Origin of the sequence: Paenibacillus agri, assembly GCF_013359945.1 — a bacterium.
GTDB classification, from domain to species: Bacteria; Bacillota; Bacilli; order Paenibacillales; family Paenibacillaceae; genus Paenibacillus_AQ; species Paenibacillus_AQ agri.
On the sequence record NZ_JABWCS010000212.1, the window covers coordinates 1 to 57,671 of the forward strand.

Below are 57,671 nucleotides of genomic sequence, written 5' to 3' on the forward strand. Positions count from 1 at the left end.
CCAGTAGCACCTGTCGCTCCAGTAGCCCCTGTCGCCCCAGTTGCCCCTGTCGCCCCGGTAGCCCCTGTAGCCCCAGTAGCCCCCGTCGCTCCAGTAGCACCCGTCGCTCCAGTATCTCCTGTCGCTCCAGTAGCCCCCGTCGCTCCAGTAGCACCCGTCGCTCCAGTAGCACCCGTCGCTCCAGTATCTCCTGTCGCCCCGGTAGCTCCAGTAGCCCCCGTCGCCCCGGTAGCTCCAGTAGCCCCCGTCGCCCCGGTAGCTCCAGTAGCCCCCGTCGCCCCAATAGCCCCTGTCGCCCCGGTAGCACCTGTAGCCCCAGTAGCCCCCGTCGCCCCGGTAGCACCCGTCGCTCCAGTATCTCCTGTCGCTCCAGTAGCACCGGTAGCTCCCGTAACCCCAGTAGGCCCAATCGGTCCGCCGGCTGGTCCTGTAGGACCGGTTGGGCCAGTTGGACCAACTAATGAGGGAGCCGCCAAGATGCATTTCATTTTAAATACCAGGAGTATTTCTTTCTTAATGATTTCCTGCATCGTATTTTGAACACTTTCATTAATAGCAATCAGATCACTTATAGAAGGTGGATTGGTTAATCCAGGCAGGGTTCCAACGGCGTATTGAATTTTTTCTGCTTCGGCATTAATGAGATGACCTAATCCTAATTCTTCAATGGCTATTGAGGATAACAATAGGTTAAGCGCTTCATCTCTCGTGATGAGCACGGTAGGCGTAATGTTGGGAATATCTTCTAGAGGCAAGAGAAACATCCCTTTACTTTTGGATTTTAATATCTTATGTGCTAATCCAAAGAAAGTTCCTCGACCCCTCGTACGATCTAGTTATTCCTTATACTTAAATAGGAGTTGTTCTAAATGAAATCATAAAAAATTTGGATTTCTTCTGTTTTTCTTTCATAATATAAGGGGAGTACTACTAAACCATACAAAGAGCCATTATGAGCGGTAATGGGTTCTGTACAAAAAAAGAGGCGAATATATGATAATCATCAAAACGATGGAAGAGATCGAGAAGATGCGGGCTGCCGGCAAGATTCTTGCCGAATGCCATCGGCAGATTGCGCAAATTATTAAACCCGGTATTACTACCTGGGAGATTGATGAGTTTGCAGAGAAGTTCATCCTGTCCCAAGGGGCAACGCCTGAACAAAAAGGCTACCATGGTTACCCTTATGCGACCTGTGCATCAGTCAACGATGTGATTTGCCACGGTTTTCCGAAGAAAGAGCCTTTGAAGGAAGGCGATATTGTGACCATCGATATGGTCGTCAATCTGAACGGTTGGCTGGCTGATTCAGCCTGGTCTTACGGAGTGGGCACTATTAGCGATGAAGCGCAAAAGTTGCTGGATACCACGAAAGAATCGTTGTTCCGCGGCATAGAGCAGGCGGTGGCAGGTAACCGGATCGGGGATGTAGCACATGCAATCCAGACTTTTGCTGAATCCAGCGGCTATTCGGTGGTACGTGACTTTATCGGGCATGGCATTGGCTCGGAAATGCACGAAGCGCCAGAGGTGCCGCATTACGGCCCCGCAGGGAAGGGCCCTCGCCTCAAAGAAGGTATGGTATTTACCATTGAACCTATGTTGAATACCGGAAGCTACCGTACGAAGGTGGGTGCAGACGGATGGACAGCTCGCACCATTGACGGCGGCTTGTCTGCTCAATACGAGCATACACTGGCGATTACGCCGCAAGGGACAATTATTCTGACAGAGCTTTAATTCCATAACCATACAATACCCCCGGCCCGCCTCACTTTAGTGTGAAGAAGGGCCAGGGGTATTTGTGTTTTAATCTGTGATATTGCTTGTATAGTATTCGATGATATCTTTACGACGGATGATCCCGATGAAAACTTCTTCCTCGTCGATTACAGGAACAAAGTTCTGATCAGCAGCCAGAGTCAGCATATCTTCCATTTGTGCTCTGACAAATACACTTTCGTTGTGCACATGCCTTTGGATATCGCTAATTTGCACCTCGCGCATCGTTTCAAACGTTAGTCCTGGCGTCCGCTTCAGCTTCCACAACAGGTCGCCCTCCGATAGAGTCCCTACATATTTCCCCGCGGCATCAATTATAGGGATCGCTGTGTAATGATGCTGTTCCAATTGCTCCATCGCTTCCAACATGGACATTGAGGAGGTAATATAGGCAACCTGATCTTTAGGCAACAAAAAAGAGGATATTTCCATCGGTATGAACTCTCCTTTACTGTGGATTTATGGGCAGTGTCTCTTTTATTAAAACATATTTTAGGATGTAAGCGCATTGATTAATTGATTCTCATCTTAAAAACCCATGAAAACTCCCTCAATCGGGATTCCATGGGTCGTTCGCGGTGATGCTGAAATTTAACGCTTCTGCTCCCAATGCTGAGGATATTTAACAACCGGGTGTTTAACCTTTTGTAGCTTGGAGATGAAGTCTGGGCTTACATTCAGATTGCTCTCCACAAGCTGGTGAGGCGTCAAGGCCATCCATTGATTGAGTGAAACGTCCTGGAATCTGTCGCTTTTGAACATTTCCAGAAACCATAGACTCTCTGTACCGGTATTCTGAACATAATGTCCGAAGGCAAAAGGCACGTAACCTACGTCCCCGGCTCTGTAATCGAACGTACGGGCGGCTCCGTCGCCTGCAAATACGGTCATCCGGCCTTGCCCGGAGAGGTAATACTGCCACTCATCATTATTAGGATGCCAGTGCAGCTCCCGCATACCGCCCGGTTCAATCTCCACCAGTGCTGCGGCGACGGTTGTGGAGATGGGGAAATTGGAGGAATCCACGATCCGTACACTTCCCCCGGAGGTTTTGAGTGGAGGTTGCGCGAGTAGCTGATGCTTAAAAGACAAAGGGATGGGGCCATACGGAGATTCAACAGCCTGGCTGTTAATAAGGCCTGGAACGGTATCCTGATAAATATATACCTGTTTGTCAGGGATGGATTGAAAGTCGCTTTCCGGAACTCCGAAATTGGCTGATAATACTTCTTTTGGCGTATGCGCGAACCAGTCTGAGATTGAGAGTGTGTTGAGGTCGGAGAAGCTGCCATCATCGAACACAAGCAGGAACTCACAGCCCTCTTCTAGGCCTTGAATGGAGTGAGGAATGCCGGGTGGAAAATACCACAGATCTCCCGGTCCGACATCAGCTATGAAATTTCTGCCGTTCTGGTCCACAGCGGTAATCCGGGCTCGGCCAAGTAGCATATAAGCCCACTCTGCCTGCTGATGCCAGTGCAGTTCGCGGACGCCGCCCGGGGTCAGACTCATATTCACTCCGGCCAGCGTGGTGGCGATCGGAAGCTCCCGCACGGTGATTTCCCGTGACCAGCCGCCGTGGTTCAACTGCATGTGTGTATCGGAGAACGAAAATCGCAGGTTCGGAACTAGCCCGTTATCCGTAACCGGCGGGACGAACATATCGGGGTTCTGTAAATCCCGTAAAATATCACGCGGACCATTGTCTACATTCCCCGCACCGTCACTGCGGATCGGTTGAGGGATATTGGCCGATTTGGAGGGATGCTGATTCATAAATTTATCTTCCTCTCTTCATGTCTTCATATTGCAATAGCTGATGACCGAACGGAGTGGCATACAAGAGATTTTTATGAGTATATGCGGTCATATATACGGTTTTCGGCAAACAAAAACAACCCCCGAGAGAACTCTCGGGGGTTGGAAAGTGGGGGGAAGGGAGGAGTCAAAAGCCGGATTGGGCCCTGAAGCTGCCTTTTTCAATCTCGGTCTTTAAGCTTGATTTCGCGACCGTTACAACTGCGCTAGCAGGTCGCTGGCCAGTTGCTTCGCTATCGGTGCAGAGCAGGAAACAAAGCGCGGCTGCAGCCAGCAGCAAGAGGGACAGCAAAATCTTTATAATATCGACATGAAAATCCATAGCGTGGTAGCTCCTTCTGTGTATCCTGTTGAAACTGAGATCAACCCCGCTCTACCAAAGGAATGTAATGTCATCTTCTTGATTTGAAGAGAGTAAACCGGCATAAAGCAGACCCCTGGGGGAGGGGTCTGTTTGTTCATGCACATTCAAGCATTCTATATAAGTGGGATGTCCGGGAATAGCTTTGTTTTTATACGTGGGATGTATAGGGAAAGTTATTCTTGAGGCTGAGCTTTCTCCGAATTAGTGACCTTAACCTCTGCCTTGTATTGCTTCAGAAGCTCAGCAAGGGCGTCCTTGATTTTGGCAGCATCTTTAGTAGCCACAGCGTCGTTCAGATTAATTTGAGCATTAAAGAATGCATTGTTTTCTATAGCGGCTACTGGGAATGCAGCGTCGAGTTTTACAGCTTTTGATGCCGGAACACCTTCCACATTGCCGACAACTTTCGCATCACCGGTGGCTATCGCCTGAGCAGGAATTGTAACCTCGGTCCATGTCAGCTTTTCCCCCTCTGCAGTTTTGGGGCTTACAGCAACAGTTTGGTTGCTCTTGGCATCCTCAGACTTGACTGGCAGCTGGATCTTTACCCCGTCAACATTTTTAAGCGTGCCTTTGGAGATATTCACGGTCTCACCTTCCTTCAAAGCAGGAAGCGCAGGGATTTCAGAATTATTCTGAGCGGATGAGGCATCTACTAGAATCGCCATAGGCAGCACTTCTTTGTATTTTTCCAGTACAGCTTCCCATTCGCTTACAGTTTCAGGTGCGTATTTTTTAGCCAGCTCTAAAGGGTTAGCCATTGTAAAGGCTGCAGTAGTGGCTTTCAATGGTTGGACGGCAGCACTTGTATCGTTTTTGGTGTCTTTGATATTTGCAGTACTGTTGGCGTTAGCAATAACCGGTACAGAGATGGCAGAGATCAGCAGGGCGGACAGGGCGACATTTTTGAATTTCAAGCTGTAGTTCATTTTTCAACACTCCTTGTGGTTTGGTTTGTCTTACAATGTCCAATTTACAGGAGGAGTGTGGCACAATATTGGTTGATTTGTGGAAAAACAATGGCAACGCTCTTATGCTATATCTACCTTTGGTATACTTACTAAAGCGAAAAGACATAGGAGGACCACTTCATGAATAACAACTATCTCATCGCGGTAGTCGATGATGACGAGAATATCCGGACTTTAATAGAAGCATATCTGCACAAGGAAAATTACCGAACAATTGGCCTCGCGAACGCTGAGGATGCCTGGACATTATATAGAACAAGTCCACCGAGTATGTGGGTAATGGACATCATGCTTCCCGGTATGGATGGCTATGAATTATGCAGGCGCATCCGTAATGAGGGCGAGGTTCCAATTATCATGATTTCGGCCAAGGATAATGAAGTGGATAAAATCCTCGGTCTTGAACTAGGCAGCGACGATTATCTTGTCAAGCCCTTTAGTCCACGCGAACTGGTTGCCCGAATCAAGCGGCAGCTGGAGCGCTGGGTCCGGATCACGAATGCAGAAGAACGGGCAGCCCTTAATGAGACAGCGTCAGCGTCTTCCCGAATCGACATTGGCGAGCTCAGGCTGCTGCTGGAAGAGAGACGGGCAATATGGCATGGCGAAGAAGTGGATCTTACCAGTAAGGAGTTTGCTATGCTTAAAGTATTGGCAGAACATCCGAACCGGGCATTTACGAGGGACGAGCTATTGACGTTCGTCTGGGGAGACGATTACTTCGGCAGTGATCGTGCAGTCGATCATCTAATTAAGCGGATGCGTAAAAAAATAGAGGAATTACCGGTAGAGTCCGTATGGGGACACGGATACCGTATGCGTACAGACAGGAGTGAGACTTGAGATGAAACTCGTTCACCAGATTAACCTTGCCTTCGGGTTATCATTGGCGCTGATTCTTTCGATCACGGCGGTGTTGATTCATTATGTGCTGCTGGATCATTTCATCGGGGCACAGAAAAGTGATCTCAAGACATTAAGCGCGGCGATGTCGGCGACTTTATCCCAAGCAGAAGAGAATGTTACCCCAGCGATGATTCAGGATATGGGGACCCTGCAAAATGTGAATGGAGTAGCTCTGGACCCAAGCAAGACGACTAGTGGTGCAGTCCTTGATGTCGCAAGCGCGATTCCAGCTGGTTATGCTGGTGTGGAAGCTATCGTCACCGATCCTAACGGGAAAGTGCTGACAGGTCCACTGCCGTTGAATGCAACGTCTTTGAAAGCAACCGATAGCTCTTTCTCAGCAGTCACGCCCGCACTGCTGCAGGAGGCCAAGCCTGTTACCTCCAGTCTTCAGGAATTATGGAATGGGAAAGATGGACGTTATGTGATGAATGTAAGCGCGATTCCACAGGGCACCCTAACGCTCCTGACTCCAATGAGCAAGATCAAGGCAATCGAGCAGGCGCTCTTGGGACGACTTGTTCTGGTAATCTTCATTGTAGGTGCAATCTTGTTCCTTCTCAGTTTGTTTATTACGAAAAAACTAATCCAGCCACTAATGAATTTGAAGCAGGAATTGAAGAAGGTCAAGGAGCGGCATTTTACCGATGTACAGCTGGTCAGAGCCGGAGGTGAGATAGGTGCTGTCGCGCAGACCGTATATGAAATGGCCGGGGAGCTGAATCGGTTCAACCAGGTACAAAAGCAGTTTTTCCAGAATGCATCCCATGAGCTGAAAACGCCTCTGATGTCCATTGCAGGGTACGCGGAGGGTATCCGGGATGGTGTGTTCGAAGGCGAGAGTGTCCGGACGGGCCTGGATGTGATTCTGGAGGAAAGCGGGAGATTGGGGAAAATCGTAACGGAAATGACGCTGCTGGCGAAATTGGACAGCGAAGAGGATATTTTCAAGCCATCCGAGGTGAGCCTGAATGAACTATTGTCAGAAATGGCCGAACGTGTCAACCCGCTGCTGGTGAAGAAAAATCTGAAGCTCCACATTGACTGTCCGGATAACAAAGCGCTGGTCATTATGGCCGACCGTGATAAGCTGCTGCAGGCGTTGCTCAATATCGTAACGAATGCGGCAAGATATGCGAAGGAATACATTCATATCACGGGAAGTATTGAAAAAGGAAAGGTGGAGCTGACCGTCACAGATGATGGCCCCGGCTTCCCGCAGGAACTTCTACCGACCTTGTTTCACCGTTTCGTTAAAGGCAAGGACGGCGAGTCCGGGCTCGGTCTAGCCATTGCCCGCGCGATTGTAGAGCGCTGTGGTGGATTGATTCAGGCTGCTAACCGCCAGGAAGGCGGAGCGATGATCACATTCGGCTTCCCTGTATCCAAAGGCGTCTGAAGCTGCAGCACGTGCGTATACTACACTTGCGGGGTCCATAAAATAAACAGCGTGCCGAAATGTTCTCGGCACGCTGTTTGCGTTTGATTTCGTGTATAAAGCTGTGTTTGATTTCGTGTATGGTGCTAAGTTTGACTCGTATAACGCTATGTTTAGTTCGTGATAGCACTATGTCTAGCTTGTGTATGGCACTACGTTTGGTTTGTGTATGAATATTTGCTTCGTGTATGACTACGTTCGGTTCTACTTGTATCGATGCATGTTTCTTACCTTACGCAGCGCAGCAATTACTGCGGATTCATTAGCTTTCTTTTCTCTTCAGAATTTTTAAAAGCCTCGAGAATGGAGGGTAGCAGCCCAGGGAATCGTATATTCAAATCCTCGGTACGCATGGATACGAGTCTTTGTGTCCCCTGAACGCGTACATTGACAATACCGGATTCACGAAGGGTACGGATATGATGAGATGCTGTAGATTTCACCACAGGTACATTAATGTCTCCGCAGGCGCGTTCACCTACGTTATGGAGTTCAGAAACAATTAATAAACGGATAGGATCGCTTAGGGCATCCAGAACCGTGGACAAATGAATATCTGCCTGATCAGGATGATATAGAAGTTTCACGGGAGTGCCTCCTTTTTTAGCTTATGATTGCATTATAGCATAAGTCGTGATATATTATTTTCAAATTTCGATTATAATCGAACAATAAAAATTGGATGGTGGAGAAAATGAATAAACAACCAATCCCTGCCGCATCTGGCGGACAGGAATCGGCTGTGATAAATGAACGGGCAGTAGGCATTCTGCTAGGTGTAGCGATCGTGCTAGTCATCATGAATACCATGATGTTCAATTTGGCTCTGCCTGATGTTGCAGAAGCTTTTCATCTGACACCTGCGTTAACTTCGTGGATTGTCACAGGCTATTCGATCGTTTTTGCCGTCTCGTCTATCACGTACAGCCGTCTTGCTGATTTTGTACCGATCCGCAGGCTGTTCATAATAGGTATCTTGTCACTGAGTCTTGCAGCGATAGTAGGGTTGTTCAGTAATAGCTTTATAATGCTTTTAATTGTGCGGCTCGTTCAAGCCACTGGTGCAAGTTCAATCCTTGCATTGACAATGGTTCTGAACTCCCGCTACATTCCGGTTGAGCGCCGCGGTAAGGCGATGAGTATAACGATGTCCTCCGTCTCGATGGGTCTTGGACTAGGTCCGGTTGCTGGCGGAGCTATTGTTGAGTATTTAGGCTGGCATATGTTGTTTGTAGTTACTGCAGTTACGGTGATACTGGTACCGCTGTTCGTTATTTTTATTCCAAAAGAGCGTGTGCAGAAGGGGTCTTTCGATTTCCTGGGCGCATTGTTCATTAGTGCGGGCACGACAGGCCTGCTAATCGCCTTAACGAATCATTCCTGGATTGGTCTGGTTGTAGGTCTTGTAGCGCTTGTGTTGTTCGCTGCCCGGATTCGTTCAGCTAAGGAACCGTTTGTCTTGCCGTCCTTATTCCAGAACCGCCGCTATCTGATCCTGTCTGCGGTTGGTATTGCTGCTTATCTTTGCAGCTTTGCGACCTTGTTCCTGATGCCGCAGATTCTGGTGAAACAGTACAGCCTAAGCGCCATCCAGGCGGGTATGGTGATTTTCCCGGGATCGTTCCTGGCCATGATTGTCTCCCAGCGGGTCGGTCGGTTTATTGATTCTCGTGGCAATAGCCCTATTTTGCGGATCATTCCGCTGTTCTTCCTGGCAGCCGTTGTCTTGTTTGCATTATTTGAGGGAAGCTCGTATGTAGCCATTATCTTTATTTACATGCTGATGAGCACCTGCTTCACAATTCTGTCGAGTAGCGTATCCAACGAAATCTCCCGTATTCTGCAGCCGGCCGAGATGGGCTCCGGAATGGGTCTGTACCAGCTGCTGCAGTTCTGCAGCGGAGCCATGGGGGTTGCTGCTTCTGCCAGCGCACTGGCGATGCAAAAGAGTCTGCCAATGGGCCTAGCCTATAGCAATATTTACTGGGGTCTGTCCATCATCGTCATCGTATCCATCGGCTGTGCAGTGCTCTACCTGAGATCGGCCATGCAGCGTCAGCCGCAGGTATAATCCGAATTTTACATGAAGCTCCAAAGTACAAAGGGAAAGGTAATAAGTCCGAGAATCCTGTGTTTACAGGGTATCTTGGACTTTTTAATTTATTCAGAGCAGATTTCAAAGGTACTACAGCAGAGGGGTTCAGTAATGCCTTTGATAGGTAGGATTAGACAAATGCGCATAAAAGACCGTTGACAACCCATAAAATAGATGATATTTTAAAAACACAAATTCCAATAAAAATACTTTGAATTAATTGAATAACCGACTGTTCAGACAGAGGTGTTGCGCTTAAGGGAAGCGTGATACCTCTGTTTTTTATTTCAACACCATAATAAGTGCTTACCAGAACAGCCTGCAAAACAAGCTGGGCAGAACAGGGTCATCGAAACAAACTGGATAGAACAGCATCATCGTATCAAGCTGGACCTAACACGTAGGAGCTAACGGACCTCAAAGGCGCTATTTTTCACATGAGGCTGCTCTGGCACATGTAGCGGACTCAGGTGACGCTATTTCGTTCCAAACAACCGATTTTGAGCCAAATTTTTGTCAATAAGGTCTCTGGAGTCCTTTATCTTCCGGAATGGATAAATCCAAAGGGAATAAGGTCTCTGGAGTCCGTTGTTTGAGCAAGCAAGTGCTAATTTTGAGAGGGATTCGTTTTATATACTCGCTTTTAAGGAGGAGCTGGGATGGGAGAGGCGTTATTATCCATAACAAATCTGAATAAACGGTTTGAGACGGCGGGCGGACATGTTCAGGCCCTACACAATGTAGATTTGCAAGTGCAGCAAGGAGAGTTTATTACAGTTATTGGTCCCAGCGGCTGCGGCAAAAGCACCTTACTACGTATCGTTGCCGGACTAGATAGCGGCTATACGGGTAATGTGACTCTGGAGGGTAGCGAAATTGGCGGCCCCGGGATTGACAAAGGCTTTATTTTTCAGGAGCATCGGTTGTTTCCATGGCTGACCGTGGAGAAGAATATCGCTTCCGATTTGTCGCTGAAGGACAAAGAAGTCCGTCAGAAGGTAGATGAGCTGATTGAACTGGTAAAGCTGAAGGGCTTCGAGAAGTCTTATCCGCGTGAGCTGTCCGGCGGGATGGCCCAGCGTGTGGCGATTGCTAGAGCGCTGCTGCGGAGTCCGAAAATTCTGCTGCTGGATGAGCCGTTCGGGGCGCTGGATGCCTTCACCCGGGCGCATATGCAATCGGTATTGCTGGACATTTGGCGCACCAACAAGACGACGATGATCTTTGTAACCCACGATATTGACGAGGCTGTGTTCCTGGGTAACCGGGTAGTTATTCTGGAACCGCGGCCAGGCAAAATCCGTCAGATTGTCCCTATTGATCTTCCATATCCGCGCAAGAAGACGACTTCATCTTTTCAGGAGCTGCGGCTACGGGTGCTGAATCAGTTTGAGAAGGTGGATGAGCTGGAACTCACGGACGGGGCGGGGATCTGACGCAGACATTTGAAGCAGAGATTTCTTGCCTCGGTAAAACTAATGAAAAATAGCCAAAGCAATGAAACAGCAGTGATGGAGCAATGTAGAGCGGTAATTAGGGAATTAGAGCAGTATAAAAGTAGAATTAATACAGCATTGAAGCAGCATTAAATCAAAAAATCAGCACTAAAGCAGCACTATAAGTCGACCATACCACTTGGAGACTTCCTGAAGAAATCTTTCGGGAGTCTCTTTTTTTATAGTACAAGAGGTTTGGAAAAGAACAGGAGGAGACCATTCATGAGCAACCGCACTGCAGCAGTACACGCAGCAAGAGGACCAGGAAAGGCCGCAACATTAGGGCTGGCCTTGCTGCTCCCGGGAAGTGTACTGATTCTGTGGCAGACATTAGGTCATTATGGAATCATCTCCGAGATGCTGTTTCCGACACCGTATACCATTGGCGAGTCTTTCTGGAATCTGGCAGTTTCAGGTGATCTGTGGGTCAATCTGAGAATCAGTGCGGCCCGGGCTCTTAGCGGGTTTGTACTTGGCGGGGGGCTTGGACTGCTGTTAGGTCTTCTGGTCGGCCTGTTTCGAAGGTCGGAGAAGCTGCTCGACCCGTCGCTGCAGATGATTCGGATGATCCCGAGCCTTGCGGTGGTGCCGCTGTTCATCCTTTGGTTCGGTATCGGCGAGGAATCTAAGGTATTGCTAATTGCCAAAGGCGCTTTTTTCCCGCTCTACATCAATACATTTGTAGGCATCCGCAGTGTAGACAACAAGCTGTTCGAGGTCACCCGGGTGTTAGGTTACAGTCGGCTGAAACAGATTTCCAGATTGGTGCTGCCCGCAGCACTGCCAAATGTCGTTCTTGGCGTACGCCTGTCCCTTGGTTTGTCCTGGCTTGGGCTGGTGGTGGCGGAGCTTATCGCTTCAAGCTCAGGTATCGGCTATATGATGTCGGATGCCCGCCAGTTTGCCGATACACCGGTGGTATTCGTGGGGATTCTAGTCTTCGCAGTAGCCGGGCTGCTGAGTGATACCGTCGTCCGCTTGATCGAGCGCAGGCTGTTGAGATGGAAAGACAACTTTCAAGGATAGGAGGAGTGCAGCATGAGCGATAGTGTAGAAATCATTATCAATCAGGCCAAAGCAGTCAGAGAGGCCCACGATTATAGTGGAACGGCACCCATATGGTCCAAAAAGAAGAGCAAAAAGGCCCCGATCGTTTGGAGACCTCTATTGTCTGATCTTGGGATTGGTGCCTTGATCCCGGTCGTGACAGTGGCTGTCTGGCAGTTGGCTGGCAGCGCCGGGTGGATCTCGGGTGAATTCTTACCCACACCGCTATCCATTGCGAGGTCTTTTGTCGAACTGTTCTCCAGCGGCCAACTGATCCATCATCTCGGGGTGAGTATCGGCAGGGCGGGAATTGGTTTTCTGATCGGCGGTATTCTGGGGCTGTTATTCGGCGTATTAACCGGATTGTTCCGTAGCGCGGAATATGTGCTGGACCCGAGTGTACAGGTGCTGCGCCTTGTTCCGCACCTTGCGATAGCGCCGCTAATCATCCTTTGGTTCGGTTTTGGAGAAGTATCTAAGGTGGCTATTATTATGAGCGGCTCCTTCTTTCCGCTCTACATTAATACATTTGCCGGTATTCGTGGTGTGGATAATAAGCTGTTTGAGGTGGCCCGTGTGCTTGGGTTCAGTCCATCTCAAAAGCTGCTACGGCTGATTCTACCGGCGGCACTCCCCAGCATTCTGCTTGGCTTGCGGCTGTCACTGGCTGTTGCCTGGATTGGTCTCGTCGTCGCTGAATTAATCGGTTCACAATCGGGGGTTGGCTTTCTTATCAATGAAGCGAAGCAGAACTCCGATACAGAAATCATTTTTGTAGGCATTATTATATTCGCAGTTGTCGGCAAGCTGATTGACTCCCTTTTTAAGGTGATTGAACGAAAATTTCTGTTCTGGCGCGAAAGCTACCAAGGTTAATCAATTTGAGGAGGTCTATGCAAATGAGCGTAGCAGCACAAAAAGGATCGTTGTATTTGACGGCAGATGTTCTGGTGATTGGTGGAGGTCCGGCAGGAACCTGGGCGGCGCTTACAGCAGCCGCTAAAGGTGCTAAAGTTGTGCTGGCCGACAAGGGGTACTGCGGATCAAGCGGTGCAACGGCTCCTTCCGGCACAGGCGTTTGGTATGTGAACCCAGACAAAAAGCTGCGTGAAGACGCCAAAGCCAGCCGCTTTGAATTGGGTGGACGATTGGCAGAGGACCGCTGGATGAACCGGGTGCTGGATCGCACGTATGAGAATATGAATCGCCTTGGTGTTGCAGGGTATCCTTTTCCGCTAGATGAGCACGGTAACCAGCACCGCCGGAGTCTGCAAGGACCGGAATACATGCGCTTAATGCGGAAGCTGGTCAAGAAGGCCGGGGTCAAGATCCTGGATCATAGTCCGGTTCTGGAACTGCTGGCTGACAGCCATGGCGTTGCCGGTGCGGCTGGTGTGCAGACGCAGACCGGAGAGACCTGGTCTGTGCAAGCAGGTGCAGTGGTGATTGCCACTGGCGGCTGCGCTTTTCTGAGCAAGGCGCTGGGCTGCAACGTCTTGACTGGAGACGGGTATCTGTTTGCAGCTGAAGCGGGGGCAGCCCTGTCAGGGATGGAATTTTCAAATGCTTATGCGATCTGCCCTACCTTCTCCTCGGTCACTAAGACGGCATATTACAACTATGCCAGCTTCTATTATGAGGATGGCAGTGTGGTTGAGGGCGCCGGATCCAAGAGAGGCCGGTCGGTCATTGCCCGCAATCTGCTGGCCGGGCGTCAGGTGTTTGCCAAGCTGGATGGTGCGCCGGAAGATCTGCAGCCGCTTCTGCGGGTAGCGCAGACGAACTTTTTCCTGCCCTTTGACCGTCTCGGGATCAATCCTTTCAAGGACGCATTCCCGGTTACGCTGCGGCTGGAAGGCACCGTGCGGGGTACGGGCGGCATCCGCATTACGGATGAGAGCTGTGGCACAGGCGTTCCGGGACTCTACGCAGCGGGTGATGCAGCTACGCGCGAGTTGATTTGCGGCGGCTTCACCGGTGGCGGCAGCCATAATGCTGCCTGGGCAATGTCCTCCGGTTCTTTTGCCGGGGAAGGCGCAGCTGACTATGCGCTGAGTCTGGGTAGACATGCGGAGGACCGCACGCCATCGGGTCTGTCTTCCTCATCACTGGTGGAGCAGCAGGTGAAGCCGGGAACAGCGGCCCGGACAGCGGAGCTTGTCTCAGCGGTGCAGGCGGAAGTGAAGCCTTATGACATCAATCTTTTCCGGACCGAGAAGGGGCTGACTTCTTCGCTGGATCGCCTCGGTGGATTGTGGAAGGAACAGCGGAATACGGAGATTCAGCGTACGCCTGAAGGGGTTAAAGCACGGGAGGTTCAGGCTATGACAGCTACAGCACGCTGGATGTATAGCTCTGCACTTGCGCGTACAGAGACACGCGGTATGCACAAGCGGGAGGATTATTTAAAGATCGATGAGCAGCAGCATCATCGCCTCATCAGCGGTGGCCTGGATGATGTATGGGTCAAGCGGGAAGAGGTAGCGAAGGAGAGTGTTCTTCTGTGATTGAAGTCCTCAGTGCAGATAGTTGTATATCATGCAACCAATGTGTAGCGGTCTGCCCGACCAACGTATTCGACCGGGTGGAGGATGGAATCCCCGTCATTGCCCGGCAGAGTGATTGCCAGACCTGCTTCATGTGCGAGTTATACTGCCCGGTGGATGCACTGTATGTAGATCCTGATGCCGAAGCCGTTTCAGGCGTGACCGAGGCAGAACTGCAGGAGCGGGGACTGCTTGGCGGGTACCGTGAAAAGGTAGGTTGGGGCCGAGGCCGGCAGCCGGTCGCGGGCCATGACTTTATGTATCAACTATCGCGAAGAGCGGGATTTTAAAGTTCAATATATTAAGTGAAGTTAAGATCAAGCAGTAGACCAGAAACCAGAAACCAGTCGTTATTCTGGTGAAGTCCTGTCTTCTTAAGATTGAAAAAGGTCCAACTTCCCAACTAACAGCATTATTGTACCTTATTTTTCTTCATTATAGGAAAATCAGGGGAATAAGGGCATTTTTGTACCTTATTTTTCGAAAAACCACGCTGGACGGGTATTCTGGAAGATTTAAGGTACAATATTGCACTTAATCCCCGTTAACCTTCTGACGCAGAATAATTAGGGTGCAAAAATGCCGTTAATTAAACTTTGGAAATCGTTATTAGGCTTTGTTTGTTATTTTTAGTGCGTTTTAGTGCGTTCTATATAGCTGTATAGATTCACAAAGCTGAAAGAGCGCCTGGGTAACGTATTGGCAATATTGTCTTCATATTCATTCCAACATTCAACATCGAGGGGAGAAGCAACAATGGCAAAGGCATTCAGAAAGAATCAAGGGGGACAGGGCAAACGGCTGCGTTTGCTGCTCATCGTAAGTGCAGTCATGGTTATGATGGTGCTTCAGGCGTGCGGCAACAACGCGGGATCAGGTGGTGGCAAGGAAGCATCCGCTCCGGCAGGTGGAGAGAAGGCTGAGGCTGCGAGCGGCGCGGCAACGGGGAATGTACCTGCGACGCTTAACTTTGGCTATATCGGCTCCAACAAACTGAATCTTCCAGGCGGAGCAGAAGGCTGGGGCTTTCACAAGGGAATTATCCAGGAAGAGCTGAAGAAACACGGCATTACTGAAGTGAAGCTCACCGGCTTCCCGAATGGACCCGACCAAACAGAATCCTTGATCAGCGGTCGGCTGGATGCCGGAAGCCTTGGTGATACGCCTGCCATTATTGCTTATGCCTCTGGAGCAAAGACGCGTCTCATCTCCCAATCCTCGGCGCATAGCGTAGGTTATCTGATTGGCAAGAAGAATGGTCCTAAGACTGTTAAGGAGCTTCAAGGCAAGACAATCGCCATCCAAAAAGGCTCCTTCATGCACCGTTATATAGCTGGATTGCTGAAAGACGAGGGAGTGACAGGTGTTAAGCTTGTGCATATGCTGAGTCCTGATGGAACAGCTGCCTTAGCCCGAGGGGATGTGGATGCCATCACCATTTCAGGTGTTCCTGCACTTAAGTTGATCGATGAAGGCTATACCCATTTGGATGATGCCACCCAGCATCCTACCCTTCTGGGTACAAGTGCAACCGTAGTGTCTGATGACTACTTGGCGAAGTTCCCTGATTTCCCGAAGGTATGGAACGAAGCGCGCGAGAAAGCCTTGGCTGACTTGAAGCAGCATGAGGATGAATATTATCAATTCCTTGCGGATATCGGTAATACAACGCCAGAGCTGGTGAAGAAAGTGAGTCCGATCAGCGATATCAAGGATACTGCGTTTACGGAGGAAGGCACGAAGCTGCTGGAAGGCACGAAGAACTTCCTGGTGGAAGAGAAGCTTGCTAAAAAAGATTTTAAAATCAGTGATTGGCAGCTGAAATAGCACTCAAATATCACTCAGTATCACTCAGTAACACTCCATAACACTCAACATCACCAAGAACAGAAGGTCTATGAGGCATGGCCTGTAAATAAGGGGGAAACCAAATGTCTCAGCAGGATCAACAGTGGACGGCGGATGTGCTGGTGTTGGGCGGCGGACCGGCGGGAGCCTGGGCAGCTTGGAAGGCTGCCTCGCAAGGAGCAAAGGTCATACTGGCGGACAAAGGCTATCTGGGTACCAGCGGTGCAACCGCGCCTGGTGGCACCACGTTGCTCGTCATTCCGCCGGTGGCAGATTTACGGGAGCAGGCTGTTCAGGCCCGGCTCCGGGCAGGCGGATATTTATCCGAAAATGCCTGGATTCACCGGGTTCTGGACCAGGTAGAGCACAATCTGGAACTGGTGGCCGAGTGGGGATATCCATTCCCTACGGATGGGGAGGGCAAGCCGCTGCGGACGCATCTGCATGGGCCGGAATATATGCAAATTATGCGGCGGACGGTGCGCAAGGCTGGGGTTAAAATTATGGACCAGTCTCCAGCGCTGGAACTGCTGCATGACGAGCATGGTGTCGGCGGTGCACGCGGTATCAACCGCTTGACCGGCGAGACTTGGGAGATCCGGGCCAATGCCGTCGTCATGGCTACCGGCGGCTGCGCCTTTCTCAGCAAAGGTCTGGGCTGCAATGTGCTGACCGGGGAAGGGCTGCTGATGTCTGCCGAGACGGGTGCGGAGCTGTCTGGTATGGAATTCAGCCGCCAATATGCACCAAGCTTCGCCGACGGGACCGTCACCCGCGGGCGCATGCTGGCTTGGGCCACGCTGTATGATGCGGGCGGACGGCCGCTGCACAAGGGAGACCGCACCTTTGGCAGCCTGCCGGAGCTGATGCAGCAAGGTCCCGTCTATGCCTGCCTTGATCTGGCCGATACGGCAGAGAAAAGGGAGTTCCTCCGCCGGGCCCATCCGATCTTCTTCATGCCCCTGGAACGGGCCGGGATTGACCCGTTCCGGCACAAGTTCCCGCTGACCCTTCGCTACGAAGGGACCATGCGCGGTACCGGCGGCTTGCGCCTTACGGGCAGCGACTGCGCCACCACTGTCCCCGGCTTGTATGCCGCCGGGGACGCCGCCTCGCGCGAGAAGGTGACCGGCGCTATCTCCGGCGGCGGAGCCTACAACGCTTCCTGGGCCATGTGCAGCGGAAGCTGGGCCGGGCAGGGCGCCGCGCAGTATGCGCTGGCCCAGCCAAGAGGCGCAGACAGCCGGCGGCTGCTCGCGGCAGGCCGCTATGGTTTGCCGGCTGGCGCCACCCACAGCAGGGCGCTGGACGCAAAGCCGCTGATCGCGGCTGTCCAGCGGGAAATCCTGCCGCTGCGGATTAACTACTTCCGCAGCGTGCCAGTCGTCCAGTCCGCCTTGCAGCGGCTGACGGACCTCATGCCCAGCCTGCACGGGAGAATCGCACCATCGGTGCAAGGAACCGTGCAGTCAAGAGAAGCGGCCGCCATGCTGATCGTCGGCCGCTGGATCTATACCGCTGCACTGGCCCGCAAGGAGAGCCGGGGCTTGCAAAGTCTGGCGGAATATCCCGCCTTGGACCCGCGCCAGACCCACCGGCTGATCCTCTCCGGCATCGAGCAGATACGCACCAGCACAGAGAGCGTGCCTCACGCTCATGAGCTGGGAAGACTTCAGGAGGAGCGGGCGATATGATCGAGCTAGTCAGCAAGGACCGTTGCATCGGGTGCAGCTTATGCGTGAAGGTCTGTCCTACCAATGTATTCGAGATGCAGGGCAAGCTGCCCGTCATCGCCCGGCAGGACGACTGCCAGACCTGCTTCATGTGCGAAGCTTATTGTCCTGTGGATGCGCTATATGTGGCGCCACAGGGTGAGTGTTCCGTCGAGGTGAACGAGGAGGAACTGGTGTCATCCGGGCTGCTGGGAAGCTGGCGGGCCGAAATCGGCTGGAGCCGGGATTCCGTGTCCACGATGGCGGAGCGGGATACGACGCCTTTTTTCGAGACCTTCACGGAGCAATATAGGGGCAGGTAAGAGGCGGACGTCCGCATGCGTTTTTTTCTCCCTTCTTTTCTTCCCCTTCAGGAGCAATATAGGAGCAGGGAAGAGAGGGCAACTGAACGCTTGAGTAATTACTTAAAGGGATTGGAACAGATTCGGCCTGGCCGGAGCTTCCAATCCCTTTTTGTGCTGAATAGATGACGGCAGATATCCTTACACGATCTCTTTTTGCACCTGATTTCGCTCCAGCAGCAGCCATATTTCATCGGCGATCTCTTCAGCGGAATAGGGCATTTTGTTCATAATCCACCATTCCATGACCCCTACAGAAGCCGATGTCAGGAAGCGGACGAGGATTTCTTTGTTGGCGTGTTGATTGATACGATCCATAGATATCTGGTTGCTGATGCCTTGCATCATCATTTGCTGCATGTTTTGCCAGAAGTAGAACATCCCTTTATTGTTGAGCATGGAATAATAAAACAAATGATGCCTCTCAATGTATTCAAGGGCCAGCAGCAGCGAATCTCTGATCGGTAGATGGTGATCTTCATGATTTTCCGGAACACACAGCCCCCGCAACACCTCGGAGTGCTCCTCAATGCATTTCTCCAGGAGATCATATTTATCCATGAATGTAAGTATATGGTACCTCGGTTAAGGTTGGCCCGTTCAGAGATTTGGTTAATGGTGATTTCTTCGAACTTCTTTTCGGCCATCAGCTCAATAAATGCCTTTTTAATGGCTGACCGGGTTTTTAGTATGCGCCTGTCCATCTTTAACCTCCAATTTCTCTTCCTGATTGATAGATTTTGAACAACAAACTGCTATTCTGTTGATTAATAAACAATTCCGCAAGTATTAGCGATTGAACCCGAACAGTGCAGCCTTTACAGTTGATTTTATAGAACGAATGTTTGTAAATCAACAAGTGTCAATCTAATGTCGACAGGAGGAGCAACAATGAAAGCCATAATTTTTAACAAATACGGTGCTTCGGATGTGCTAAGAGAAGAGGATGTTGCGGTTCCGGTCATCTCTGATGATGAAGTATTGGTGGAGATGTATACTACCTCAGTTAATCCTGTGGACTGTTACATTCGCTCAGGGCAGTTGCAGGAGATGTTTCCATTAGAGCTGCCTCATATTTTGGGTACTGATATTGCCGGAATCGTTCAGGCGACAGGGAAGAATGTTGAAAATGTGCAACCAGGGGACCGGGTCTTTGGCCTCGTGAATTCTGGAAGCTACGCAGCGTATGCAAGAGTGGATAAATCTGCTGTGGTCCCCATTTCTTCGGGGATTTCTTTTGTCGAAGCAGGAGCTTTACCCGCAGTTTCAATTACAGCCTGGCAATCACTGTTTCACTACGGTAAACTCCGGAAAGGAGAACGGATACTGATTCATGCCGCAGCAGGCGGTGTAGGTCATATCGCGATTCAATTGGCCAAATGGGCAGGGGCCTATGTCATAGGAACGGCAAGCTCGCCAAACCATGATTTTGTCAGACAGTTGGGTGCGGATGAGGTCATTGATTATACAGCCGTTGATTTTACTGATGTTGTGCATAATGTGGATCTCGTTATTGATGCGATTGGTGGTGAGGTTGAGGAGAAGAGCTTTAAAGTGCTGAAGGAGGGGGGCAAGCTGATCTCGCTGATTAACCCGGCCATTACGGGAAGTGCTTCTGAGAACAATGTCGAGGCAAAATTTGCACTCATTCAGCCCCGTTCCAGTGATTTCGCGCAGATTGAAGAGTTGGTTAGGGAGCATAAGCTGAAAGTTCATATTAGCGGTATTGTTCCACTATCACAGGTGGGCGTGGCCGAGGCGCACCGGAGATGTGAAACCCGTCATGTTAAGGGAAAAGTGGTCATCCAAATCAGGAAATAGACGATGTGAAAAAACTTAACAGGTTTATAAAATTGCTGCTGCAGTTTTGTAGACCTGTTTTTTGTTTGTTTTGTTCCCCATTGACACCGAACTCTGATTATATTACTTTAATTAGAGTATTTAAAATAAAGTATAAGGTGGAGCTGGATTATGAAATCATTTCTGAAGCACAAAGGGATTTTGGGTGGCGTCTTTATGATGATCTTTTATCAGATCATAATGATCGGGATTTTTATGGGCGGGTATAGCTCGATGCCTAAGGATATCGACAAGCTTACTGTGGCCATTGTTAACGAGGATCAGCAGGCTGGGGCAACGTTTGTGAAGGAGATTCAGGCGCAGATGCCTTTTCATGTCGTAACGAATCTGTCACTGGAACAGGCTAAGCAAGAGCTGGAGGATCGCAGCACCCATCTGGTGATGCATATTCCGCAGGATTTTACGCAGAAGCTGTCTGCGCAGGGAGAACAGGTGAAACTGGATTTTTTCATTAACCAGTCCAATCCCGCTACTGTAAGCAGTACCATGCAGAATGTTGTCACCCAGATCACGAACAAGATCAGTACGCAATTACAGACCCAGAGCTTCGATGGTATTCTGCAAGGTATGAAGGTGCCTGAAGCCCAGGCGCAGCAGATGGTTGCTGGTGTAATGAATAAGGTGGATGCCAATGTCGTGACGACCAATCCACAGCCAGCCGGAATGCACAATCAGATGGCTCCAATGTTCCTGACAATGTCTTCCTACGTGGGTGCGATGATCTATTCCATGATGAGTATTGGCGCTTTGAATCAATTGAGATCCCGCCTTGGCAAATGGAAAGCCTTCTTGTCCCTGCAAGGTGTCAATGTGCTGTTGTCCTTAATTGCCCCACTTGTAGGTGTTTCATTGTACTTCGCGGTTCATGGTTATGGCGCAGAGACATTTATGAAAGTGTGGATGGTACATTCGCTGGAAATGTTCGTCGCCATTGAGTTTACGAGTATTTGCTGTCTGCTGCTGGGGCAAGCGGGGATGATTGTGAATCTGCCGATTCTGCTGACCCAGACGATTGCTAACGGTTCCGTGGTTCCACAGGAAATGATGAGCGGAGTGTTCAAGGCCGTCAGCTACATTTCTCCGATGTTCTATACGCTGCATCTGGATTACAACTTACTGTTCGGCGGCGGCAAAACGGGGGTATATCTCACAGGCCTAGTGCTAGTGGGTCTTGGAGCGCTCTTAATTAATACGCTGATCCATCTGTTCAAGACAGTAAAACAGCCTAAAGAAGCAATAGAACCTGCACCGCAGCCGCTTTTCATGTAAAATAACAATAACGGGCTCTGAAATCTCCTCGTGGGCCCCTTTTAAATATGCATGAAGGAGAGGACACTATTGTCGCTTCAAATATTTATCCTGGGTATGCTGAGTGAGGGTGAGCATCATCCATATGACATTAAGAAGAACCTCAAACCACTGGACAACACGGTGTCCATCAACGACGGGACGCTGTATTATAACTTCGAGGTGTTGTTGAAGAAGGGGCTTATAAAGAAGCTCAAAGTGGTGCAATCAGACAATCGTCCTGAGAAGACCACCTACGGTATTACGGACAAGGGAAGGATAATGCTGGAAGAGGAAATATATGATGTTTTCAAAAATTTCAGCGATATCCGATCACTGTATTCTTCGTTGTTGTTTCTGGATAAGGTCGATCCCCATAAACTTGCTTATGTCATTGAGGAGGCCATTGAGAAGCTGAACAAAAAGGTCAGCCTCATAGAAGAAACCGATCCTGCGCTCACCATTATTCCGGTGGAGAGACGGGAAGCCGTTAGTCTGATTATGGATCATGCGAACCAAACGTATCAAAAGGATATCAACTGGCTCCATAAGGTGCTGGCTACTGTCCGTGAGCGCGCCGGGGCTGAATAGCAGCACAGCAAATGCTACTTCTAGTTAGTTACCGGGAGTGAGAGATGTGAAAATCGCCAGATTCGATCATTTGGTGCTGACTGTCCGCGATGTAGAGGCTTCCTGCCGCTTTTATGGCGAAGTCCTTGGGATGGAGATCATCTCATTCGGACAGGACAGGAAAGCAGCAAAGTTTGGACAACAAAAGATCAATTTCCAGCAGGTTGGCCAGGAGATTGACCCGAAAGCTAAGCGGCCGACGATGGGGTCCGGCGATTTCTGTCTGATTACCAGTGATTCACTGATTGATGTAAAAAAGCATTTGGCAGAGCAGGGTGTCAAAATTGAATTGGGTCCGGTGGAGCGTACAGGCGCACTTGGGCCGATGTACTCCATTTATATCAGGGATCCTGATGAGAATCTGGTTGAAATCTCTTCATATGAACCCTATGTGCGCATGCAAGGGAAATAAAAAGGATTATATTTTTATGCAGACAGCCTCTAGCTCGGGGGCTGTTTTTTTCCATTTCTAAAGGGAAGACAGGTTTCTTATTTGAATAATGTTTCATAAAAACATATCTTCTTTGGATATTTGTGGAGAGTTGGATTTCGAAGCTTGAAATTGGCAAATAGGCCTTGATCTAACTGGGCAAAAGGGATATCCAGTGTGTTGCAGTTAGCTTTTAATCATGGCTATCGCCTCTAGGCTGTTAGTTGTATAATCATGGAAGAAGAATGTGGTTATTAAAGCTCAAAGCAGGGATACATAAAGACTATAAAAAGGCGGACTCTTGAATGAATTATGAATTGTTACGAGCTACTAAAAAAGAAAAAGAAATCATAAAAAACTTAATGCAATTTTATATTTATGACTTTTCTGAATTTGTATTATGTGATGTTGAAGTGGATGGACTTTTTGGGGCGTATCCTTTTTTAGACGAATATTGGGAAGAAGTTAATCAACGGTTTCCTTATGTCATTAAACAAGATAAAAAATATGCAGGGTTTGTGTTAGTAAGGTTCATTGAATCAGAAGAACGTAATTATTTTTCAATCGCAGAGTTCTTTATTATGAAGAAGTATAGAAAAGAAGGAATTGGTAAAGCAGTAGCCAAACAACTATTCGATTTACACAAGGGCGACTGGGAGGTTTATCAATTAGAAAGTAACCAACCAGCTCAAGCTTTTTGGAACAAGACCATTAACGAATACACACAAGGGAAATTTAAAGAACGATTCGAAGAGGGGAGAAGAATACAAGATTTTACCAACAAAGTAGAAAGAGTTGATTGTTTTGAATCATCAGTGTCCAAAATGTAATATTGATATGACCCGCTCGAGAGCAACAAGTGCAATTGGGAAGTTCTCAGCAATAAAAGAACCAGTTAAAAATTTTACAACAAAAGAAAGCAGTCCGATCATTCCGTTTGTATGCTCAAACTGCGGATTGACGGAGTGGTATGTAGAAAATCCTGAGAATTTCAAATGAAGTCTACGGTAGCCCCTTTAATTTATTCCAAATCCAAGACATGGTAAAAAGTTAAGCTTATCGCCCTTTGGTTCAGTCCTCCTTGAATAAGGTTAAGAGGCCAAGGAGTTGGCAAACCGGCATTTAACATACGAAGAGGTATCCTCCAGCCATTCACGGCTTGGGGGATACCTCTTTGTTTTATTTTCCAAATAATAAATATTTTTACCTAATCGTGTCAATAAGAGCCTTCATGCGTACCGGAATCTCTTCGCGTATTTCTGGCCAGGAGACAAATGTCTCCTCAGGCAAGGGATAGGGAACATATTCGAACGAAGGCTGAAAACTGAAGGTTCGTAAATGCGCTTCGGCTGGCGGATCGATATGTACTCCTGGCTTGAATTCACCACTGAACATGTCCGGTTCCAGCACACCTTCGATTCCCGCTTCTTCCTGGCAGCATCTCTCGACGTTCGGGAGCAGCCGGAACAATTCTTCATGTGCGGCCATGGCGTGTTTACCAGGCTGAACATAGATTTTGATCACACCATCATCGGTCAAATTGCTGCGGTCGCGCATTAATCCTACCAGAAAATGGCCATGGAAGCTGACTTCAGCGTACTCGATGCCACCGTCATGATTCAGGTATACCCAAACATGCTCCAAGTCATAAATATGTTGAATGTCATAATCGTAATAAATAGCGTACTCAATGACCAGGCTATACTTGCTGGTATCGACATGGACGATCCGGTCAAAAGAAACTGAGGGTGCGGTCGTCTCAAACACAGTGACTCCTACACGATGCGGTTTGAAGGGCTCCCGGCGGTCCAAATATAGTAACGGTGCAACGCGAAGTACAGTGTCCCAGAAGGGACGAAGATGGTCGACAACAGGCATTAGCAAAACCTCCAAGAAATAATGATTGATTTTTTTGTCCTATTCATTGTAACATTAGATTAAGCGCTTTACCTATACAATTAATATAAAATGATTGCATTTACATTTATTTAATTTTGATAAGCGCTTAACTCACAAATAGGGAGGATACAATGACTACTATCCGCTTAACAATGGCACAGGCCCTATTAAGATTTCTGGATCAACAGTACATTTCCTGCGACGGAGTAGAAACAAAATTTGTTGCCGGGGTAATGGGAATCTTTGGTCATGGCAATGTAACCGGTCTTGGTGAGGCCCTGGAGCGAAGCTCAGGCAGTCTGAATTTCATCCAAGGCAAGAATGAACAGGGGATGGCACATGCGGCCACCGCGTTCGCTAAACAACACAATCGCAAACAAATTTATGCCTGCACCACTTCCATTGGTCCCGGTGCTTTGAATATGGTTACTGCAGCCGGAACGGCAACGGTCAACCGCATTCCGCTGCTGCTTCTTCCGGGTGACAACTTTGCTTCGAGACAGCCTGATCCGGTACTACAGCAACTTGAAGCCGGTCATGACTATACTATTTCGGCAGCCGACGCTTTTAAGCCGGTGAGCAGATTCTGGGACCGCATTGTCCGCCCTGAACAACTGATGACTTCGGCACTGAACGCGATCCGCGTGCTTACAGATCCGGCCGAGACTGGCGCGGTTACTCTGGCACTGCCACAGGATGTGCAGGCTGAAGCTTATGATTATCCGGCATCCTTCTTCGAGAAGCGTGTGCATTATGTAGAACGCCAACAACCGGCTCCCCAGACTCTGGAGAGAGCGATTGCCCTTGTGAAGTCCAAGCGCAAGCCAATGATTGTCGCCGGTGGAGGCGTTAAATATTCAGAGGCGACGAAAGCGCTTGCTGAATTTGCAGAGAAATTTGGTATTCCGGTATCGGAAACACAGGCAGGCAAGGGCTCCTTGCCTTGGAACCACCCGCTTAACGTTGGCGGAGTTGGCGTGACCGGTGCTTTGGCCGCCAACAAGGTAGCCAAAGAGGCAGACCTGATTATTGGTATCGGAACAAGATATTCCGACTTTACTACCTCATCTAAATCTGCGTTTCATCCGGAAGCGCAGTTCCTGAATATCAACATCAACCGTATGGATGGCGCCAAGCTTGACGGCGTAGCCTTGACGGGAGATGCGAAGACGGTCATCCTTCAGCTCTTGGAAGGCTTGAACGCTGCAGGTTATAGCAGTTCTTATGCTGACGGGCAGATCACCGCGCTCGGTACCGAGTGGAAGAATGAGGTAGACCGACTGTACGAACTGGAACATCCAGAAGGCTTCGCTCAGACGCGCGCACTTGGCGTCATCAACGAGACGATTGGCGACGAAGCCGTTATTGTCTGTGCGGCAGGCAGCTTGCCGGGCGACCTTCACCGCCTGTGGCGGGTCGGACAGCCAAAGGGCTACCACATGGAATATGGCTTCTCCTGTATGGGATATGAAGTCAGCGGAGCTTTCGGCGTTGCACTTGCAGAGCCGGAACGTGATGTGTACGCCTTTGTCGGAGACGGCAGTTATCTGATGCTCCACTCCGAACTGGTCACAAGCCTCCAGGAAGGGCGCAAGATCACTGTGCTGCTATTCGACAATCATGGTTATCAATGTATTCATAACCTGCAGCGCGGACATGGTAGTGACGGCTTCGGTAACGAATTCCGTTATCGTGAACAGAGTACAGGCCGCTACACAGGAGCGCCGCTCCCGATTGATTTTGCAGCACATGCCCGCAGCCTTGGAGCAGCCGCATACAAAGCGACTACACCAGAAGAACTTGAGCAAGCCCTCAAGGCGGCGAAGGAAGAAACACGCACTACCTTAATTGAAATTCCGGTTCTTGCCGGTACGAATACCGACGGTTATGAATCCTGGTGGAATGTAGGGGTTCCCGCCGTTTCCTCAAGCACTAAAGTTACGGATGCGCATCAGGCAATGAACGAGAAGTTATCTCAGGCGAGAGTCTACTAGGAGGACTAAGTGATGACACGGTTTCCATTTCAATTAGGCGTTCACCCTATTAACTGGGTCGGCGAAGATGTTAAAGAGCATGGCAATGATACCACTTACGAGCAGATTTTGGATGATATACATTCCTTGGGTCTTAAGGGCACAGAGATGGGCAGAAAGTTCCCGACGGATCTCGCATTGCTGAAAGAAGAGCTGGCGAAGCGTGATATTCAGTTAGTCTCCCAGTGGAAATCCGTATTGTTTTCCGATCCGGCTTATCGTGAGCAGGAACTGGAAGCTTTCCGGGAACATGCCAAATTCCTGCAGAGCATGGGCAGCAAAGTTATAAGCACTTGCGAGGTAGGCGGCTCTTTGCACTTCGATCCGAGACGGACGCCAAATGAGAGTGAAGTCATTCGTCTTGATGAAGCGGGCTGGGCCAGCCTGGTTGAAGGCCTGAACGCTGCGGGCAGAATTGCCCAAGAGTATGGCTTGAAGCTGACTTACCATCATCACGGCGGCACTGCTGTAGAAAGCCCGGAAGAAATCGACAAGCTGATGGAGCTGACAGATCCACAGGCTGTATATCTGCTTTTCGATTCCGGTCATGCATTGTACGGCGGGGCGAATCCGCTGGATGTCCTGCGCAAGCATTATGATCGGGTGGCCTATGTGCATCTGAAGGATGTGCGTCCAGCGCTGCTGGAGCAGGCTAGAGCAGACGGCGTAGACTTCGTCACCTGCATCCGCAGAGGCGTGTTCACGGTTCCTGGTGATGGATGCATTGATTTCAAACCGATTATCGGCGAGCTTGTGAGCCGAAACTATACAGGCTGGGCGCTCCTCGAAGGGGAGCAGGACCCAGGCGAGCATCCGGCTCGTGAATATGCAGAGAAGGCACTCCGCTACTTGGAATCTTTACTATAAACGAAGGAGGGTGAACCTATTGTCTTACATTTTTCCTTCCGGAAGGAAGTTTGACTTTACTGCGATTGGCCGCTTGTGCATCGATTTGAATGCGAATGAGATTAACCGGCCTATGGAAGAGACAATGACGTTTACCAAATACGTTGGCGGATCGCCTGCTAACATTGCGATTGGCATGAGCCGATTGGGCCACAAAACAGCATTTATCGGCAAGATTGCCGATGACCAGATGGGACGGTTTATCCAAGGGTACCTGGAGAAAGAAGATATTGATACCAGTAATGTCGTTACAGACAAGACGGGTGCGGTTACAGGACTTGCTTTTACCGAAATCAAGAGCCCGAGCGAATGCAGCATTCTGATGTATCGCGACAATGTAGCTGATCTGAAGCTGGGACCGCTTGAAGTAAATGAGGAGCTGATTGCTAACAGCAAGGCCCTGCTTGTATCGGGTACAGCGCTTGCCGCCAGTCCTTCCCGGGAAGCTGTGCTTCTGTCCCTGGACTATGCCCGTAAGCATGGCACCACAGTCATTCTGGATATTGATTATCGTCCTTATACCTGGAATTCTGCCGAAGAAACAGCGGTATATTACAACCTGGCGGCAGAGAAAAGCGACATTATTATTGGCACAAGAGAAGAATTCGACAGCATGGAGCGGTTTGAAAATAACCACGATCATAGCGACAGCTTCACAGCTTCCAAGTGGTTCAACTACTCTGCCAAACTCGTTATTATCAAACACGGCAAGGAAGGTTCCATTGCTTACACCGCAGAGGGACTGGAGCAACGGGCTAAATCCTATCCGGCGAAGGTTATCAAGACCTTTGGAGCTGGCGACTCTTATGCCGCAGGCTTCATTCACGGGCTCATGTCCGGTCTGACTATTGAGAAAAGCATGGAATTCGGCAGTGCGGCAGCATGTATCGTCATTTCCAGCCATAGCTGTTCAGATGCCATGCCGACTGTAGCACAAGTTGAAGATTATATTGAACGCTGCAACCGCGGCGAAATCATAGCTGGCTAAGCAAAGCCGCTAAATCTACTATAAGCGAGGGACTACGATGACAACGAAGTTAAAGAACTGGATCGGCGGAGAATGGGTGGAGTCTTCCGCTGCACAATACGATGATGTGTACAACCCTGCTACAGAAGAAGTATTGGCGCAGGTGCCATTGTCTTCCAAGGGTGACGTAGATTCAGCGGTCCAAGCCGCCCGCAAGTCTTTTGAGAGCTGGAGCCGGACACCGGTTCCGCGCCGGGCACGCGTGCTTTTCAAATATCAGCAGTTGCTGGTGGATCACTGGGAAGAGCTGGCTACCCTGATTACGAAGGAAAATGGTAAAAGCCTGGGCGAAGCGCGTGGCGAGGTGCTGCGTGGGATCGAATGCGTCGAGTTTGCTGCAGGTGCACCAAACCTGATGATGGGTAAACAATTGCCGGATATTGCGTCCAACATAGAATCGGGCATGTACCGTTATCCTATCGGCGTAATCGGCGGTATCACGCCGTTCAACTTCCCGATGATGGTACCTTGCTGGATGTTCCCGCTGGCGATTGCCGTTGGTAACACCTTTGTATTGAAACCATCCGAACGTACGCCGCTTCTGGCGAATCGTCTGGCTGAGCTGTTCCATGAAGCAGGCTTGCCAGCTGGCGTGCTGAACATCGTACACGGCGCACATGATGTCGTGAACGGTATTCTGGAGCATCCGGAGATTAAGGCAGTATCTTTCGTTGGCTCACAACCCGTTGCAGAGTACGTGTATACAACAGGTACGGCGCATGGCAAACGGGTGCAAGCATTGGCTGGCGCGAAGAACCACTCCATCGTGCTTCCTGACGCGGATCTGGATTTGACGGTTAAAGAAATCGTCAATGCCGCATTTGGCTCTGCCGGCGAACGCTGTATGGCTTGCGCGGTTGTAGTCGCTGTCGGTGATGTTGCCGATGAGCTTGTTGAGCGTCTGGCTGCCGCTGCCGATCAGATTTCGATCGGTAACGGTCTGGAAGAAGGCACGTTCCTCGGCCCAGTGATCCGTGGCGGACACAAGGAAAGAACCCTTGGCTACATCGAATCCGGGGAAGCCGAAGGCGGTGTGCTGGTTAGAGACGGACGGAAGGATGAAGCTGTTCAGAACTCCGGCTACTTCGTAGGACCAACGATCTTTGACCGGGTGAGCAGCGAAATGAAGATTTGGAAAGATGAAATTTTCGCACCGGTTCTGTCCGTGATGCGTGCAGATACGCTGGAGGATGCAATCGCTATTGCCAATCGTTCAGAGTTCGCAAACGGGGCTTGCTTGTTCACCAGCAACGGCAGTAGCGTGCGTCAATTCCGCGAAACTATCGATGCAGGTATGCTTGGGGTCAATCTCGGTGTACCGGCTCCAATGGCCTTCTTCCCGTTCTCGGGCTGGAAGAAATCGTTCTACGGTGATCTGCATGCCAACGGAACGGATGGCGTGGAATTCTTTACCCGCAAAAAGATGGTTACCGCTCGCTGGTAATCGATAATAGCAGCCTTACAACAACGAAATAGCAAATCCCCGGCTGTGAGCCGGGGAATGATTTACACCCCACTACGAAAGGCTGACGACTATGAAGAAGCTGAAATTCGGTATTATCGGTGCCGGCAGAATCGGGAAAATCCATGCCGACAACTTGATTAGACATCCGCAAGCAGAAATTCTCGCTGTGAGCGACCTGTTCGCAGGTCCGGAGCTTGAAGAATGGGCAGCATCCAGAGGCATTGCTATCGTCACTAAGGACAGCGAAGAGATTCTGAACCATCCTGAGATTGACGCTGTATTTATCTGTTCTTCCACAGATACGCATGTCCCTCTGATCAAGAAGGCGGCCGAGCAAGGCAAGCATATTTTCTGTGAAAAGCCACTTAGTATGGATATTCGTCAGACTGAAGAAGCCATTGAAGCTGTATCTAAGGCAGGCGTACAACTGCAAGTCGGCTTTAACCGCCGGTTCGACCATAACTTCAAACGGGTGCGTGAGCATGTACAAAACGGAGCCATTGGCGACACTCATCTGATCAAGATTACCTCCCGTGATCCTGGGCCACCACCAGAAGCATACATTAAGGTCTCTGGGGGCATCTTCATGGATATGATGATCCATGACTTTGATATGGCGCGTTTCCTCTCGGGCAGTGAAGTTGAAGAAGTATACACACAAGGTAGTGTACTGATTGATCCTGTGTTCGGCCAATATGGCGATGTGGATACAGCGATTGTGACCCTCCGTTTCGCGAACGGTGCGCTTGGCGTCATCGATTGCAGCCGCAAGGCGGCTTACGGTTATGACCAGCGTGTAGAGGTGTTCGGATCGAAAGGCTCTGTAACGGCCGCTAACGATTTCCCGAATACGGCTGTTTTGAGTACAGAAGACGGCATCCAAAGCGACAAGCCGCTGCACTTCTTCCTGGAACGTTATAATGCAGCATATGTAGATGAAACACAGCAATTTATCGATACCCTCCTACTAGGCAAGGCAGTTTCGGTGAATGGAAATGACGGCTGGCAGGCGGAAAGAATTGCCCGGGCAGCGAAGCTTTCTATGCAAGAGAACCGTCCGGTAAAACTCTCGGAATTACAATAAGGAAAGGTTGTGAAAAGCGTGAGCAAGCTGATTGTTAGTCCGGATTCCAAGCGTTCAGGAAATCATCCCGCTCTATCGGTAACACCGGAGTCCGCTGGCTGGACCTATGTAGGGTTTGAGGTCTATCGACTGAGTCCAGGCGAGACGTTAAGCCAGTCTACAGACGGAAACGAGGTATGTTTGGTGCTTCTGAGTGGTAGAGCAGACATCGCGACTGCCAATGCTTCCTGGCTCAATATCGGGCAAAGAATGAGCGTGTTCGAGCAGATTCCACCTTATTCTGTCTATGTACCGAATGACAACCGTTTCAAAGTTACTGCTGTGACTGAACTGGAGCTTGCGGTATGCAAGGCCCCAGGCCACGGAAACCATGACGCGCGTCTGATCGCTCCTAGCGATGTAGGCGTTGAGGTTAGAGGAGAAGGGTCTACGCAGCGGTTCATCCATAATATTTTACCGGAGCAGGAACCGGCAGATAGTCTGCTGGTAGTCGAAGTATTTACACCACAGGGGCACTGGTCGAGTTATCCTCCGCATAAGCATGATCGGGATGCACTCCCCGACGAGTCACTGCTGGAAGAGACTTATTACTTCCATGTGAAGCCTGAGCAGGGTTTTGCCGTTCAGCGTGTATACACGGATGACCGTTCCCTCGACGAGACGCTGGCTGTCAAGGATAGCGAAGCTGTGCTCGTACCGAAAGGGTATCACCCTGTCTCGGCGCCTCCTGGCTATGATGTATACTACTTGAACGTGATGGCTGGACCAACCCGGATCTGGAAATTCCACAATGATCCAGATCACGAATGGCTCGCACAGCCCCGCACTACTGCTCCAACTGAGAGTGAATGAGTGTTGCAAAAAGAGTATATTCATCGGATAATAACGTGATAGGGGTTTGACCGAAGAGAAGCTATCCCTTAACAATCCGATAATAATGAGGCTATGCCATGAAAGCAACCACGATATATGATGTTGCGAAGGAAGCGGGCGTATCGATTGCCACCGTCTCCAACGCAATTAACGGTAAAGGAAAAGTAAGCAAGAAAAGACGTGAAGAAATTCTGCAGGTGATGGAGCGGCTGAATTATCAGCCCAGTGTCATTGCGTCTGCTTTGATGGGGAAGAAGACCTACACGATAGGTCTTCTGATTCCGGACGTCTCCAACCCCTTTTTCTCTGAGATTGCGAGAACGGTAGAGGACCTGGCGCATTCAAGCGGCTACAGTGTCATCGTTTGCAGTACGGACAACAGGGATGAACGCGTAGAGAAATACATCCGGCTGCTGGAGCAAAAAAACGTTGATGGTATCCTGATCGGAACCGGCTTGGAGAATGCGGAGATTCTGGCGCTGCTCGCAGAAAAATCCTTTCCGATTGTTATGATTGCGCGGGAGGCCGCGGGCATTTCGGTGCACAGCGTCCTGACGGACGACTTCAGAGGCGGTGAGCTTGCCGCCCGGTATTTGCTGGGTAAGGGCCACAAGCGAGTGGCGGTTCTTTCGGAGAATTTCAAGGTGAGCAGCAGCTTTGAGCGGGTCAGAGGTTTCCGGTTTGGATTATTCGAAGCAGGGATTTCACTGAACCCGGAGGAGATTCTCTCCTGCGAGTCGAATATTAAAGACGGCAAACGGGCAGCCGCTGCGATCATTCGCGGATCGGAACGTCCCACGGCTTTGTTCTGCTGCAACGATTTGCTTGCTATCGGCGCGCTGCAAGCTGCTAAAGAAGCGGGGATATCCGTACCGGAACAGCTGTCGATCATCGGCTTTGACGATACTATACTGTCCACCGTGACGAACCCGACGCTGACAACCATTGCTCAGCCTATGGATCAGATGGTGAAGCTGGCGTTCGATCTGCTGATCGGAAGTTTGGATAACGCAGATGATATCAAGCAGAGAATTGTCATGCAGCCGGAACTGGTCATCCGGGAATCCACAGGCAGTCCGCCAATCGAATGAAGAGGATGGTCATAAAGAATATGGACGACAAGAGGTTAATTATCTTTTTTGACAGCGGCGACACCATTGTAGATGAATCGACCGAGATTCGGGACGAAGAAGGCATCGTTATCAGTGCGGACCTGATCCCTGGAGCAGATATCACGATTCAAACTCTGCATGAGAGAGGCTACACGCTGGCCTTGGTGGCCGATGGCGATGCACAATCTTTCAAGAACGTATTCAAGCAGCATGGACTTCACGATTATTTCAGCGCAATGATTATTTCTGAGAATATTAAAGCGATCAAACCTAGCCCTCGGATGTTCAAGGCTGCAATCGGCGCGCTTGACTTGTCTGAGCAGGATTTCTCCCGGACTGTCATGATCGGTAACAACCTGAGCCGTGATATGAAGGGAGCTAACGCACTTGGCATCACCAGCATCTTTCAGAGCTGGACGCCGCGTTATCCTCACGAGCCGGCGGATGAATCCGAACGGCCGACACATACCGTCAGTGAACCGCTGCAATTGCTTGAGCTCATTGAACGGCTGAATGCCGAACTGCAATAATAAGGCTGATTGCCTGTTGTATAGATTGTGCTAGAAAATATCATTCGGGGATAAGGACATCTCTCCCATGTTGAGAATTTGAAGTTCAATCTGTGCGTGCCCTTTGTCCGAAGGATGGATTATTAACCATCCTTCGGACAAAGGGCTGTTTTTTTATATTAGAGGTTTGACCACCACCTTGGGCCACCCACCGCGCGCCGGGAGGCGCACGCGGTGCGGAATGTATAGATAACAGGATTATAAACACAACGCAATTTCGAAAATGACTCCGACGTCTAATTAACGGTCTTTTTGTAGCCTAAGGTACAAAATAGAAATGAACCCTTCTGTATGCTTAGTTCACAAGGATTGCACGGCTTCAACTGACAAATGCGCCGAAAAGCTCAATTCACTTGATAGGGAATTGTAATAACGGGAATAACTCCTGTTATTTTGATTGAGTACTCTTCTTTTCTAAAAATAACAGGAAAATATCCAGTTAATCACCTCATACCAAGATTATTGAGGGGGAAAACAGGTAAATAACTGGATAAATTCCCGTTATTTACTGTAAATAAAGTGAGAGGGGGAAATTAACGGTATATTTTCCTGTTATCAAATCCTTCCTAAGCTCGTACGTAGACTCAGGCGAATATTCCGGTGAAGTGTGGACTGCGGTTGTTGCTCCCTTATTTTTTCTAGGTGGGGCAGTCCAAACATTCACCGTAGTGACAAGCGAGCCTTCCGTTCGTATCTAAAGTTCGTCTAATTTAGCGATAAATGTGGCGGTTCTTGAACAGGATTGTACAATAGCTATATCGAACTATCTTTTTCATGAGAAAATGACTAAAGAAAGATAGCAATACGGAATTGGGGTAGATGCCATACATGGAAGAACAACAACATCAGAAGCCGGACCGGAAGCCGCTTTTATATTTGCAAACTGCTGATTTGGTGCTGGAGGAAATTCGCAAGCGTAAGTTGCAGCCCCATGATCCGGTGCCGTCTGAGGCAGAGCTGGCCAAGCTGTATTCTGTCAGCCGAATGACAGCTAAGCTTGCGCTGCAAATTCTGGAGAAGCAGGGGATTGTATACCGGCTGGCGCGGCGAGGTACCTTTATGTCAGGTGACTATTCGGGACCGGATAGGGAGATTGCAGCGGAGCAAACAGATGGGGGCAAGAAGCTGGTCAAGCGGAGGATCGCCCTTGTGTTTCCGAATGTGGATGATTATGTGGCTAGAATTATAGCATCCGTTGAGCGGGAAGCCCGCAAATCTGGTTGTCACCTGCTTATTCGCATGACTACCGATAAAGAGGATGAGAGCACCAGCCTTCAGGAGCTATATGATGACGGAGTTGACGGAATTATTCTATACCCTCGAGGCAGAACACATTGCAGCGAGAAGGTACTGGAGCTGAATTTGCTAAACTATCCGCTGGTGATCATCGACCGGATTTTTCGCGAGGTTAACATTGATTGTGTGTACCATGACCATCATCAAGGCGCCTATAATCTGACGGAATATCTGATTCAGAGAGGGCATCGGGAAATCGGCTATCTCTCAATGCCATTCGATGGGGTGACAAGCCGGGAAGACCGTTATAAAGGATATATGCAAGCGATGCTGGATTACGAGCTGCCTGTAAATGGGCGTAACATTAACCTGAACTGCTCAGAGGATTACATGCTGGACCTGAATGGCTCCAATCAGGAGCTGGTTGATTTTATGCAAAATAATCCTGACATGACGGCTGTCCTCTGTGCGGATGATTATCTGGCGACTTCTTGCTTGAATACGGCTCTGTCAATCGGCAAACCGGTACCTGATGAGCTGTCCATCATCGGGTTTTCAGATATCCAGCTCGCCAGTTTGTTGCCGGTCCCGTTGACCACAGCCAGACAAACCACCCAGCAGTTGGGCCACGCGGCAGTCAATCTTCTCTGCAAACGTATGGAGAATTCCAGGGAAGGAGCGGTATCGATTAAGGTAAACACGACCATTATCGAACGGAGCTCTGTACGGGATCTCAATCTCTGAATGTAACAGGGGTTTTCAGTCCTTAAGCCTATATGATCACATGTTCGTGATCGTATAGGCTTTTTATATGTCAGTGACATATGAAATTATTTTTTTGGATATGGAAAACAAATCTCAGTAGTGTTATCTTTATCCCTAAAAAGTGCGAAAATATTGTAAAATATGGTCAAATATTAAAAAGTGTGCTCGAAATAATTTACAAAACAAAGTTGATTTTATTATTGTATATGTCACTGACATAGATTACCCTGAGGGTATAGTTATCTTTAATCATGAAAGGAGGATCTTTTAGAAAGCGTTATCATACATCCTGAACATAGACCTACAGAGCCTGAAGACATGCATGTTAGCAGAAAATGAAATCATTATTCGAAGAGGAGCCCGAATATGACAATCAAATCTTTGCTTGCAACATCGTTCTTGGCAGTATCTCTTATTCTACCGGTAGCAAAGCCTGCAATGGCAGAAGAAGCTCAGCCAGCACTGGCCGAAGAAAACCAGTCAGCACTGGCGGCAGATAATAGTGCGGTAACCGTGTATCGGGATGGTGACTTTAGCGGCATTTCCCAGCAGTTTGGGATTGGTCTTTACAATGTAAACGAGCTAAATGTCGTCGGCAACGACAAAATTTCTTCAGTCAAGGTAGCATCGGGCTACCGCTTGACCCTGTATCGTGACAAGGACTTCTCTGGTGACACCAAGCAACTAACGAAGGATGCAAGCTGGCTGGATGACTTCAACGACGCTACTTCCAGCCTGAAGGTTGAGAAGATTGGCGGTCCGAACAAGCCGGTTATTGCCTACTCCAACTCTCCTTATGGCGGATTCGAGCAGCAGTTTGATATCGGCGACTACAATGTAGATGATCTGAAGGCTGGAGTAGGGAATGACGCTATTTCTGCAATTCGTATAGCCCCGGGTTATAAGGTTACACTATTCAAAGATTATAACTACTCCGGTGCCTCCAAGGTTCTGACCGCTGATGCGATCTATGTAGGCAGTGACATCAATGATTCGGTATCCAGCTTGAAGGTAGAGGCCATTTCACCACAGGATTCCACAACCAGAGCGGTGCCAGGCAATGCTTACAGCGATACGGCCAAACGTGAGATTTTACGAACCTTTGCACCAAGGATCTGGTTCGCCCAAGGAGAGACTTACTTCCCGGCTTCTGTAGAGTTCACGCTGCCTCATCTGGACCGCTATATCAATCCTGGCTCTGGACTGTATGAATTCAAAACTAAAACGGAGCTCAACCCTTATACACTAAAGCTCCCTTATTTCTCAGGCGATTTGGCCACTGCTCCAATCTATGCGTTCTGGGTAGAGAAGGAGTATAACAATGTCGATCTTGTATACTTCCAGTACAGCGCCTATGATCTTGGCAAGACCGTATTCGGTACAGAAGTAGGCGATCATGTAGGGGATTGGGAACGTGTAACCGTCAGATTGGCCAAATTCACGGACCAAGGCACGAATTATATTAAACCGGTTCAAGTTTATTATGGTGCCCATTCTTTCGGCACAACATACAACTGGAATGAAGTAGATAAAGTGAATAATACCCATCCCGTAGCCTATTCTGCTTTTGGCTCCCACGGAATGTGGAAAGATCCAGGCAACCATGTGTATAAAGAGCTGGTCGTTACACAACTGATTGATGTAGCGAATCAAGGAACCGCATGGGATACATGGAACAATATTCAGGCATTCCAGTACTACCCGAACTCATTAACTGGCAATGGCCTCGGCAATGCGTGGCCGTCCTGGCTGGACAGAGATTACAGCAACCCGAACAGTCTCTCGGTGTACAAATTTGGTAATCCTGCCCAAGGCTCCTTCTTTGGACAGCCGCTCCTCGCTGGCGGACCTACCGGCCCGCAAGAAAAAGGCGCGCTTACGAACGATGTAGTTCTTGACTAATTTATTTGAAAAACGGAGGCATACAACCATGACTAGCAGAAAAAAAGTACACGTTGTTTTTAAGACTCACCTCGATATCGGTTTCACCCATCTGGCAGCAAATGTAGTAAAGCAGTACATGGAGGAGTATATTCCAAAAGCAATCGCGCTAGCTGCGGAGCTTGAAGCCAAAGGTGGCAAAGAGCGTTTCGTGTGGACCACAGGCTCCTGGTTGATTCGCTATTACTTGGATCATGCGTCTGAAGAAGGCAAAAAGGCTATGGATGAAGCAATCCGCAAAGGGCACATCGTCTGGCACGGTTTGCCGTTCACAACGCATACCGAACTAATGGACCCGACCTTGTTCCGCTACGGTCTGTCGATCAGTCAAGAACTGGATGCTCAGTTCGGCAAAACGACGATTGCTTCGAAGATGACAGACGTACCCGGTCACACCCTGTCGATGGTGCCATACATGAGCGAAGCAGGCATTCGCTATATGCACCTTGGCGTGAACCCGGCTTCTATGCGCCCAGACGTGCCGAAGCTGTTCAGATGGCAGGCGGCAGACGGCAGCGAGATCATTGTTAACTACGCTGGAACTTACGGTGAAGCAGTAGAGCTTGACGATCTTGACGATATCCTGCTGTTCGCGCATACCGGCGACAACTGTGGACCGCCAAGTGCAGAGGAGATTCGTGAGCAGTTCGAGCATATTCAAGAGCGTTATCCGGATGCTGAGATTATTGCTTCTTCGCTGGATGCTTTTGCTGAAAAATTGCTCACTGTTAGTGATCGACTGCCTGTTGTGCGTGAAGAGCTTGGAGATACCTGGATTCACGGCGGAGCTACTGATCCACTGAAGGTTGCTAAGCTTCGTGAGCTGCAGCGCTTGAGAGATAAGTGGCTGGCTGAGGGCCGGATCGATATCGCAAGCGCCGAATACAAAGGTTTCAGCGACGCCTTGCTGCTTGTTGTAGAGCATACGTGGGGTCTTGATGTGAAGAAATGGCTACCGGATTTCCGCAACTACGCGAAGCCAGACTTCAACAAGGCGAGAGAAGTTGACGATATTGACGTGAATGATATTCCGGCCAAATTCCAATACATCGGTGCATTCGCCATGGACGAGTTCGACAAGCATTCCAGCGGATTGTTTGCTTCCGAGACCAGCCGCCGCACATACTCGATGATCGAGAGCTCTTGGGCGGAGCAGCGCGGATATCTGGACACAGCTGTCGCAGCATTGAGCGAAGATAAGCAAGCGGAAGCACGGGCAGCTTTTGAACAATTGAAGCCAGTGAAGAATGAGCTGTCCGGGTCGTCTGCGTTTGTCAGCCATGCAGCTTACAACAGCGGCGGCTATGAGGTAGCCTTCAATGAGAACGGCGCTCTGATCCAGTTGATCGACGGCAACGGCAAGAACTGGGTGGATGCCCAGCATCCGTTTGGTGAATACGTCTACGAGACTTTCGGCACAGATGATTACAACAGATATTTCCGTACGTACATGCAGAACTTGCCTTTAACGCATCCGTGGGCAGATGCCGACTTCAGCAAGCCTGGTTTTGAGTTCGTGCGTCCGCTGCCAAGTCACGGCATTTACAAGCCAATTGTACGGGAGTTGCAAAAGACGAGTGGTGCGAACGGGGATCAATACTTGCTTCGTCTGTCCATGCCTAAGGAAGCTCATGAAGTATACGGAGCACCAAAGGAATTGGAGCTGATCTACACCTTTGCCGGAGACGGTGGAGTGGACGTTAGTCTGCAGTGGTTCGGAAAAGATGCTAATCGCTTGCCGGAAGCCAGCTGGTTCAGCTGTGGCCTGAAGGTGGATAACCCGAATCTGTGGATGATGGATAAGCTCGGCGGTCCAATCTCGCCACTGAGTGTGGTGAAGGACGGCAACCGTAATCTGCATGCTATAGATCGTGGTGTTTTCTATGAAGGCGCAGACGGCCTGGCTTCGATTGCAGCGCTGGATTCTGCACTTGTTGCGCCTGGTGAGAGAAGACTGCTGCAGTTCGACAATACTTTTGTTTCGCTGGCAGGGGGATGGCACTTCAATCTGCACAACAACAAATGGGGAACAAACTTCCCGATGTGGTACGGGGATGATGCGAAGTTCCGCTTCCGTCTGAACACACATTCCAATCTTAAATAAAAGGAAATAAGCAGGGGTTTTACCGAAATTTGATGATCAGCTAATAATCCTAGTACATTTGAGTCCTATAATAGGACAAGTAAGAGGGATTAGCGGGTTGCAAATAAGGTAAAGCCCTTTTTTATTCATCTTAAAATAATATTGAACATTCTGTTAATTGCGTATTGATTAAGCGCTTAATTCCATGTATTATACAAATAAAGCGTTTTCATTTTGGTATTAACGATATTTAAACCGGTTTAATGTGGGGTAAGTCACAGGCCCATTATTTTTTTAAAGCCCCTATTAAACCGGTTTAATATCGATTTTACATAGCACTCTATATTTATGTTAAATCGGTTTAATTCCACTTGGGAGGTGGGAGACAACTAGAGCAAGTTCCGCTGGACAAATCGTAAATCTAAACACGGAGGGGTTAACTTGAAAAGGGGAAGCAAATTGTTAATTGGCCTTATCCTTATGACTACGGCCTTGGGAGGATGTTCATTCTCTTCGTCTAACAACGTAGCTGAGAAGGTTAAGGAATCGCCGGATGTGAAAGAAACGATCGTCAAAGAGAATAATAACACTAAAGAGTCGCCTAATCTGGCTAAGCTGGTATCTGAAGGAAAGCTGCCCAAACTGGAAGAGCGTCTTCCGGCTGCCAAGGACATTATGGTTGAGAATGTCGTTGATGAAATCGGAGAGTATGGCGGCGACTGGAAGATGCCCTGGAATGGCGTAGCTGACAAGTGGGGGATTGGTCAACCGACTGAAGAAGCACTGTTCCGCTTCAATCAGGAAGGCAATAAGGTTGAACCAAACGTAGCCAAAGGCTATGAAGTTAACGCGGATTCCACAGTGTTCACCATTCATTTGCGGGAAGGCATGAAATGGTCTGACGGTGTTCCTTTCACAGCCGATGATGTCCTCTTCTATTGGGAGCACATGCTGACCAAAGAGACTTTCGGTAAAAAGATTTACGATGCCTATTATTCCGTCGATCCGGCAACAGGCGATAGAGCGCTGGCAGAAGTCAAGAAGGTGGATGATTACACCTTTACAGTGACTCACAAGTATCCAAGCGTGCTCTTCCTGGAGCGTGTGGCCATTGACAACAAGTGGTTCTTTGCTCCGGCACACTTCCATAAGACGATCCTGCCTGAATTTGTAGGCGATGCGAAGACACTGGAGATCACCAAAGAGTGGGGCTATGAAGATCCGAAAACCTTCCTCATGGAGACCGGGTATACGGACTGGCTGCACTACCAAATCCCGACACTCCGTGCTTGGGTACCAACGAATGATCCTAACGGTGACCAATTCGTGATGGAACGCAACCCTTACTATTGGAAAACAGATAAAGAAGGGAAGCAGCTACCATACATTGACCGGATTGTAGCAACTAAGATTCAAGATCCAAGCCAAAAGGTGTTAGGTACGCTTTCCGGCGATTATAACTTGACTATTTTTGATTCCAAGGACTTCACAGTCCTGAAGGAAAATGAGAAAAAAGGCGACTTCCGCATCATTCCATGGACACAGCCATCCTGGTCCAGTGCCGGTATTCAATTGAACCAGACGACAGAAGATCCGAACCTGCGCAAGCTGTTCCAGGATATCAAATTCCGGGAAGCACTTTCGATTGGGGTTGACCGGAACGAAGTCTCTGAGATCGTAACCAACGGACTCGGCGAGCCGATACAGGCTTCTGTTCCGAAAGGGGTTATGGGGTATCAGGAAGGCTGGGATAAACAGTGGGCTGAATATGATCCGGAACGCGCGAACAAGATCCTCGATGAACTGGGTCTCACCAAGCGTGATAAGAATAATTTCCGTACCAATGCTGACGGTTCGGAACTGACGCTGACCATTGTAGAAAGCAGCACTGACAATGCGCCATTCCTGGAGTTGCTCAAGAAGTACTATGAAGAAATGGGTCTCAGAACGAATGTGAAGATCGTGGATGGTACTACCCAATTCGACATGAAGTACGCCAACCAGATTCCAATGCATACTGAGAATATCTCTGTCGCTAACGTAGCCTTCCGTCCGGATACCCTCGTTCCGCTTCGTGTTATGACGCCATGGCTTGGTCATTATGGACTCTACACGCAATCCGGCGGTAAAGAAGGCGTTAAACCGGAAGGTGATGTAGCGAAGATCTTGGAGTATTGGGATAAAGTGAAATCAAGCAAAACGCTTGAGGATATCAACAATTACAGCAATGAAATCGTGAAGCTGCATCAGAAGAACCAATGGGTGATTGGTTATGCAGGACCAACGCCAGTGCTGATTGTTGCCAACAATAAGATTCACAACATTCCTACCGACGCCATCTGGTGTGACGAATATCGTTCCCTCGGCCAAGGACATCCAGCGCAATTCTTTATCAAGCAATAAGCTTTGAAGCTTTCTTGTGGCAATAGCGGGGGATCACATCCCCGCTATTGTTTCCTTTTGAAATATAAGGATTTATATGTTTTACGTATAAATTATCCTTATATTTTCTCGCTGAAACGGATACCGTCCCTTAGCGGACGGCAAAGCCGTTTCTACTTGTATCATTAAGTGTTGTAGAGGAGAGGATTGCAAAGTGTTTCAATACATTATTAGACGAATTCTTCTGGCGATACCTGTGGTGGTCTTAATCTCCTTCATCGTCTTCTATATCATTCAATTGCCGCCCGGAGATTATGTCTCCTCCTATGCGGCCAAAATGTCCGCTTCCGGCGATATTATGAGCCAGGCGGAAATGGATCAGATGCGGGCAAATCTGGGCCTGGATCGGCCGATCTATGAGCAGTATTTTATGTGGATGAAAAAAATCATTCTGCATGGCGATTTCGGATTTTCGTTCAACTATAACAAGCCGGTTATGGCCGTCATTCAGCAATATATGGGTCTGACGCTGGTGGTCTCCCTAGTTACTATGGCCTTTCATTATATCGTTGCGATTCCCATCGGGATTTACACAGCAGTCAAGCAGTATTCCGTAGGAGATTATTTCTTCTCGGGCTTGAGCTTTATCGGGATGGCTACCCCAAACTTCCTGCTGGCGATTATTCTGATGTTCCTGTCCTATAAATGGTTTGGCAACCCGTTACTCGGCTTATTCTCCCCTGAATACGTAAATGCGCCGTGGTCGATGGACAAAGTTAAAGACTTAATGCAGCATATGGTCATCCCTGTTATCGTCATCGGGCTTTCAGGTACGGCAGATCTGGTCCGCATTATGCGGGGGCAGATGCTTGACGAATTGAATAAACCGAATGTGGTTACTGCCCGCGCCAAAGGCTTGTCAGAGATGCAAATCTTGTTCAAGTATCCGACGCGTGCAGCCCTGAATCCGATTGTGAGTACCTTTGGCTGGTCCTTGTCCTCGATCTTTACGGGCGCGACCATTACAGCCATTGTATTGAACCTGCCGATTCAAGGACCGGTTATGCATAACGCCCTGTTGGGGCAGGACATGTACCTTGCCGGAACCTTCCTATTAATTATGGCTTTGCTGACAGTACTCGGAACCCTGATTTCCGATATTTTGCTAGCTTGGCTTGATCCAAAAATCCGTACAGAGTTCAGGGGATCTTAATCATGAGAACATTACCGTTATTCAAAGGTCAAAAACCAGCAGCCCCAGTCACCGCGGCACCTAAAGACACGGTTTACAGCTCGCAATGGCGGCTGATTTACCAGAAGTTCAAGAAGCACACACTGGCTCGGATCAGTATGTACATTCTGGGTTTACTATATCTCGTAGCTTTGTTTGCGCAATTCATCGCGCCATACGATCTGCAAAGCTATGACAGTAAATACGTCAATGCTCCGCCTATGGGTCTCCGGTTTGTGGATGCGGAAGGCAAGTTTCACATCAAACCGTTTGTTTATGGGCTGAAGACGGAACGTGACCCGGAAACCTTACGCAAAATGTTTGTTGCGGATACAGAGACAAGACACTCTTTCAAATTCTTCGTGAAAGGACAGGAATATAAATTTCTGGGCCTGATCCCGATGAAGACCCATTTGTTCGCGGTAGAAGAGCCAGGGCGAATCTTCTTGCTCGGTACGGATGGTATGGGCCGAGATTTGTTCTCCCGGATTGTGCTGGGCAGTCAAATCTCGCTCAGCATTCCTTTAGTCGGCGTGGGCATCAGCTTTATTCTGGGATTAATTATCGGCGGCATCTCCGGTTACTTTGGTGGTTGGCTTGATTCCCTGATTCAACGTGTTATCGAAATTATTCGTTCCTTCCCTACCTTGCCGTTATGGATGGCTTTGTCTGCTGCAATTCCGCCACGTATTCCGGTGGTGACCATGTATTTGTACATCGTTATCATTTTTGCGTTCATTGGATGGACGGATCTGGCGCGTGTCGTCAGAGGCAAGTTCATCTCGCTCAAGAATGAAGATTATGTGGTAGCGGCAAGAATTGCTGGCGTAGGCAATACGAAGATTATTGTAAAGCATTTACTGCCCGGCTTTATGAGCTATCTGGTCGTAGCGACGACCTTGGCCATCCCCAGCATGATCCTGGGGGAGACAGCCATGAGCTTCCTCGGGCTAGGTGTCCGTTCGCCGGCGACCAGTTGGGGTGTGCTGCTGCAGGAGGCCCAAAAGATCGAGAACGTGGCCTTGTATCCATGGAAGCTGCTTCCACTGGGTGCAGTCATTCTGACCGTATTGACCTATAACTTCATTGGTGACGGCTTGCGCGACGCAGCTGACCCGTACAAAAAATAATGTCACAAATACTAGGCAAGCGAGGGGATAGCATGGCAACTCAAGCGGCTCATAAGGAGCAACCTTTACTGTCCGTTCAGGATTTAAAGATCAAGATCCAGATGGAAAGTGGCATCATGAATGCCGTGGATGGGGTAGACTTCAATATTTACAAAGGTAAAACTCTGGGTCTCGTCGGTGAATCCGGCTGCGGTAAAAGCTTAACCAGCCGTTCTATCATCAGCATTAATCCGAAGGAATGTGAAACGAGCGGAACCATCACTTACAATTCGGAATCGGAGTCGGCGCTGAATGGTCTAAATCTTTTATCCCTTAAGCCCACTGGCAAGCAGATTCGTTCTATCCGAGGCCGGAAAATCTCGATGATTTTCCAGGAGCCGATGACGGCCTTCTCGCCAATGTATACGATCGGGAATCAGATTATGGAAGCGATCCGGACTCACCAGACGAAGGACAAGAAAGAAGCCAAGCGAATCGCGCTGGAGATGCTCAGCAAAGTCGGCATTTCCGACCAGGCGAAACGGTTTGATCAATACCCGCATGAATTCTCGGGAGGGATGCGCCAGCGGGCGATGATCTCAATGGCACTGTCCTGCAACCCGGAGATTCTGATTGCTGACGAGCCGACGACAGCGCTCGATGTGACGATTCAGGCGCAGGTGCTGGAACTCATGAAAAGTCTGCAGGCGGAGTTCGGCATGGCGATTCTGCTAGTGACTCATGACTTAGGAATTATCGCCGAGATGTGCGATGAGGTCGCGGTGATGTACCTTGGGAAAATCGTGGAACAGGCACCGGTGAAAGAAATTTTCAATAATCCGAAGCATCCTTACACCAAAGGCTTGCTCCGATCCATGCCTAGACTAGGCGGGAACAAGAGTAAACGGCTGGATTCCATTGAAGGTTCTGTCCCAATGCCAATAAACATGCCGCCGATGTGCGGATTTTATGACCGTTGCAAAGACCGGATCGAAGGCGTATGTAATGCACAGTCTGCACCGAAAATCACAATTTCTGACGAGCACACGGTTAGATGCTTCCTGTACGCGGACCAGAGAGAAGGAGAAGTACAATGACCAAACCTATCCTTGAAGTCCTCAAGCTGAACAAGAGCTTTCAAGTCAAATCCGACAAAGCGTTGTTCAAAAAGCCAAAGCCTGTTCATATCCTGAATGATATTTCATTCGAATTGCTTGAAGGGGAGACGCTTAGTATTGTCGGAGAATCCGGCTGTGGAAAAACGACGCTTGGGCGGTGTATCGTCAGGGGCGTTAATGCCTCTTCGGGCAGTGTCGTCTATCATGCAGAGGACGAGAAGGCCGTTGATTATCTTAAGCTTGACCGTAAAGGAATCAAGGCTTACCGAAAAGATATTCAGATGATTTTTCAGGACCCGTATTCCTCACTTAGTCCGCGGATGAACGTATTTGATATTATTGCCGAGCCGCTGATTGCCAACTTTAAGCTGAGCAAGGATGAGGTGGAGGCCAAGGTCACGGAGATTGCCGAGAAGACCGGACTGAATGTAGGTTATTTAAAAAGATATCCCCATGCCTTCTCCGGGGGACAACGGCAGCGGATTGCTATCGCACGCGCGCTGATTACACAACCTAGGCTGATTGTCTGTGATGAGGCGGTATCCGCGCTCGATGTCTCGATTCAAGCACAGATTATTAACCTGCTCAAAGATTTGCAGGAGCAATACAAGATCACTTATATTTTCATTTCGCATGATCTTTCTATCGTACAGAACATTTCTGACCGGGTAGCCGTAATGCATCTGGGCAGAATCGTGGAGCTGGCGTCAACGGAATCGCTATTCGGACATCCTCAGCATCCCTATACGGAGGCTCTGATGTCGGCTGTACCCCAGCCGAATCCTGAATTCAAGAAGGAGCGGATCATTCTGGAGGGAGAAGTGCCGAATCCAGCCAATCCGCCAAGCGGCTGCCATTTCCACCCCCGCTGTGCTTACAAGACAGAGAAATGTATCCAGGAAGTGCCTGAGCTTCGTGAAGTAGGTTATAATCATTTTGCTGCATGTCATTATGCAGAGAAGCTTCAGCTTCGCGGCGTTCCCATTGAGTCTGCCGAGTTGCAAGTGAACTAGTGTTGAAGAGAGGGTATTCCTAAAATGGCGAAGATTGACGATGTGGCCCGCCTGGCGGGTGTATCCAAAGGAACGGTATCCAACGTATTCAGTCAGAAGAGACCCACGAGCAAGAAGGTAACGGAGAAAGTGCTTCAAGTCTCGAAAGAACTGAATTACGTGCCGAATCATATAGCAAGAAGCCTGGTCACCAAGAAAACAATGGCGATCGGGCTGATGATTCCGCACCGTAAATTCTTTTTTAGCATGTTCCATAATCAATTTATTAACGGAGTGTTGTTGGAAGCCTCCAATTACGGATACCGTGTGCTGCTGGATATGATTCCGACGGGTGAGGTCAAGACGCCTTCGCTAGCCAGCTACCCTATCGATGGGGCGATTGTGCTCGGCCCAACGGAAGAGGATGACCGGATAAATCTCCTGCACCAGAATGAGATTCCGTTCGTCACCGTGGGCAGAATCATCAACGAGGGAATCCAGGATGTGTCTACCGTCAACAACGACAACAAGGGCATCATTCGATATATCTGTGAGTATCTGATCGGTTTGGGTCACCATAATATTATGTTCCTGAATGCTGGGGATCGAATGACCGTGGGGATTGAGCGGATGGAGGAATTTGTACGGGTATTGGAGGAACACGGAATAACTGTACAGCCGGAGATGATCTATAGCAAGCCAGACATTCACTCTGATGAGTATATAAAATATGGGTATGATGAGACGATGCGTACTTTGAAGAGTCATCCTGAGCGGGTAACAGCAATCATTGCCGATGATGATCGTTCGGCGCTCAGCGCGCTCAATGCCATCAACGAAGCCGGTCTCTCTGTACCGGAGGATATTTCTTTATTCGTGATCTGCGGCGATTTGACCATGATGCATCAGGTAAGACCTGCTTTGACGGGAATGGATCTGCAACCCTCTGAACTCGGGGTACAGTCGGTAAGACTGCTTATGCATAAACTGGGTGTGCTGGAAGGGGAATATGACAATAACTGGACCGTCCCTAGCAAATTTATTGAAAGAGACTCTTGCGCTCCAGTCAATAAAACGTAACCGGGAGTTCCAGGTTAGCGAGGTAACAAATGACAGCGATTACATCGATTGGCCATGCCGTACCTTTTGAATATTACGTTCGGATTCTGATTAGTGCCGTTCTTGGGCTGCTGATCGGGTTCGACCGGACCCACAAGAACAAGCCGGCAGGTGTGAAGACGTACACATTCGTCACGGTCGCCTCTGCCTTAATTACAATCGTATCTATTGAAAGTGTTGAAGTATACGGCCAGCTGCATAACCGGACGATGATGGACCCCATGCGTCTGGCGGCGCAGATTGTCTCCGGTCTCGGTTTTCTTGGTGCAGGACTGATCATGAAGGCTGGCTTTGAAGTAAAAGGCTTAACGTCTGCGGCGATGATCTTGTTCGCAGGCGGAGTTGGCATTGGAACCGGGGCTGGTTTCTATGGGATTGTAACGTTCTCGATTGTAGTGGCTTTCTTCTTCATCCGTGTAGGCGGGTGGATTGAGAAATGGGAGCACAAGAAGCTGGAATCCAAGGAGGAAAAGAAGGATTTAAGCGCATAGCTGTACCGCTATTCGCGGATAAAATCCGGAGAGCCCATGCTTCCGAAGCGAGCTTTCCTTCGGAAAGCTTTTAGGCGGCTGCTATCGCTCCTTCAGTTCCAACTTTCCCTCCATTCCGTTCCCCTTATTTTTTTGTTCAATCTATATAGCATATTGGTGTAAAAAAACGAGCTGCCCTCATTAATGAGGCAGCTCGTTTCCAATTTCAATTCGAAGTCCAATTCGATTATTCCCAGCCCTCGATGCGTGCCAATTCCTTGCGTACAATAGGTGCGACTTTGGTGCCCAGCAATTCAATCGCGTGCATAAGCTCCTCATGTGGCAGTGTACCTGCACTCAAATGGAGGAAGAAACGGGTAATGCCCAGGTTTTTGCGCAGCAGAATGATTTTCTCTGCGACATATTCCGGGTCGCCGACATACAGGGCGCCGCGCAGGCTGCGGGCGGCGTCGAAGGTCGCCCGGCTATAAGGCTGGCTCCAGCCGCGCTCGCGCCCGATGACATTCATCTGTGCTTGTATCGGCGGGTAGAGCAGCTCAGCAGCCTGCTCAGTCGTATCGCTGACAAAGCCGTGTGAATGGGTGGCGATTTGCAGCTTCGCAGGATCATGCCCGGCCTTTGCGGCAGCCTCTTTGTACAGTCGGACGAGCGGCGCGAACTGCTCTGGCATGCCGCCGATGATCGCGAAGGCAACCGGCAGACCCAGCACGCCCGCACGAATGGCGGACTCCGGGTTACCTCCGGTGCCGATCCAGACCGGCAGCGGGCTCTGAACGGAGCGCGGATAGACACCGAGGTTATGGATGGCCGGGCGATGCCCGCCGCGCCATGTAACCTTCTCGGATTCACGGATCGCCAACAGCAGCTCCAGGTTCTCTTCGAACAGCTCGTTATAGTCATCCAGGCTGTAGCCGAAGAGCGGGAAGGACTCTGTGAACGAGCCGCGTCCTGCCATAATCTCTGCCCGGCCGTTTGAGAGGCCGTCCAGCGATGAGAAGCCCTGATAGACACGGACCGGGTCGGCCGAGGATAACACGGTCACGGCGCTGGTCAGCCGGATACGTTTCGTTACAGAGGCTGCGGCCGCAAGCACAATCTCTGGAGCGGTGCCCGCATAATCCGCCCGGTGATGCTCCCCGATGCCGTATACATCCAGGCCAACCTGATCGGCCAGCACAATCTCCTCTACAGCGTTGCGCATCCGCTGCGCATGACTCATAATTTCACCCGTTTTCAAATCGGGGGTTGTTTCCAGAAATGTACTAATTCCTATTTCAATGCGGTTTGCTGGTTCAGCCACTGCAATCGCCTCCTTATTTATAATTTTATATTACTATACTTTTTAATGTTTCTCAACTTTAGTAAGTAAGTTTTGTTTTGGTTCATTGGAATATTTGTAGTTATTTACCTGTGAATTCTGATACAATTGAACCTGCAGCCAAGCAATAGAACACCGGAATTGCTGACAATATAACTGGAGGTTATGTGTATGGCAGTCAAAACCAATGAGCAGCTGGTACTCGAATTTCAGGCGCTTCTCCCTTTCGTGGAGTCTTTGAAAGAAGCGCCTGAAGCACACTGGAATACACCGATCGGTGAAGGGAAATGGACAGTGAAGGATATTATTTGTCATATTATGCTGTGGGACAAGTACTTTTACGAGGAAGCTATTGAGAAGATCAAGCTGGGCCAGCCCTTAACATCAAGACATCTGGACTTCAATGAATTTAATGCCAATGCTGTTGAGCATGCGAAGTCGCTATCTGCCCTGCAGGTGGCAGAAGATTGTATTTTGCAACGAACCCGCATTCTAGATACTATTACCGGATTAACCGAAGAGGAATACATACAGGAATACAAAGACGGAGACCGCAAGAAGTTCAGCATCCGCAAGCATTTGCGGGGCTTTCTCCCGCATGACAAGCATCACCGGAAGCAGATCGAGACCTTCTTAAGCAGACATAGATAACGGCTTTATCGACAGCAAGCTGGATTAATTGCGGGGACTGAACTTAGCGTAATCACATAGGTGATTCACAGGCCGGGGCATGATTTTTATGCTTCGGCCTGTTTGTGTTCATGTTCAGTAAAATGAGCAGACATATATCACTGTAAAAGGATGGAATTACAATTACAATGTAAGCGTTATCTTTTGTTTTGTAAATAAATTATATCAAAGGAGAACGGGTATGCATTTGAAGAAAATCCCCTTTAACTTGCTCGTATTTTTAGGGCTTAGCCTCCAATACAGTCTGCTACATGTGCTTCCGTCTGGCCCTACACCCACCATTACTACCCTGGAGCTTGTCATCTATATTGCCTACACTATCATTGGTCTTGCAGGATTCTTTTACAAGAGCCGCAAATTGCGAACTGAAGATATCTCCTGTATGGCAGCGTTCTTCTTCGGCGTGCTTTGGACCGTGGCGATCACTTCGCATTTTCGCAAAGAGAGCTATACCGAATTACTGACTCTGGTGCATTCTGTCGGTATCTTCACAGCGGGGCTGATCTTGCTCACAGAGTTGATCATCCTGTTCAGAGCTTGAGCGGTGACAAGGATGCCAGCCAGCGGCATAAACAACAAAAAACGGCTCTGCCGCAAGTCTGCGGACAGGCCGTTTTCATTTGAATTGTTTTTCAAAAAGAAAGGAACTAGCCTTGAAATTCTCCGTTGTCATAGTTAAACTGCCATTGAATGCCGAACTTATCGGTGAGGTTCCCGTAACACTTACTCCAGAAGGTTTCTTGTAATTCCATGCCCACCTTGCCGCCATCCTCCAGCTTACCGAAGAGGGACTTGATCTCCTCGATATTCTTGCTGCTGTAAGACAGGCTGATATTGTTGCCTTGGATGAACGACATTCCTGGGAAGGTGTCCGAGAACATGACGTTGCTGCCATTGATGCTCAATCTTGCGTGCATAACCAGATTTTTTGCTTCCTCAGGTAGAGGAAAGTTCGGATCTGGTGGTGTATCGCCAAAGGTCATAATTTGTGGTTGTCCCGTTTCAAAAGTCTTCGCATAAAACTCTACAGCATCACGGCAATTTCCCTCAAAATTAAGATAAACGTCAATGGCCAAGTTCTTCACTCCTCAGATTGAAATGGATCGCTCATATTGTATCATTTCAATTCTTGATAATCAAAACTTGTCCTATGCAACAGGCAAGGAAGTTTGGCGTAGCTTAAAGATTATAGTGTTGTTAACTTTCTATTCACAAACCTCTGATAATCTCTAAACATGTTGGAGCGGTTAACCGTCCAATGTATAACGGATCATATGGAGGATAATCATGTTCACAACCCTGAAAAAGAGAATTGTTGCTTGTCTGATCATTTTGGCTGTCCTGGGCAGCGGAATTCTGTCTAGCTTGGTATTTCCACGGATATCAGTAACGGCAGCAGCCGGGCAAGCCAAGCCATTGGTGCATCAGATCGAAGCCCCTGCCAATCTGGATGATACCACAAGCTTAACAACGTTCGTGGACGGAATCATGGAAGAGGACATGAACCGGCTGCATATCCCGGGCGCAGTTATTTCGATCGTCAAAGACGGTCAGATTATTTTGGCAAAAGGTTATGGAAGCTCCAATCTGGAGAAAGCTGCACAGGTTGATCCCAAGACCAGCATGTTCCGGATCGCCTCCACCACTAAACTGTTCACTTGGACGGCGGTCATGCAACTGGTGGAGGCAGGGAAGATTGATCTGGACACCGATGTGAATACTTATCTGAAAGACTTTAAGGTGCCGGATACCTATCCCGAGCCGATCACGATGCGCCATTTGATGACACATACAGCGGGGTTTGAAGAGGGTGGCGTAGGGTATCAGATCACCACAGACCCTGCTAAACTGCCGGGTTCGATCTCGGAAACGCTGGAAAAGCATAGGCTGGCCCGGGTGAGACCGCCAGGTGAGATGAGCTCCTATTCCAATTACGGCACCGCATTAGCGGGCCTGATCGTGCAAGAGGTCAGCGGAATGCCTTACGACGATTATGTTAAAAAGAATATTTTCGATCCGCTGGATATGAAATATGCGACGGTACAGGAGCCGTTGCCTGAAGCGTTCAAGCCTTACGCAGTTGTGGGATACAACAGTGAGAACGGCAGCTTTACCCCCGGTACGCCTACATATGAGGCAGGCTTCCGTCCGGCAGGGTCCGGTACTGTTTCTGCGGTAGATATGGCTCATTTTATGATTGCTCATTTGCAGAATGGACGGTATGGGGACAAGCAAATCCTAAGCGCCAATACTGTTGGGTTGATGCATGCAACGGCGTTCCAGTTTGATAAACGTATGCCAGGAGTAACTCTCGGGTTTGCCGAGAAGAAGGTCAATGGTCTGACGCTCATTACCCATGGCGGCTCTGATCCGATGTTCAATACAGAATTATATCTGGTCCCTGCCAAAAATATAGGCATATTCCTCTCCTATAGCGGAGGTGCGGGTAGCGAATCGGCTGAAGGCCTGCTCCAGGCCTTTTTCAACAAATATTATCCTGCACCCCTCGAAGAGACACCGGTAGACCCTTCTATTACGGCTGAATCGGTTCAAAAGTATGCGGGTTCCTATGAATTTACACGCCGTAATTTCAGTGATATCGATAAATTTTTCAATTTTCTTGTACAGTTCAATGTCACCGTATCCGATAATAAATTGTCCCTCGGAAGCGGCAGTGAACAAGCATTTTACGCTCCTGTTGGCGAGAATTTGTTCCAGCATGTCGGGGGCACCGAGCAAATCGCCTTTCGCACCGATGAATCTGGAAAAGTCACGCATATGGTGTTGGGGGCCATTCCGGATATGCCGCTGGAGCGGACGCCATTAATGGATCAGACCAGGTTCTGGTTCACATTACTCGGGATTGCAGCATTTATTTTTATCACAGCAATATTCGGATTTATCCTTGGCAGACGTAAGATGAAGGCGATGTCAACTCCGGAAAAGTGGGTCATCAGATTGTCAGCAGCGACCTCGGGCTGGGGATTGCTCTCCTTTGTCACAATATTTCTGGTAGTAATGTCAATGGACCTCATGACAAAGCTTAGCGGCATTAGTGCCGCGCTTTATCTCAGTTTGGCCATGCCGATCCTGTTTGTGGGTCTGACGCTGGCTTTATTGGTAGGGACTTTATTGGCCTGGAAGAATAGGTACTTTACGACGTTCCGGCGTGTTCATTACACGCTTGTGGCACTTTCAGCAGTGATGTTGGTCGTGTTCTTCTACCATTGGAACCTGCTGGGCTGGCAGTTCGGTTAAGGTCAATTCTTGATTTCTTACCAGGCACAAAACATTTATAATGAAAGCTTGAGAGAGGAGGGATGATTGTGGCGGTTATCCTTATCGCAGATGATGATGCCAATATCCGCAAGCTGATGTCTTTGTTTTTACGAAAAGAGGGTTTTGAGATCAAAGAGGCAAATGATGGTGCCAAAGCGCTGTCCATTGTGGAGAACTCTCGGGTGGATCTCGTTATTCTCGATATTATGATGCCAGGATTGGACGGCTGGGATCTGTGCAGGGAGATCCGGCGCCAGGATGCCAACCTCCCCCTCCTGATGGTGACAGCTAAAGCCGAATCCGCGCACAAAGTAAAGGGCTTTCAACTTGGCACAGATGACTATCTGAGCAAGCCATTTGATCCACTAGAGCTGGTTTTGCGGGTAAAAGCACTGCTTAAACGTTCGCTGGTGGTTACTTCCCAGACGGTGAAGGTCGGCAGTGTCGTTCTCAACCGCCGCACGTTTGAGGTCACTTGCGGAGACGAATTGGTCAATATGCCGCTTAAGGAGTTCGAGCTTCTGTTTCTGCTGGCGAGCCATCCCGGCCAAATTTTCACGAGGGAACAATTGATCCAGCAGATCTGGGGACTTAATTATGATGGAGACGGCCGGACCGTGGATGTACATATCAGCCGACTGAGAGAGAAGTTTACCACTATGGATGGACCCTTTCAAATTGAAACTGCCCGGGGTCTCGGTTACCGGCTGATGCTGCAGCCATGATCAAGACCCTGTATGTGCGTGTTATTATCACGTTCCTGGCCATTATTATATTCAGCCTGCTTTGCTCCTTTTTTATAGGTCTATATGTTTTTCAACAACAAATCAGTTACGAAGGTCAGAATGAAATGATCAGTGTGGGTAAAGAGATCATTCACCGCTATGATGACGCCAAGCCTGCCGATACGGATGAGTTCCTGCGGAGTATGGTTAAGGTTTCTGCCTATCCAATTCATCTGTTCAATCATTCCGGCGAGCATATCTTTTACGGACTTAAGGATAATCCGGCCGTAATCATTAAACCCGAAGCCGTTAAACAAGTGCTGCAAGGACAGTATTACCGCTCCACGACGGAAGATCATGATACGTTCATCGGGATGCCTTTTCTGTTAAAAGGGGAGTGGCAGGCGATGTTCCTGCAGTATTCCGCCGAGAATGAGAATATCATCAACCGGATGATGTTTTTTGTACTGCTGCTTGTCCTGCTGCTCGGAAGTCTCTGTATTCTCATCGCTGCCAGATATCTGGTGGAGCCGATCAAAGTGTTGACCCGGGCGACAAGAAGGCTGGCCAAGGGTGATTTTGAGGTAGAGCTAAAGGTCAACCGGGTAGACGAGATAGGGGAACTGACCCGAAGTTATGTAGAAATGGCCGGGGAGCTTAAGCAGTTGGAGCAGATGCGGCAAGATTTTGTATCTAATGTCTCGCATGAGATCCAGACCCCGCTTACCTCAATCTCCGGATTTGCCAAGGCTCTGCAAAGTCATGATCTGATCGTAGAAGAAGAGCGTAATGAATATCTTGAGATTATCATAGCGGAAAGTGGACGGTTGTCACGTCTTAGTGATAATTTGCTGAAGCTCGCTTCACTCGACTCTGAGCATCATCCCTTCAAGCCGATTTCCTTTCATCTTGATGAGCAGATTCGAACTATCGTTGTGACTTGTGAGCCGCAATGGTCGTCGAAGGGCATTCTCATTGATCTTGATTTACCGGAGGCTGTTACGATTGAAGCGGATGAAGATCAACTGAAGCAGGTCTGGATGAATCTGCTAAGCAATGGCATCAAGTTCACCCCTGAGGGTGGGAATATCCGTATTAGGATTGAAGCTGGTACAGCAGAAATAGCCGTTACCATAAGCGATAGCGGCATCGGGATCTCCCCGGAGGAATTCAGTGCTGTATTCCAAAGATTCTATAAGGTCGACAAGTCGCGGAACGGAAATAACAATGGCAACGGACTGGGGCTTGCGATCGTTAAGAAAATTGTAGCGCTGCATCAGGGAAACATCGAGGTAGATAGTGCAGTGGGAGAGGGCACGACGATCATCGTCAGATTGCCCCTCTCTGTGCCCGGTGTCAGTGGGAATGACGAACGCCGTGCATGATGAAATCCTTGAATTGCCGGTCGGTGGCCCGATCCTCTTCCGTAATCTGGCCTCCGCGCTGACGGGTAATGATCACAGCTTTTTGCAAATACATGAAATACAGGTGGGTGGACTTCAGCAGGATGTCTATCCACTTTGTTTTGTCTTCCGGTGTCACGGGCACCGTCTCCGGTTGTAAAAGCCTTGCAGACCAGCCCTGCATAGCTTTCTGGAAATCTGGCAACTCGGCCGGATTCTTGGAGAGGGTACTGTAGTAAACTCCGAAAATAGCATCGTAGTAGATCAGTGATTCGTTCTCTTCCCTAAGCGCCAAATATTTGTCCAGGATAATCTCTAGCGACTGCTCGGGGTGTTCAAAATTAAAGTCAAACAGCAGCTGCCCGAACATTCGCTGCAGATTCTCGACATAGATTTGGACAGCTAATTCTTCCTTATCCTTATAATGATGATACAAGGTGCGCCGGGAGATGCCGGCTTCTTCAGCAATCTGAGCCATATCGGTGCGCTCAATGCCTTGGGCATTGAACAGTGTCAGCGCCGCACCCTTGATCATCTCCCGCGTCATTTGCATCTGTTTTTCACGCAGCTTCATTAGCGTTTCTCTCCTGCCTCTTTCCAGAATACCTTCCTTCCAATCGTACTGGACTTCTTCCTATTTCTCAAGGAACCCGCTGCCGACCGAATATCGTTTCTGGTGGTTGACGGCATCACCCAGCCAGTTCAGTAGTTTGATCCCATCCTGTTCGGCCTGATAGAAGGTGTCCCGGGTGGCAAATGTATGCGGGGTGGTACCTTTTTCCTTATCCAGCCCGTAGTCGGTCAGGTAGTAGTAGTAATTCGGCAGGGATGCCGCCAGTGTACGGACAGAGGTCCGCATTTGCTGTGACCATGCATCTATATTCTGCTGATCGTGCGGACCTGAGTAATCATTGATTTTGTTCTGAAAGTGAATCAGGACCTCGTCATACAACGAATAAGACTGCAATAATACTGCATTGGCAGGTAAAAGATGGCCGTTTGCTGTAAAAGCCGCCCCGATGATATCCGGCTCAGCCTTATACCCAAAGGTTTTGGTGAAGTCTGCATGCCACTCCTGATCAACCACATTGGGCCATTTATCCGATTGCAGGAAAGAGCTGTCGGAATACTGATAAATCTCTGAGTCTTTATAATGGGAGGCGATTTCCTTTGCCCAGAAGGCGGAGCCGAACCCGCCCGCACTTTCGCCTGCGATCAGCAGCTTGCCCGGGTTGTCAACGTTGGCATAGATCCAGTCCAGACTGCTCCGTACATTGTTGCTCCCATTATAATGCATCGTGAAGGGAGTCCCGTCCTCTTTACTGTATTCAGCATTGTGGTTACCGATATGAAAATCACCAGTTGTATAAGGGAGGTAGACGATATTCCATCCATGAAAGGGATTGGCGGGATTACCGGTATCCATCATTCCTTGCAGCAGACTTAGCATATAGAAGGGGATATTGGGAAAATAATTACCTGTTTCTCCACCTGTTATAAAATTCATCAGCTTGATAGGGTGCGCGGCACTCTTGGCATCCCAACTTGCTCCACCCCCGGAGAAGAAGATAATCCAGTTATTATTCTCCCCTTTTTTATTCCATAGAAAATATTCTGAACCGTCACTGGAAATCACATTTCCGTCCAAGTTCATTTTATTCCACTTGTATGGCTTCACATCCGCAAGCTCGGGGATGGTTGTCGGCCGTTTGATCACGAAAGCGCTGATCATCACTACAGCAATCAAAATCAAACCCAGCAAGCTAACCCCAGTAAAGATTGTAATTTTGGCCAATTTTCTCATCTGCATCACTCCTCGAAATGAGTATACATTAAGATAATTGGTTACACAATGTGTGCAATGAAAACTACTAAATCTCCTTTATGCATTATTTTTGAATGCAACTGCGCCCTAATCACAACAAACAGCCGGGCAAGGTGGGGATTTCCTCGCTCCGGCTGTTGTGTCTTAGATTTTTTATTATGGACGGTTTAGCAGGTTCTGCACATCCTCTGCCACCTTCAGATTTGCGTTCAGACCCGTGTTAATCCAGTAATCCCGATCTACGCTGAACACATGACCGGCTTTGACGGCCTCAAGATTCTTCCACACGGATGTATCATAGATGGAGGCCAGCTGCTGGTTCTTCAGCGGATCGGCACCGTCTACTTGCATGAGGAAAATATAGTCGGCTTTCAATTCCGGCAGACTCTCGAGGGAGATATCCT

The 57,671-nt window shown here is 49.1% G+C and carries 53 protein-coding genes (1 of these 53 running past the window's edge); 40 read left to right on the forward strand and 13 right to left on the reverse strand.

Features of this window, described 5'->3' with window-relative positions:
- Positions 1–755 (reverse strand): alpha-helical endospore appendage domain-containing protein (locus tag HPT30_RS16375; RefSeq protein ID WP_512699074.1); only part of this gene is annotated, 755 nt, incomplete at its 3' end.
- Between the two features lie 238 nt (positions 756–993).
- Here HPT30_RS16375 and map point away from each other — a divergent pair.
- Positions 994–1,740, forward strand: coding sequence for a type I methionyl aminopeptidase (gene map / locus HPT30_RS16380; RefSeq protein WP_175372430.1), 747 nt, complete (start codon positions 994–996; stop codon positions 1,738–1,740).
- A gap of 69 nt (positions 1,741–1,809) precedes the next feature.
- On the opposite strand, the gene HPT30_RS16385 is transcribed toward map, so the two are convergent.
- From HPT30_RS16385 to HPT30_RS16400, 4 genes are all read right to left on the reverse strand, one after another.
- Complete coding sequence (locus HPT30_RS16385; protein ID WP_175372431.1) at positions 1,810–2,214, reverse strand: CBS domain-containing protein; 405 nt, start codon at positions 2,212–2,214, stop codon at positions 1,810–1,812.
- Positions 2,215–2,373: 159 nt separating this feature from the next.
- Positions 2,374–3,558, reverse strand: a complete 1,185-nt coding sequence (locus HPT30_RS16390; protein WP_175372432.1) for an oxalate decarboxylase family bicupin — start codon at positions 3,556–3,558, stop codon at positions 2,374–2,376.
- A 169-nt stretch (positions 3,559–3,727) separates the two neighbouring features.
- Positions 3,728–3,922: a hypothetical protein gene (locus HPT30_RS16395; protein WP_175372433.1), complete on the reverse strand. Its 195-nt coding sequence runs from the start codon at positions 3,920–3,922 to the stop codon at positions 3,728–3,730.
- Between the two features lie 215 nt (positions 3,923–4,137).
- On the reverse strand, positions 4,138–4,893 hold the full coding sequence (locus HPT30_RS16400; protein WP_175372434.1) for a hypothetical protein: 756 nt from the start codon (positions 4,891–4,893) through the stop codon (positions 4,138–4,140).
- Between the two features lie 162 nt (positions 4,894–5,055).
- On the opposite strand from HPT30_RS16400, the gene HPT30_RS16405 reads away from it, so the two are divergent.
- Together HPT30_RS16405 and HPT30_RS16410 are read left to right on the forward strand one after the other, a co-directional pair.
- Positions 5,056–5,778 carry a response regulator transcription factor gene (locus HPT30_RS16405; RefSeq protein ID WP_175372435.1) on the forward strand — a complete coding sequence of 241 codons (723 nt, stop codon included), beginning with the start codon at positions 5,056–5,058 and terminating at the stop codon, positions 5,776–5,778.
- Position 5,779: 1 nt separating this feature from the next.
- Complete coding sequence (locus tag HPT30_RS16410) at positions 5,780–7,240, forward strand: sensor histidine kinase (RefSeq protein WP_175372436.1); 1,461 nt, start codon at positions 5,780–5,782, stop codon at positions 7,238–7,240.
- A gap of 287 nt (positions 7,241–7,527) precedes the next feature.
- On the opposite strand, the gene HPT30_RS16415 is transcribed toward HPT30_RS16410, so the two are convergent.
- Entirely contained in the window at positions 7,528–7,866 is a 339-nt protein-coding gene (locus HPT30_RS16415; RefSeq protein WP_175372437.1) for an ArsR/SmtB family transcription factor, read from the reverse strand.
- A gap of 107 nt (positions 7,867–7,973) precedes the next feature.
- Here HPT30_RS16415 and HPT30_RS16420 point away from each other — a divergent pair, with 107 nt between their 5' ends.
- The 9 genes from HPT30_RS16420 to HPT30_RS16460 all read left to right on the forward strand — a co-directional run bounded on the left by HPT30_RS16420 (position 7,974) and on the right by HPT30_RS16460 (position 18,346).
- Positions 7,974–9,350, forward strand: coding sequence for an MFS transporter (locus HPT30_RS16420; protein ID WP_175372438.1), 1,377 nt, complete (start codon positions 7,974–7,976; stop codon positions 9,348–9,350).
- A 683-nt stretch (positions 9,351–10,033) separates the two neighbouring features.
- The gene (locus HPT30_RS16425; RefSeq protein WP_175372439.1) at positions 10,034–10,810 is read left to right on the forward strand and encodes an ABC transporter ATP-binding protein; all 777 of its coding nucleotides are present in this window, start codon (positions 10,034–10,036) and stop codon (positions 10,808–10,810) included.
- 282 nt (positions 10,811–11,092) lie between these two features.
- The gene (locus HPT30_RS16430) at positions 11,093–11,896 is read left to right on the forward strand and encodes an ABC transporter permease (protein WP_175372440.1); all 804 of its coding nucleotides are present in this window, start codon (positions 11,093–11,095) and stop codon (positions 11,894–11,896) included.
- 12 nt (positions 11,897–11,908) lie between these two features.
- On the forward strand, positions 11,909–12,793 hold the full coding sequence (locus HPT30_RS16435; RefSeq protein ID WP_175372441.1) for an ABC transporter permease: 885 nt from the start codon (positions 11,909–11,911) through the stop codon (positions 12,791–12,793).
- Between the two features lie 23 nt (positions 12,794–12,816).
- Complete coding sequence (locus tag HPT30_RS16440) at positions 12,817–14,424, forward strand: FAD-dependent oxidoreductase (protein WP_175372442.1); 1,608 nt, start codon at positions 12,817–12,819, stop codon at positions 14,422–14,424.
- Complete coding sequence (locus HPT30_RS16445; protein WP_066362822.1) at positions 14,421–14,753, forward strand: 4Fe-4S dicluster domain-containing protein; 333 nt, start codon at positions 14,421–14,423, stop codon at positions 14,751–14,753. Before HPT30_RS16440 ends, HPT30_RS16445 begins: the two co-directional genes overlap by 4 nt.
- A gap of 466 nt (positions 14,754–15,219) precedes the next feature.
- Complete coding sequence (locus HPT30_RS16450) at positions 15,220–16,290, forward strand: ABC transporter substrate-binding protein (RefSeq protein ID WP_175372443.1); 1,071 nt, start codon at positions 15,220–15,222, stop codon at positions 16,288–16,290.
- Positions 16,291–16,394: 104 nt separating this feature from the next.
- Positions 16,395–18,005 (forward strand): FAD-binding protein, encoded by a 1,611-nt coding sequence (locus tag HPT30_RS16455; protein ID WP_175372444.1) that lies wholly within the window; start codon positions 16,395–16,397, stop codon positions 18,003–18,005.
- Positions 18,002–18,346, forward strand: a complete 345-nt coding sequence (locus tag HPT30_RS16460) for a 4Fe-4S binding protein (protein ID WP_175372445.1) — start codon at positions 18,002–18,004, stop codon at positions 18,344–18,346. Before HPT30_RS16455 ends, HPT30_RS16460 begins: the two co-directional genes overlap by 4 nt.
- A gap of 180 nt (positions 18,347–18,526) precedes the next feature.
- Here HPT30_RS16460 and HPT30_RS16465 read toward each other — a convergent pair whose 3' ends face one another.
- On the reverse strand, positions 18,527–18,898 hold the full coding sequence (locus tag HPT30_RS16465) for a TetR-like C-terminal domain-containing protein (protein ID WP_312876346.1): 372 nt from the start codon (positions 18,896–18,898) through the stop codon (positions 18,527–18,529).
- Between the two features lie 378 nt (positions 18,899–19,276).
- Between HPT30_RS16465 and HPT30_RS16475 the strand changes: the two genes are divergently transcribed.
- The 5 genes from HPT30_RS16475 to HPT30_RS16495 all read left to right on the forward strand — a co-directional run bounded on the left by HPT30_RS16475 (position 19,277) and on the right by HPT30_RS16495 (position 23,422).
- Positions 19,277–20,206, forward strand: a complete 930-nt coding sequence (locus HPT30_RS16475; protein ID WP_175372448.1) for an NADP-dependent oxidoreductase — start codon at positions 19,277–19,279, stop codon at positions 20,204–20,206.
- 150 nt (positions 20,207–20,356) lie between these two features.
- Entirely contained in the window at positions 20,357–21,514 is a 1,158-nt protein-coding gene (locus tag HPT30_RS16480; protein ID WP_175372449.1) for a YhgE/Pip domain-containing protein, read from the forward strand.
- Positions 21,515–21,583: 69 nt separating this feature from the next.
- Positions 21,584–22,123, forward strand: coding sequence for a PadR family transcriptional regulator (locus tag HPT30_RS16485; RefSeq protein ID WP_175372450.1), 540 nt, complete (start codon positions 21,584–21,586; stop codon positions 22,121–22,123).
- A gap of 46 nt (positions 22,124–22,169) precedes the next feature.
- A complete protein-coding gene (locus HPT30_RS16490; protein ID WP_175372451.1) occupies positions 22,170–22,574 on the forward strand; it encodes a VOC family protein in 405 nt (134 codons plus the stop codon).
- Between the two features lie 323 nt (positions 22,575–22,897).
- Entirely contained in the window at positions 22,898–23,422 is a 525-nt protein-coding gene (locus tag HPT30_RS16495; protein WP_175372452.1) for a GNAT family N-acetyltransferase, read from the forward strand.
- A gap of 373 nt (positions 23,423–23,795) precedes the next feature.
- On the opposite strand, the gene HPT30_RS16500 is transcribed toward HPT30_RS16495, so the two are convergent.
- Positions 23,796–24,470 carry a hypothetical protein gene (locus HPT30_RS16500; RefSeq protein WP_175372453.1) on the reverse strand — a complete coding sequence of 225 codons (675 nt, stop codon included), beginning with the start codon at positions 24,468–24,470 and terminating at the stop codon, positions 23,796–23,798.
- A gap of 152 nt (positions 24,471–24,622) precedes the next feature.
- Here HPT30_RS16500 and iolD point away from each other — a divergent pair, with 152 nt between their 5' ends.
- From iolD to HPT30_RS16590, 18 genes are all read left to right on the forward strand, one after another.
- Entirely contained in the window at positions 24,623–26,485 is a 1,863-nt protein-coding gene (iolD, locus tag HPT30_RS16505) for a 3D-(3,5/4)-trihydroxycyclohexane-1,2-dione acylhydrolase (decyclizing) (RefSeq protein ID WP_175372454.1), read from the forward strand.
- A gap of 12 nt (positions 26,486–26,497) precedes the next feature.
- Entirely contained in the window at positions 26,498–27,391 is an 894-nt protein-coding gene (gene iolE, locus HPT30_RS16510) for a myo-inosose-2 dehydratase (RefSeq protein ID WP_175372455.1), read from the forward strand.
- 19 nt (positions 27,392–27,410) lie between these two features.
- Entirely contained in the window at positions 27,411–28,418 is a 1,008-nt protein-coding gene (gene iolC, locus HPT30_RS16515; RefSeq protein WP_246317181.1) for a 5-dehydro-2-deoxygluconokinase, read from the forward strand.
- 37 nt (positions 28,419–28,455) lie between these two features.
- Entirely contained in the window at positions 28,456–29,901 is a 1,446-nt protein-coding gene (locus tag HPT30_RS16520) for a CoA-acylating methylmalonate-semialdehyde dehydrogenase (protein ID WP_175372456.1), read from the forward strand.
- 91 nt (positions 29,902–29,992) lie between these two features.
- Positions 29,993–31,006 (forward strand): inositol 2-dehydrogenase, encoded by a 1,014-nt coding sequence (iolG, locus tag HPT30_RS16525; protein WP_175372457.1) that lies wholly within the window; start codon positions 29,993–29,995, stop codon positions 31,004–31,006.
- A gap of 18 nt (positions 31,007–31,024) precedes the next feature.
- Positions 31,025–31,858: a 5-deoxy-glucuronate isomerase gene (gene iolB, locus HPT30_RS16530; protein ID WP_175372458.1), complete on the forward strand. Its 834-nt coding sequence runs from the start codon at positions 31,025–31,027 to the stop codon at positions 31,856–31,858.
- A 98-nt stretch (positions 31,859–31,956) separates the two neighbouring features.
- A complete protein-coding gene (locus HPT30_RS16535) occupies positions 31,957–32,970 on the forward strand; it encodes a LacI family DNA-binding transcriptional regulator (RefSeq protein ID WP_175372459.1) in 1,014 nt (337 codons plus the stop codon).
- Between the two features lie 20 nt (positions 32,971–32,990).
- Positions 32,991–33,521, forward strand: coding sequence for an HAD family hydrolase (locus HPT30_RS16540; protein ID WP_246317182.1), 531 nt, complete (start codon positions 32,991–32,993; stop codon positions 33,519–33,521).
- Positions 33,522–34,388: 867 nt separating this feature from the next.
- Positions 34,389–35,540 (forward strand): GntR family transcriptional regulator, encoded by a 1,152-nt coding sequence (locus HPT30_RS16545; RefSeq protein WP_175372461.1) that lies wholly within the window; start codon positions 34,389–34,391, stop codon positions 35,538–35,540.
- 387 nt (positions 35,541–35,927) lie between these two features.
- Positions 35,928–37,463, forward strand: coding sequence for a Vps62-related protein (locus HPT30_RS16550; RefSeq protein ID WP_175372462.1), 1,536 nt, complete (start codon positions 35,928–35,930; stop codon positions 37,461–37,463).
- Between the two features lie 28 nt (positions 37,464–37,491).
- Positions 37,492–39,606, forward strand: coding sequence for a DUF5054 domain-containing protein (locus HPT30_RS16555; protein WP_175372463.1), 2,115 nt, complete (start codon positions 37,492–37,494; stop codon positions 39,604–39,606).
- 420 nt (positions 39,607–40,026) lie between these two features.
- On the forward strand, positions 40,027–41,988 hold the full coding sequence (locus HPT30_RS16560; RefSeq protein WP_246317184.1) for an ABC transporter substrate-binding protein: 1,962 nt from the start codon (positions 40,027–40,029) through the stop codon (positions 41,986–41,988).
- A gap of 193 nt (positions 41,989–42,181) precedes the next feature.
- The gene (locus HPT30_RS16565; protein ID WP_175372464.1) at positions 42,182–43,180 is read left to right on the forward strand and encodes an ABC transporter permease; all 999 of its coding nucleotides are present in this window, start codon (positions 42,182–42,184) and stop codon (positions 43,178–43,180) included.
- 2 nt (positions 43,181–43,182) lie between these two features.
- Positions 43,183–44,328 carry an ABC transporter permease gene (locus HPT30_RS16570; RefSeq protein ID WP_175372465.1) on the forward strand — a complete coding sequence of 382 codons (1,146 nt, stop codon included), beginning with the start codon at positions 43,183–43,185 and terminating at the stop codon, positions 44,326–44,328.
- 32 nt (positions 44,329–44,360) lie between these two features.
- Positions 44,361–45,404: an ABC transporter ATP-binding protein gene (locus HPT30_RS16575; RefSeq protein WP_175372466.1), complete on the forward strand. Its 1,044-nt coding sequence runs from the start codon at positions 44,361–44,363 to the stop codon at positions 45,402–45,404.
- Positions 45,401–46,438, forward strand: coding sequence for an ABC transporter ATP-binding protein (locus tag HPT30_RS16580; RefSeq protein ID WP_175372467.1), 1,038 nt, complete (start codon positions 45,401–45,403; stop codon positions 46,436–46,438). The genes HPT30_RS16575 and HPT30_RS16580 overlap by 4 nt, the downstream gene beginning before the upstream one ends.
- A 24-nt stretch (positions 46,439–46,462) precedes the next feature.
- Positions 46,463–47,497 (forward strand): LacI family DNA-binding transcriptional regulator, encoded by a 1,035-nt coding sequence (locus HPT30_RS16585; RefSeq protein ID WP_175372468.1) that lies wholly within the window; start codon positions 46,463–46,465, stop codon positions 47,495–47,497.
- A 29-nt stretch (positions 47,498–47,526) separates the two neighbouring features.
- Complete coding sequence (locus tag HPT30_RS16590; protein ID WP_175372469.1) at positions 47,527–48,027, forward strand: MgtC/SapB family protein; 501 nt, start codon at positions 47,527–47,529, stop codon at positions 48,025–48,027.
- Positions 48,028–48,253: 226 nt separating this feature from the next.
- On the opposite strand, the gene HPT30_RS16595 is transcribed toward HPT30_RS16590, so the two are convergent.
- Positions 48,254–49,327, reverse strand: a complete 1,074-nt coding sequence (locus HPT30_RS16595; protein ID WP_175372470.1) for an LLM class flavin-dependent oxidoreductase — start codon at positions 49,325–49,327, stop codon at positions 48,254–48,256.
- 189 nt (positions 49,328–49,516) lie between these two features.
- Between HPT30_RS16595 and HPT30_RS16600 the strand changes: the two genes are divergently transcribed.
- Both HPT30_RS16600 and HPT30_RS16605 read left to right on the forward strand, forming a co-directional pair.
- Positions 49,517–49,996 carry a DinB family protein gene (locus HPT30_RS16600; RefSeq protein WP_175372471.1) on the forward strand — a complete coding sequence of 160 codons (480 nt, stop codon included), beginning with the start codon at positions 49,517–49,519 and terminating at the stop codon, positions 49,994–49,996.
- Positions 49,997–50,216: 220 nt separating this feature from the next.
- On the forward strand, positions 50,217–50,576 hold the full coding sequence (locus tag HPT30_RS16605) for a hypothetical protein (RefSeq protein ID WP_175372472.1): 360 nt from the start codon (positions 50,217–50,219) through the stop codon (positions 50,574–50,576).
- A gap of 106 nt (positions 50,577–50,682) precedes the next feature.
- Here HPT30_RS16605 and HPT30_RS16610 read toward each other — a convergent pair whose 3' ends face one another.
- On the reverse strand, positions 50,683–51,111 hold the full coding sequence (locus HPT30_RS16610; protein WP_175372473.1) for a VOC family protein: 429 nt from the start codon (positions 51,109–51,111) through the stop codon (positions 50,683–50,685).
- Between the two features lie 211 nt (positions 51,112–51,322).
- Here HPT30_RS16610 and HPT30_RS16615 point away from each other — a divergent pair, with 211 nt between their 5' ends.
- The 3 genes from HPT30_RS16615 (at position 51,323) to HPT30_RS16625 (ending at position 55,424) form a co-directional block, all read left to right on the forward strand.
- The gene (locus HPT30_RS16615; RefSeq protein ID WP_175372474.1) at positions 51,323–53,293 is read left to right on the forward strand and encodes a serine hydrolase domain-containing protein; all 1,971 of its coding nucleotides are present in this window, start codon (positions 51,323–51,325) and stop codon (positions 53,291–53,293) included.
- Positions 53,294–53,361: 68 nt separating this feature from the next.
- Complete coding sequence (locus HPT30_RS16620; RefSeq protein WP_175372475.1) at positions 53,362–54,039, forward strand: response regulator transcription factor; 678 nt, start codon at positions 53,362–53,364, stop codon at positions 54,037–54,039.
- Positions 54,036–55,424: a HAMP domain-containing sensor histidine kinase gene (locus tag HPT30_RS16625; RefSeq protein WP_175372476.1), complete on the forward strand. Its 1,389-nt coding sequence runs from the start codon at positions 54,036–54,038 to the stop codon at positions 55,422–55,424. The genes HPT30_RS16620 and HPT30_RS16625 overlap by 4 nt, the downstream gene beginning before the upstream one ends.
- Here the strand turns inward: HPT30_RS16625 and HPT30_RS16630 are convergent.
- The 3 genes from HPT30_RS16630 to HPT30_RS16640 form a co-directional block, all read right to left on the reverse strand.
- Positions 55,396–56,016: a TetR/AcrR family transcriptional regulator gene (locus tag HPT30_RS16630; protein WP_175372477.1), complete on the reverse strand. Its 621-nt coding sequence runs from the start codon at positions 56,014–56,016 to the stop codon at positions 55,396–55,398. The two genes, HPT30_RS16625 and HPT30_RS16630, sit on opposite strands and share 29 nt — an antisense overlap.
- 60 nt (positions 56,017–56,076) lie before the next feature.
- Positions 56,077–57,246: a pectin acetylesterase-family hydrolase gene (locus tag HPT30_RS16635; protein ID WP_246317186.1), complete on the reverse strand. Its 1,170-nt coding sequence runs from the start codon at positions 57,244–57,246 to the stop codon at positions 56,077–56,079.
- Positions 57,247–57,423: 177 nt separating this feature from the next.
- Positions 57,424–57,671 carry the 3' end of an ABC transporter substrate-binding protein gene (locus tag HPT30_RS16640; RefSeq protein ID WP_175372479.1) on the reverse strand. It continues 772 nt past the right edge of the window, so only the last 248 of its 1,020 coding nucleotides appear in the window; its start codon lies beyond the right edge, outside the window; it ends in the stop codon at positions 57,424–57,426.

Coding starts and splice junctions, on each gene's coding strand:
- map (WP_175372430.1), top strand. CDS start 994: ATGATAATCATCAAAACGATGGAAGAGATCGAGAAGATGCGGGCTGCC.
- HPT30_RS16385 (WP_175372431.1), bottom strand. CDS start 2,214: ATGGAAATATCCTCTTTTTTGTTGCCTAAAGATCAGGTTGCCTATATT.
- HPT30_RS16390 (WP_175372432.1), bottom strand. CDS start 3,558: ATGAATCAGCATCCCTCCAAATCGGCCAATATCCCTCAACCGATCCGC.
- HPT30_RS16395 (WP_175372433.1), bottom strand. CDS start 3,922: ATGGATTTTCATGTCGATATTATAAAGATTTTGCTGTCCCTCTTGCTG.
- HPT30_RS16400 (WP_175372434.1), bottom strand. CDS start 4,893: ATGAACTACAGCTTGAAATTCAAAAATGTCGCCCTGTCCGCCCTGCTG.
- HPT30_RS16405 (WP_175372435.1), top strand. CDS start 5,056: ATGAATAACAACTATCTCATCGCGGTAGTCGATGATGACGAGAATATC.
- HPT30_RS16410 (WP_175372436.1), top strand. CDS start 5,780: ATGAAACTCGTTCACCAGATTAACCTTGCCTTCGGGTTATCATTGGCG.
- HPT30_RS16420 (WP_175372438.1), top strand. CDS start 7,974: ATGAATAAACAACCAATCCCTGCCGCATCTGGCGGACAGGAATCGGCT.
- HPT30_RS16425 (WP_175372439.1), top strand. CDS start 10,034: ATGGGAGAGGCGTTATTATCCATAACAAATCTGAATAAACGGTTTGAG.
- HPT30_RS16430 (WP_175372440.1), top strand. CDS start 11,093: ATGAGCAACCGCACTGCAGCAGTACACGCAGCAAGAGGACCAGGAAAG.
- HPT30_RS16435 (WP_175372441.1), top strand. CDS start 11,909: ATGAGCGATAGTGTAGAAATCATTATCAATCAGGCCAAAGCAGTCAGA.
- HPT30_RS16440 (WP_175372442.1), top strand. CDS start 12,817: ATGAGCGTAGCAGCACAAAAAGGATCGTTGTATTTGACGGCAGATGTT.
- HPT30_RS16450 (WP_175372443.1), top strand. CDS start 15,220: ATGGCAAAGGCATTCAGAAAGAATCAAGGGGGACAGGGCAAACGGCTG.
- HPT30_RS16455 (WP_175372444.1), top strand. CDS start 16,395: ATGTCTCAGCAGGATCAACAGTGGACGGCGGATGTGCTGGTGTTGGGC.
- HPT30_RS16460 (WP_175372445.1), top strand. CDS start 18,002: ATGATCGAGCTAGTCAGCAAGGACCGTTGCATCGGGTGCAGCTTATGC.
- HPT30_RS16475 (WP_175372448.1), top strand. CDS start 19,277: ATGAAAGCCATAATTTTTAACAAATACGGTGCTTCGGATGTGCTAAGA.
- HPT30_RS16480 (WP_175372449.1), top strand. CDS start 20,357: ATGAAATCATTTCTGAAGCACAAAGGGATTTTGGGTGGCGTCTTTATG.
- HPT30_RS16495 (WP_175372452.1), top strand. CDS start 22,898: ATGAATTATGAATTGTTACGAGCTACTAAAAAAGAAAAAGAAATCATA.
- HPT30_RS16500 (WP_175372453.1), bottom strand. CDS start 24,470: ATGCCTGTTGTCGACCATCTTCGTCCCTTCTGGGACACTGTACTTCGC.
- iolD (WP_175372454.1), top strand. CDS start 24,623: ATGACTACTATCCGCTTAACAATGGCACAGGCCCTATTAAGATTTCTG.
- iolE (WP_175372455.1), top strand. CDS start 26,498: ATGACACGGTTTCCATTTCAATTAGGCGTTCACCCTATTAACTGGGTC.
- HPT30_RS16520 (WP_175372456.1), top strand. CDS start 28,456: ATGACAACGAAGTTAAAGAACTGGATCGGCGGAGAATGGGTGGAGTCT.
- iolG (WP_175372457.1), top strand. CDS start 29,993: ATGAAGAAGCTGAAATTCGGTATTATCGGTGCCGGCAGAATCGGGAAA.
- HPT30_RS16535 (WP_175372459.1), top strand. CDS start 31,957: ATGAAAGCAACCACGATATATGATGTTGCGAAGGAAGCGGGCGTATCG.
- HPT30_RS16540 (WP_246317182.1), top strand. CDS start 32,991: ATGGACGACAAGAGGTTAATTATCTTTTTTGACAGCGGCGACACCATT.
- HPT30_RS16545 (WP_175372461.1), top strand. CDS start 34,389: ATGGAAGAACAACAACATCAGAAGCCGGACCGGAAGCCGCTTTTATAT.
- HPT30_RS16550 (WP_175372462.1), top strand. CDS start 35,928: ATGACAATCAAATCTTTGCTTGCAACATCGTTCTTGGCAGTATCTCTT.
- HPT30_RS16555 (WP_175372463.1), top strand. CDS start 37,492: ATGACTAGCAGAAAAAAAGTACACGTTGTTTTTAAGACTCACCTCGAT.
- HPT30_RS16570 (WP_175372465.1), top strand. CDS start 43,183: ATGAGAACATTACCGTTATTCAAAGGTCAAAAACCAGCAGCCCCAGTC.
- HPT30_RS16575 (WP_175372466.1), top strand. CDS start 44,361: ATGGCAACTCAAGCGGCTCATAAGGAGCAACCTTTACTGTCCGTTCAG.
- HPT30_RS16580 (WP_175372467.1), top strand. CDS start 45,401: ATGACCAAACCTATCCTTGAAGTCCTCAAGCTGAACAAGAGCTTTCAA.
- HPT30_RS16585 (WP_175372468.1), top strand. CDS start 46,463: ATGGCGAAGATTGACGATGTGGCCCGCCTGGCGGGTGTATCCAAAGGA.
- HPT30_RS16590 (WP_175372469.1), top strand. CDS start 47,527: ATGACAGCGATTACATCGATTGGCCATGCCGTACCTTTTGAATATTAC.
- HPT30_RS16600 (WP_175372471.1), top strand. CDS start 49,517: ATGGCAGTCAAAACCAATGAGCAGCTGGTACTCGAATTTCAGGCGCTT.
- HPT30_RS16605 (WP_175372472.1), top strand. CDS start 50,217: ATGCATTTGAAGAAAATCCCCTTTAACTTGCTCGTATTTTTAGGGCTT.
- HPT30_RS16615 (WP_175372474.1), top strand. CDS start 51,323: ATGTTCACAACCCTGAAAAAGAGAATTGTTGCTTGTCTGATCATTTTG.
- HPT30_RS16625 (WP_175372476.1), top strand. CDS start 54,036: ATGATCAAGACCCTGTATGTGCGTGTTATTATCACGTTCCTGGCCATT.
- HPT30_RS16630 (WP_175372477.1), bottom strand. CDS start 56,016: ATGAAGCTGCGTGAAAAACAGATGCAAATGACGCGGGAGATGATCAAG.
- HPT30_RS16635 (WP_246317186.1), bottom strand. CDS start 57,246: ATGAGAAAATTGGCCAAAATTACAATCTTTACTGGGGTTAGCTTGCTG.